Source organism: Ignicoccus sp. (assembly GCF_056435145.1).
This window is the reverse complement of sequence record NZ_JBWNMZ010000003.1, coordinates 1-50,549: the sequence shown is the minus strand read 5'-3', so window position 1 is coordinate 50,549 and position 50,549 is coordinate 1. Positions and strand designations below refer to the sequence as shown.

Annotated in this window: 65 protein-coding genes, 4 tRNA genes and 1 pseudogene; 31 read left to right on the top strand and 39 right to left on the bottom strand. The window is 53.1% G+C overall.

Annotation, left to right across the window (positions count from 1 at the left end; genetic code table 11):
• Positions 1–540: 540 nt before the first annotated feature.
• The 4 genes from AC1HCZ_RS01370 to AC1HCZ_RS01355 are packed head-to-tail and all read right to left on the bottom strand — an operon-like array spanning position 541 to position 2,567.
• The gene (locus tag AC1HCZ_RS01370; RefSeq protein WP_479461751.1) at positions 541–774 is read right to left on the bottom strand and encodes a hypothetical protein; all 234 of its coding nucleotides are present in this window, start codon (positions 772–774) and stop codon (positions 541–543) included.
• Between the two features lie 14 nt (positions 775–788).
• Positions 789–1,385, bottom strand: a complete 597-nt coding sequence (locus AC1HCZ_RS01365; RefSeq protein WP_479461750.1) for a hypothetical protein — start codon at positions 1,383–1,385, stop codon at positions 789–791.
• Positions 1,373–2,293: an ArsA family ATPase gene (locus AC1HCZ_RS01360; RefSeq protein ID WP_479461749.1), complete on the bottom strand. Its 921-nt coding sequence runs from the start codon at positions 2,291–2,293 to the stop codon at positions 1,373–1,375. The genes AC1HCZ_RS01365 and AC1HCZ_RS01360 overlap by 13 nt, the downstream gene beginning before the upstream one ends.
• 13 nt (positions 2,294–2,306) lie before the next feature.
• Complete coding sequence (locus AC1HCZ_RS01355; protein ID WP_479461748.1) at positions 2,307–2,567, bottom strand: DUF7990 family protein; 261 nt, start codon at positions 2,565–2,567, stop codon at positions 2,307–2,309.
• 133 nt (positions 2,568–2,700) lie between these two features.
• Here AC1HCZ_RS01355 and AC1HCZ_RS01350 point away from each other — a divergent pair, with 133 nt between their 5' ends.
• From AC1HCZ_RS01350 to AC1HCZ_RS01340, 3 genes are all read left to right on the top strand, one after another.
• Positions 2,701–4,485, top strand: coding sequence for a carbon starvation CstA family protein (locus AC1HCZ_RS01350; protein ID WP_479461747.1), 1,785 nt, complete (start codon positions 2,701–2,703; stop codon positions 4,483–4,485).
• A 49-nt stretch (positions 4,486–4,534) separates the two neighbouring features.
• Entirely contained in the window at positions 4,535–4,822 is a 288-nt protein-coding gene (locus AC1HCZ_RS01345) for a hypothetical protein (protein ID WP_479461746.1), read from the top strand.
• Positions 4,823–4,889: 67 nt separating this feature from the next.
• A complete protein-coding gene (locus tag AC1HCZ_RS01340; protein WP_479461745.1) occupies positions 4,890–5,207 on the top strand; it encodes a hypothetical protein in 318 nt (105 codons plus the stop codon).
• On the opposite strand, the gene AC1HCZ_RS01335 is transcribed toward AC1HCZ_RS01340, so the two are convergent.
• Positions 5,204–5,752, bottom strand: a complete 549-nt coding sequence (locus AC1HCZ_RS01335) for a hypothetical protein (protein WP_479461744.1) — start codon at positions 5,750–5,752, stop codon at positions 5,204–5,206. The two genes, AC1HCZ_RS01340 and AC1HCZ_RS01335, sit on opposite strands and share 4 nt — an antisense overlap.
• Positions 5,753–5,849: 97 nt before the next feature.
• Entirely contained in the window at positions 5,850–6,572 is a 723-nt protein-coding gene (locus AC1HCZ_RS01330; RefSeq protein ID WP_479461743.1) for a hypothetical protein, read from the bottom strand.
• 38 nt (positions 6,573–6,610) lie between these two features.
• On the opposite strand from AC1HCZ_RS01330, the gene AC1HCZ_RS01325 reads away from it, so the two are divergent.
• Both AC1HCZ_RS01325 and AC1HCZ_RS01320 read left to right on the top strand, forming a co-directional pair.
• Positions 6,611–7,561 carry a CBS domain-containing protein gene (locus AC1HCZ_RS01325; protein ID WP_479461742.1) on the top strand — a complete coding sequence of 317 codons (951 nt, stop codon included), beginning with the start codon at positions 6,611–6,613 and terminating at the stop codon, positions 7,559–7,561.
• Positions 7,562–7,844: 283 nt separating this feature from the next.
• Positions 7,845–8,504 carry a hypothetical protein gene (locus tag AC1HCZ_RS01320; RefSeq protein WP_479461741.1) on the top strand — a complete coding sequence of 220 codons (660 nt, stop codon included), beginning with the start codon at positions 7,845–7,847 and terminating at the stop codon, positions 8,502–8,504.
• Here AC1HCZ_RS01320 and AC1HCZ_RS01315 read toward each other — a convergent pair.
• The 4 genes from AC1HCZ_RS01315 to AC1HCZ_RS01300 are packed head-to-tail and all read right to left on the bottom strand — an operon-like array spanning position 8,494 to position 11,685.
• Positions 8,494–9,402, bottom strand: coding sequence for a hypothetical protein (locus tag AC1HCZ_RS01315; protein WP_479461740.1), 909 nt, complete (start codon positions 9,400–9,402; stop codon positions 8,494–8,496). The genes AC1HCZ_RS01320 and AC1HCZ_RS01315 overlap by 11 nt on opposite strands.
• 23 nt (positions 9,403–9,425) lie before the next feature.
• Positions 9,426–10,499, bottom strand: a complete 1,074-nt coding sequence (locus AC1HCZ_RS01310) for a hypothetical protein (protein WP_479461739.1) — start codon at positions 10,497–10,499, stop codon at positions 9,426–9,428.
• On the bottom strand, positions 10,475–11,221 hold the full coding sequence (locus tag AC1HCZ_RS01305) for a hypothetical protein (RefSeq protein ID WP_479461738.1): 747 nt from the start codon (positions 11,219–11,221) through the stop codon (positions 10,475–10,477). The genes AC1HCZ_RS01310 and AC1HCZ_RS01305 overlap by 25 nt, the downstream gene beginning before the upstream one ends.
• Before the next feature lie 5 nt (positions 11,222–11,226).
• Positions 11,227–11,685 carry a hypothetical protein gene (locus AC1HCZ_RS01300; RefSeq protein ID WP_479461737.1) on the bottom strand — a complete coding sequence of 153 codons (459 nt, stop codon included), beginning with the start codon at positions 11,683–11,685 and terminating at the stop codon, positions 11,227–11,229.
• Between the two features lie 148 nt (positions 11,686–11,833).
• Here AC1HCZ_RS01300 and AC1HCZ_RS01295 point away from each other — a divergent pair.
• Positions 11,834–11,910, top strand: a tRNA-Ala gene (locus tag AC1HCZ_RS01295).
• Here AC1HCZ_RS01295 and AC1HCZ_RS01290 read toward each other — a convergent pair.
• Both AC1HCZ_RS01290 and AC1HCZ_RS01285 read right to left on the bottom strand, forming a co-directional pair.
• Positions 11,889–12,725, bottom strand: coding sequence for a hypothetical protein (locus tag AC1HCZ_RS01290; protein ID WP_479461736.1), 837 nt, complete (start codon positions 12,723–12,725; stop codon positions 11,889–11,891). The two genes, AC1HCZ_RS01295 and AC1HCZ_RS01290, sit on opposite strands and share 22 nt — an antisense overlap.
• A gap of 3 nt (positions 12,726–12,728) precedes the next feature.
• Positions 12,729–13,292, bottom strand: coding sequence for a hypothetical protein (locus AC1HCZ_RS01285; protein WP_479461735.1), 564 nt, complete (start codon positions 13,290–13,292; stop codon positions 12,729–12,731).
• 245 nt (positions 13,293–13,537) lie between these two features.
• Between AC1HCZ_RS01285 and AC1HCZ_RS01280 the strand changes: the two genes are divergently transcribed.
• From AC1HCZ_RS01280 to AC1HCZ_RS01270, 3 genes are all read left to right on the top strand, one after another.
• The gene (locus tag AC1HCZ_RS01280; protein WP_479461734.1) at positions 13,538–14,416 is read left to right on the top strand and encodes a VIT1/CCC1 transporter family protein; all 879 of its coding nucleotides are present in this window, start codon (positions 13,538–13,540) and stop codon (positions 14,414–14,416) included.
• A 57-nt stretch (positions 14,417–14,473) separates the two neighbouring features.
• Positions 14,474–14,962 carry a hypothetical protein gene (locus AC1HCZ_RS01275; RefSeq protein WP_479461733.1) on the top strand — a complete coding sequence of 163 codons (489 nt, stop codon included), beginning with the start codon at positions 14,474–14,476 and terminating at the stop codon, positions 14,960–14,962.
• Positions 14,963–15,157: 195 nt separating this feature from the next.
• A complete protein-coding gene (locus tag AC1HCZ_RS01270) occupies positions 15,158–15,922 on the top strand; it encodes a hypothetical protein (protein WP_479461732.1) in 765 nt (254 codons plus the stop codon).
• 7 nt (positions 15,923–15,929) lie between these two features.
• Here AC1HCZ_RS01270 and AC1HCZ_RS01265 read toward each other — a convergent pair whose 3' ends face one another.
• On the bottom strand, positions 15,930–16,769 hold the full coding sequence (locus tag AC1HCZ_RS01265; RefSeq protein WP_479461731.1) for a class I SAM-dependent methyltransferase: 840 nt from the start codon (positions 16,767–16,769) through the stop codon (positions 15,930–15,932).
• A 24-nt stretch (positions 16,770–16,793) separates the two neighbouring features.
• Between AC1HCZ_RS01265 and AC1HCZ_RS01260 the strand changes: the two genes are divergently transcribed.
• The 3 genes from AC1HCZ_RS01260 to AC1HCZ_RS01250 all read left to right on the top strand — a co-directional run bounded on the left by AC1HCZ_RS01260 (position 16,794) and on the right by AC1HCZ_RS01250 (position 19,865).
• Entirely contained in the window at positions 16,794–17,822 is a 1,029-nt protein-coding gene (locus tag AC1HCZ_RS01260; protein ID WP_479461730.1) for a DHHA1 domain-containing protein, read from the top strand.
• Positions 17,803–18,000: a DUF167 domain-containing protein gene (locus tag AC1HCZ_RS01255; protein WP_479461729.1), complete on the top strand. Its 198-nt coding sequence runs from the start codon at positions 17,803–17,805 to the stop codon at positions 17,998–18,000. The genes AC1HCZ_RS01260 and AC1HCZ_RS01255 overlap by 20 nt, the downstream gene beginning before the upstream one ends.
• A gap of 74 nt (positions 18,001–18,074) precedes the next feature.
• Positions 18,075–19,865, top strand: a complete 1,791-nt coding sequence (locus tag AC1HCZ_RS01250) for a V-type ATP synthase subunit A (protein ID WP_479461728.1) — start codon at positions 18,075–18,077, stop codon at positions 19,863–19,865.
• Between the two features lie 74 nt (positions 19,866–19,939).
• On the opposite strand, the gene AC1HCZ_RS01245 is transcribed toward AC1HCZ_RS01250, so the two are convergent.
• On the bottom strand, positions 19,940–21,250 hold the full coding sequence (locus AC1HCZ_RS01245) for a DUF2070 family protein (RefSeq protein ID WP_479461727.1): 1,311 nt from the start codon (positions 21,248–21,250) through the stop codon (positions 19,940–19,942).
• Positions 21,251–21,269: 19 nt separating this feature from the next.
• On the opposite strand from AC1HCZ_RS01245, the gene AC1HCZ_RS01240 reads away from it, so the two are divergent.
• Positions 21,270–21,491 (top strand): hypothetical protein, encoded by a 222-nt coding sequence (locus tag AC1HCZ_RS01240; protein ID WP_479461726.1) that lies wholly within the window; start codon positions 21,270–21,272, stop codon positions 21,489–21,491.
• Here AC1HCZ_RS01240 and AC1HCZ_RS01235 read toward each other — a convergent pair whose 3' ends face one another.
• Both AC1HCZ_RS01235 and AC1HCZ_RS01230 read right to left on the bottom strand, forming a co-directional pair.
• Complete coding sequence (locus AC1HCZ_RS01235) at positions 21,492–21,644, bottom strand: hypothetical protein (protein WP_479461725.1); 153 nt, start codon at positions 21,642–21,644, stop codon at positions 21,492–21,494. It lies immediately after the preceding gene.
• 2 nt (positions 21,645–21,646) lie between these two features.
• A complete protein-coding gene (locus AC1HCZ_RS01230; protein WP_012123442.1) occupies positions 21,647–21,973 on the bottom strand; it encodes a hypothetical protein in 327 nt (108 codons plus the stop codon).
• A 100-nt stretch (positions 21,974–22,073) separates the two neighbouring features.
• Here AC1HCZ_RS01230 and trpS point away from each other — a divergent pair, with 100 nt between their 5' ends.
• Positions 22,074–23,213: a tryptophan--tRNA ligase gene (gene trpS, locus AC1HCZ_RS01225; RefSeq protein ID WP_479461724.1), complete on the top strand. Its 1,140-nt coding sequence runs from the start codon at positions 22,074–22,076 to the stop codon at positions 23,211–23,213.
• Here the strand turns inward: trpS and AC1HCZ_RS01220 are convergent.
• Positions 23,200–24,630, bottom strand: a complete 1,431-nt coding sequence (locus tag AC1HCZ_RS01220; protein WP_479461723.1) for a replication factor C large subunit — start codon at positions 24,628–24,630, stop codon at positions 23,200–23,202. The genes trpS and AC1HCZ_RS01220 overlap by 14 nt on opposite strands.
• Positions 24,627–25,616 carry a replication factor C small subunit gene (locus tag AC1HCZ_RS01215; protein WP_479461722.1) on the bottom strand — a complete coding sequence of 330 codons (990 nt, stop codon included), beginning with the start codon at positions 25,614–25,616 and terminating at the stop codon, positions 24,627–24,629. The genes AC1HCZ_RS01220 and AC1HCZ_RS01215 overlap by 4 nt, the downstream gene beginning before the upstream one ends.
• 123 nt (positions 25,617–25,739) lie before the next feature.
• On the opposite strand from AC1HCZ_RS01215, the gene AC1HCZ_RS01210 reads away from it, so the two are divergent.
• On the top strand, positions 25,740–26,312 hold the full coding sequence (locus AC1HCZ_RS01210; protein ID WP_479461721.1) for a hypothetical protein: 573 nt from the start codon (positions 25,740–25,742) through the stop codon (positions 26,310–26,312).
• Entirely contained in the window at positions 26,305–28,374 is a 2,070-nt protein-coding gene (gene mcm, locus AC1HCZ_RS01205; RefSeq protein ID WP_479461720.1) for a minichromosome maintenance protein MCM, read from the top strand. The genes AC1HCZ_RS01210 and mcm overlap by 8 nt, the downstream gene beginning before the upstream one ends.
• On the opposite strand, the gene AC1HCZ_RS01200 is transcribed toward mcm, so the two are convergent.
• A complete protein-coding gene (locus tag AC1HCZ_RS01200) occupies positions 28,369–28,593 on the bottom strand; it encodes a hypothetical protein (protein ID WP_479461719.1) in 225 nt (74 codons plus the stop codon). The two genes, mcm and AC1HCZ_RS01200, sit on opposite strands and share 6 nt — an antisense overlap.
• Positions 28,577–29,851 (bottom strand): ORC1-type DNA replication protein, encoded by a 1,275-nt coding sequence (locus AC1HCZ_RS01195; protein WP_479461718.1) that lies wholly within the window; start codon positions 29,849–29,851, stop codon positions 28,577–28,579. Before AC1HCZ_RS01195 ends, AC1HCZ_RS01200 begins: the two co-directional genes overlap by 17 nt.
• 122 nt (positions 29,852–29,973) lie before the next feature.
• Between AC1HCZ_RS01195 and AC1HCZ_RS01190 the strand changes: the two genes are divergently transcribed.
• Positions 29,974–30,051 (top strand) — tRNA-Glu (locus AC1HCZ_RS01190).
• A gap of 398 nt (positions 30,052–30,449) precedes the next feature.
• On the opposite strand, the gene AC1HCZ_RS01185 is transcribed toward AC1HCZ_RS01190, so the two are convergent.
• The 8 genes from AC1HCZ_RS01185 to aroA form a co-directional block, all read right to left on the bottom strand.
• Entirely contained in the window at positions 30,450–30,638 is a 189-nt protein-coding gene (locus tag AC1HCZ_RS01185; RefSeq protein WP_479461717.1) for a P-II family nitrogen regulator, read from the bottom strand.
• A 132-nt stretch (positions 30,639–30,770) separates the two neighbouring features.
• A complete protein-coding gene (locus AC1HCZ_RS01180; RefSeq protein ID WP_479461716.1) occupies positions 30,771–30,968 on the bottom strand; it encodes a hypothetical protein in 198 nt (65 codons plus the stop codon).
• 45 nt (positions 30,969–31,013) lie between these two features.
• The gene (locus AC1HCZ_RS01175) at positions 31,014–31,214 is read right to left on the bottom strand and encodes a hypothetical protein (protein WP_479461715.1); all 201 of its coding nucleotides are present in this window, start codon (positions 31,212–31,214) and stop codon (positions 31,014–31,016) included.
• A 157-nt stretch (positions 31,215–31,371) separates the two neighbouring features.
• Complete coding sequence (locus AC1HCZ_RS01170) at positions 31,372–31,488, bottom strand: hypothetical protein (protein WP_479461755.1); 117 nt, start codon at positions 31,486–31,488, stop codon at positions 31,372–31,374.
• 264 nt (positions 31,489–31,752) lie between these two features.
• Positions 31,753–31,826 (bottom strand) — tRNA-Arg (locus AC1HCZ_RS01165).
• Between the two features lie 65 nt (positions 31,827–31,891).
• The gene (locus AC1HCZ_RS01160) at positions 31,892–32,485 is read right to left on the bottom strand and encodes a hypothetical protein (protein ID WP_479461714.1); all 594 of its coding nucleotides are present in this window, start codon (positions 32,483–32,485) and stop codon (positions 31,892–31,894) included.
• On the bottom strand, positions 32,482–32,934 hold the full coding sequence (locus AC1HCZ_RS01155) for a hypothetical protein (RefSeq protein ID WP_479461713.1): 453 nt from the start codon (positions 32,932–32,934) through the stop codon (positions 32,482–32,484). The genes AC1HCZ_RS01160 and AC1HCZ_RS01155 overlap by 4 nt, the downstream gene beginning before the upstream one ends.
• Positions 32,915–34,246, bottom strand: a complete 1,332-nt coding sequence (gene aroA / locus AC1HCZ_RS01150; RefSeq protein ID WP_479461712.1) for a 3-phosphoshikimate 1-carboxyvinyltransferase — start codon at positions 34,244–34,246, stop codon at positions 32,915–32,917. Before aroA ends, AC1HCZ_RS01155 begins: the two co-directional genes overlap by 20 nt.
• Between aroA and AC1HCZ_RS01145 the strand changes: the two genes are divergently transcribed.
• Positions 34,196–36,352 carry a DEAD/DEAH box helicase gene (locus tag AC1HCZ_RS01145; protein WP_479461711.1) on the top strand — a complete coding sequence of 719 codons (2,157 nt, stop codon included), beginning with the start codon at positions 34,196–34,198 and terminating at the stop codon, positions 36,350–36,352. The two genes, aroA and AC1HCZ_RS01145, sit on opposite strands and share 51 nt — an antisense overlap.
• Here AC1HCZ_RS01145 and AC1HCZ_RS01140 read toward each other — a convergent pair.
• From AC1HCZ_RS01140 to AC1HCZ_RS01120, 5 genes are all read right to left on the bottom strand, one after another.
• The gene (locus AC1HCZ_RS01140; RefSeq protein WP_479461710.1) at positions 36,333–36,857 is read right to left on the bottom strand and encodes a hypothetical protein; all 525 of its coding nucleotides are present in this window, start codon (positions 36,855–36,857) and stop codon (positions 36,333–36,335) included. The genes AC1HCZ_RS01145 and AC1HCZ_RS01140 overlap by 20 nt on opposite strands.
• Complete coding sequence (locus AC1HCZ_RS01135; RefSeq protein WP_479461709.1) at positions 36,814–37,338, bottom strand: DUF6884 domain-containing protein; 525 nt, start codon at positions 37,336–37,338, stop codon at positions 36,814–36,816. Before AC1HCZ_RS01135 ends, AC1HCZ_RS01140 begins: the two co-directional genes overlap by 44 nt.
• Positions 37,296–38,042: a phosphoglycolate phosphatase gene (locus AC1HCZ_RS01130; RefSeq protein ID WP_479461708.1), complete on the bottom strand. Its 747-nt coding sequence runs from the start codon at positions 38,040–38,042 to the stop codon at positions 37,296–37,298. The genes AC1HCZ_RS01135 and AC1HCZ_RS01130 overlap by 43 nt, the downstream gene beginning before the upstream one ends.
• Positions 38,024–38,617, bottom strand: a complete 594-nt coding sequence (locus AC1HCZ_RS01125; protein ID WP_479461707.1) for a hypothetical protein — start codon at positions 38,615–38,617, stop codon at positions 38,024–38,026. The genes AC1HCZ_RS01130 and AC1HCZ_RS01125 overlap by 19 nt, the downstream gene beginning before the upstream one ends.
• 82 nt (positions 38,618–38,699) lie before the next feature.
• A complete protein-coding gene (locus AC1HCZ_RS01120) occupies positions 38,700–38,870 on the bottom strand; it encodes a TFIIB-type zinc ribbon-containing protein (protein WP_479461706.1) in 171 nt (56 codons plus the stop codon).
• A 71-nt stretch (positions 38,871–38,941) separates the two neighbouring features.
• On the opposite strand from AC1HCZ_RS01120, the gene yciH reads away from it, so the two are divergent.
• The 9 genes from yciH (at position 38,942) to AC1HCZ_RS01075 (ending at position 43,528) form a co-directional block, all read left to right on the top strand.
• Positions 38,942–39,256: a stress response translation initiation inhibitor YciH gene (gene yciH / locus AC1HCZ_RS01115; RefSeq protein ID WP_479461705.1), complete on the top strand. Its 315-nt coding sequence runs from the start codon at positions 38,942–38,944 to the stop codon at positions 39,254–39,256.
• A 73-nt stretch (positions 39,257–39,329) separates the two neighbouring features.
• Positions 39,330–39,890, top strand: coding sequence for a 50S ribosomal protein L6 (locus tag AC1HCZ_RS01110; protein WP_479461704.1), 561 nt, complete (start codon positions 39,330–39,332; stop codon positions 39,888–39,890).
• A complete protein-coding gene (locus AC1HCZ_RS01105) occupies positions 39,890–40,336 on the top strand; it encodes a 50S ribosomal protein L32e (protein WP_479461703.1) in 447 nt (148 codons plus the stop codon). Before AC1HCZ_RS01110 ends, AC1HCZ_RS01105 begins: the two co-directional genes overlap by 1 nt.
• Positions 40,333–40,785: a 50S ribosomal protein L19e gene (locus tag AC1HCZ_RS01100; protein WP_479461702.1), complete on the top strand. Its 453-nt coding sequence runs from the start codon at positions 40,333–40,335 to the stop codon at positions 40,783–40,785. The genes AC1HCZ_RS01105 and AC1HCZ_RS01100 overlap by 4 nt, the downstream gene beginning before the upstream one ends.
• 1 nt (position 40,786) lies before the next feature.
• On the top strand, positions 40,787–41,401 hold the full coding sequence (locus AC1HCZ_RS01095; protein ID WP_479461701.1) for a 50S ribosomal protein L18: 615 nt from the start codon (positions 40,787–40,789) through the stop codon (positions 41,399–41,401).
• 6 nt (positions 41,402–41,407) lie between these two features.
• Positions 41,408–42,043, top strand: coding sequence for a 30S ribosomal protein S5 (locus AC1HCZ_RS01090; RefSeq protein WP_479461700.1), 636 nt, complete (start codon positions 41,408–41,410; stop codon positions 42,041–42,043).
• Between the two features lie 13 nt (positions 42,044–42,056).
• A complete protein-coding gene (locus AC1HCZ_RS01085) occupies positions 42,057–42,536 on the top strand; it encodes a 50S ribosomal protein L30 (protein WP_479461699.1) in 480 nt (159 codons plus the stop codon).
• A 49-nt stretch (positions 42,537–42,585) separates the two neighbouring features.
• Positions 42,586–43,035 carry an uL15m family ribosomal protein gene (locus AC1HCZ_RS01080; protein ID WP_479461698.1) on the top strand — a complete coding sequence of 150 codons (450 nt, stop codon included), beginning with the start codon at positions 42,586–42,588 and terminating at the stop codon, positions 43,033–43,035.
• Positions 42,998–43,528, top strand: coding sequence for a phosphatase PAP2 family protein (locus tag AC1HCZ_RS01075; protein WP_479461697.1), 531 nt, complete (start codon positions 42,998–43,000; stop codon positions 43,526–43,528). The genes AC1HCZ_RS01080 and AC1HCZ_RS01075 overlap by 38 nt, the downstream gene beginning before the upstream one ends.
• Positions 43,529–43,574: 46 nt before the next feature.
• Here AC1HCZ_RS01075 and AC1HCZ_RS01070 read toward each other — a convergent pair.
• Together AC1HCZ_RS01070 and AC1HCZ_RS01065 are read right to left on the bottom strand one after the other, a co-directional pair.
• Positions 43,575–43,671, bottom strand: a tRNA-Arg gene (locus AC1HCZ_RS01070).
• Positions 43,662–44,150, bottom strand: a complete 489-nt coding sequence (locus tag AC1HCZ_RS01065) for a UPF0179 family protein (RefSeq protein WP_479461754.1) — start codon at positions 44,148–44,150, stop codon at positions 43,662–43,664. Before AC1HCZ_RS01065 ends, AC1HCZ_RS01070 begins: the two co-directional genes overlap by 10 nt.
• A gap of 65 nt (positions 44,151–44,215) precedes the next feature.
• Between AC1HCZ_RS01065 and AC1HCZ_RS01060 the strand changes: the two genes are divergently transcribed.
• The 3 genes from AC1HCZ_RS01060 (at position 44,216) to AC1HCZ_RS01050 (ending at position 48,104) form a co-directional block, all read left to right on the top strand.
• Entirely contained in the window at positions 44,216–45,079 is an 864-nt protein-coding gene (locus AC1HCZ_RS01060; protein WP_479461696.1) for a hypothetical protein, read from the top strand.
• A gap of 65 nt (positions 45,080–45,144) precedes the next feature.
• Positions 45,145–45,807 carry an ABC transporter ATP-binding protein gene (locus AC1HCZ_RS01055; RefSeq protein ID WP_479461753.1) on the top strand — a complete coding sequence of 221 codons (663 nt, stop codon included), beginning with the start codon at positions 45,145–45,147 and terminating at the stop codon, positions 45,805–45,807.
• The gene (locus AC1HCZ_RS01050; RefSeq protein WP_479461695.1) at positions 45,795–48,104 is read left to right on the top strand and encodes an FtsX-like permease family protein; all 2,310 of its coding nucleotides are present in this window, start codon (positions 45,795–45,797) and stop codon (positions 48,102–48,104) included. The genes AC1HCZ_RS01055 and AC1HCZ_RS01050 overlap by 13 nt, the downstream gene beginning before the upstream one ends.
• A gap of 6 nt (positions 48,105–48,110) precedes the next feature.
• Here the strand turns inward: AC1HCZ_RS01050 and AC1HCZ_RS01045 are convergent, their stop codons facing one another.
• The 4 genes from AC1HCZ_RS01045 to AC1HCZ_RS01030 form a co-directional block, all read right to left on the bottom strand.
• Positions 48,111–48,302 carry a hypothetical protein gene (locus tag AC1HCZ_RS01045; RefSeq protein ID WP_479461694.1) on the bottom strand — a complete coding sequence of 64 codons (192 nt, stop codon included), beginning with the start codon at positions 48,300–48,302 and terminating at the stop codon, positions 48,111–48,113.
• A 14-nt stretch (positions 48,303–48,316) separates the two neighbouring features.
• Positions 48,317–48,736, bottom strand: coding sequence for a translation initiation factor IF-2 subunit beta (locus tag AC1HCZ_RS01040; protein ID WP_479461752.1), 420 nt, complete (start codon positions 48,734–48,736; stop codon positions 48,317–48,319).
• 49 nt (positions 48,737–48,785) lie between these two features.
• Positions 48,786–49,628, bottom strand: a complete 843-nt coding sequence (locus AC1HCZ_RS01035) for a transketolase (protein ID WP_479461693.1) — start codon at positions 49,626–49,628, stop codon at positions 48,786–48,788.
• 153 nt (positions 49,629–49,781) lie between these two features.
• On the bottom strand, positions 49,782–50,015 hold the full coding sequence (locus AC1HCZ_RS01030; RefSeq protein ID WP_479461692.1) for a hypothetical protein: 234 nt from the start codon (positions 50,013–50,015) through the stop codon (positions 49,782–49,784).
• 122 nt (positions 50,016–50,137) lie between these two features.
• Here AC1HCZ_RS01030 and AC1HCZ_RS01025 point away from each other — a divergent pair.
• Positions 50,138–50,549: pseudogene (locus tag AC1HCZ_RS01025) on the top strand (class I SAM-dependent rRNA methyltransferase); the annotation flags it as partial.

Genomic DNA, 50,549 nt, shown 5'->3' with positions numbered 1-50,549 from the left:
CTTTCTATCCTCTCTTGAGACTCCACCGAGCGCTTCCGTATAAAGCTCCAAGTTCCTTCCCTTAAAAGGCTTTCGTTCTACCGCTTCCTTACAATTCCCAGCTATTTTTCTCTCCATTTAAGAAATTTTCCTCTGCCCTTACCCCCAAGGCCTTGGGCGTTCCCATGAAAGGATATAAGGGGGTTGAGAAATGAGAATAGTAATGGTACGGTTTCGAATATAGCGTGTTCCCACGGGCTCAATGAGGAAAATGGAAATGATGAGTGAGAAAAAGTTGATTATTTGTAATACCAGAGTTGTCTTAGAGAATTCGAAAACTATACAAAAGCGACCGTAGAAACGTACATCAGTTGTCTATCCGTCTTAATAACGATGATATATCGAGGTACAAAATATATGATGTTACAAAACGAGATTCCTAACGCTCCATTATTATTACTCGAAAGGCTACCTTGAGAACTTTGTGAGTTAGGAACGATCGAGGGCTTCTTTCTCGGCATGTCTCTAAGCGATTGAATAAGACGAAAAGTTCTCTAGGTCTCAACTTTTGCTTACCTTTATCCCCATCCACTTAGCGACCTCTATTAGGGCCGTTAGCAGCCTCCCCCTTGGCTCGTTCACCACTTTCACCTCCTCGGACGCGAGGACCTCTATTATGAGTGAGGCCATCTTCCTAGCGTCGAGTTCGTCTCCTAACCTTACCTTTATTTCGCAACCCCCTTCCTCGCACACGTCCCTGCATCCGGAGTGACAGACCTCTACTAACTTCCCCACCTATAGGCCTGCTCTCAGAGGGCCTTAACGGTTTTGAGGGCTCTGCTGGCTATGATTTCGACTAGCCCCGGACGAGGCTTGGCGAAGAGATAAAGTACGTTGGTTTCGGGGACTAACGAGACGTGGAGTACTTCTGGCAGCAATAGCTCTGAGAACGTCTCCTTTGCGCGAAGGTCGTTGACCAAGTACGTCTTCTCGCCCACATTTACTTCGTAGATCAGCTTCTCTTTCAAGTCTGGCGCGCTGTACTTAATTACTTTAGGGTCGACGACGTGGAACTCCTCGTTGACTTTCTTATTTAGCCTTAGAACTAAGTAGAACCGGTCATGCTTTAGCGTGAGCATTGATATCGGGTAGTAAAGCAAGCTTTCCCTCGGCATCAGAGCCACGGAGGCTTCAGCCTTGTACACTTCCGGCGCGTCTAACAAGAACTCGGCTTTGAAGCCGCTGTAAAGTCCCAACAAGACGTAGTTTTTGTCGACAGGCCTCAGGGCCCTTTCCAACTCCCGCACGTATTCCCTCATTAAGATTAAGTTCTGCTTACGCCCCCTGAAGAACTGGTATGTCGTGGCCCCCGCGAGGGCAAATATAGCGACCATTATGAACGACAAAGCGCGCCGCCCCAGACCTCGTTTCCTACGTCTTTCAGAGCCTTGATCCCCTTGGGCGGGGGTACCAAGTATGGTACCTTTATTATTACATATTCTTTGAATTCCTCGTTTATTTTTGGCAACCACTTCCCTTGTTCCTCGATGATCGATTTCAATATATTTTCCTCGTATTCTCCGGAGACTATTTTGTTGACTACGACTCCGCAGAGCGGTATCCCGAACTTCGTCAACACGTCCTTTATCCTCTTAGCCTCCAGAAAAGGCATCTCTTCGGGATTAAGCACCACTATTACTACGCTTTTCCTCGGGTCTTTCAGAAAATTTTTTATTCTCTTGTTCTTCTCGGACTCCTCCATCAATATCTTTAATACTTGGTCCTCCCCCTCTTCATTTAAAATCTTTCTCCTCTTGATTATCTGCTTTCTCAGCTCGATCAACCTTTCTAACCATTCCTCCATTATTTCCGGCAATAACAAGACTCTGACCGACAGGCCCGTGGGGGCGTGATCTATTACTAGATAGTCAAAGTCTTTTAAGTTCATAAACTTCTCCAAGACCTCGAGCAGCGCTTGCTCCTCCACTCCGGGGACGTACTCCAAGACCTTCAAGATATTATCCAAGTTATAAACCTTTAAGTATTTGTAATGATCCTGAATCTCGTCAATAACCTTCCTTACGTAAGATGAGATTATGTTGTCTACGTTGGGTTCTGCAGCGAACAAGTTAGGGGCGACCTCTCGCGGTTCCTCCCCCACTTCTGAGCCCAGCACGTCGCCCAAGTTATGGGCTGGGTCCAAGGAGACTATCAACGTCTTCCCTATCTCGCTTAAGAGCGTCGCTTGTATTGCTGAGGAGGTCGTCTTTCCGACGCCTCCTTTACCCATGAAGTGGAACACCTTCTTTACCACCTTCGGTCACCCCCTACTCTATGTCGAACCCAAGTATGCCTAGCTGGTCGTCCAACCTCTCTGCCCTATCTATCATTATTAGGAGCTCCCTTTCCATGTATGGCATTAGTTTCAAGCTTAGCGGGGGCGGCACTACCGGGTACCCTACCAAGAAACCGAGGGTTATCAAGGCGAATAGGTGTTCCAATTCCTCCAACTCCGATTCTATATATTCTGTAGCATTGAGCTTAAGTAACTCATTTATAGTTTCTACGAGGAATCTCAGCAACCTCAAGCTATCACCGCGCCGAAGCTCGTCCGACCTCGACTGCAGAGAGGTTTATAGGGAGTTACCAAGCGGGCGCCCCAAATCTATAGTAGAGGTAATAAGTTCCTCGGCGACATTTCCTAACAGAGGTGGGCCAGTAATGGTAACGACGACCGTACTGGTCGTAATAGCCTTGATCATATATGCCGTCACCTACTACACCTACGGGAGGAGGATCCTCGAGAGGAAAGTGGTGAAAGCCAGCCCTGACAGGGAAGTCCCGGCGAAGAAGTTCCTGGATAACGTGGACTACGTCCCGACGAACAAGTACGTCTTAATGGGCCACCACTTCGCCTCCATAGCCGGCGCCGGTCCGATAGTAGGGCCAGCGATGGCTATGGGTTGGGGCTGGTTGATGCCGATATTGTGGATATGGTTCGGCAACGTATTCGTAGGCGCTGTTCACGACTACTTGTCGCTCATGGCTAGCGTGCGCTACGACGGTAGGAGCATTCAGTGGATCTCGGGAAGGCTGATAAGCAAGAAAATGAGCAAGGTATTCTCAGTATTCATTTACTTCGCGCTATTATTGGTCATAGCGGCATTCGGCGCCGTGATAGGCCACTTGTTCGTTAAGATACCTATGGTCGCCACGGCGTCTATGACACAGATAGCGCTGGCAGTCGTGTTAGGGTACTTGATGTACCAAAAGTCACTCAAGCCCGTCCAGTCCGCTGCGATAGCGGTTGTCTTAATATTGATTAGCATCCTAATAGCAGAGAACTTCCCGATAAAGCTAAGCTACAACGACTGGGTCTTGATACTACTCGCGTATACTATAATAGCTGCCAGCTTACCTGTGTGGGTATTGCTACAGCCGAGAGACTTCATGAACTCCCTACTGCTTTACTTCGGCTTAGCAATAGGCGTCGTGGGTTTGATAGCGTTATTCGGCGAACTCAAGGCCCCAGCCTACACGAGCTTCGACGCACCGGTGCTGGGCGTAAACTCGCCCTTCTGGCCCTTGGTGCCCCTGGTCATAGCTTGCGGCGCACTCAGCGGCTTCCACAGCTTAGTGGCCAGCGGAACCACCTCCAAACAGCTGGACAACGAGTTGAGCGGCTTGCTGGTGGGCTACGGCTCGATGTTCGCTGAGGGCTTATTGTCTACTTTGGTGGTAGCTTCTATAGCCGCGATGTTACCTTTGATGCTTCTCAACCCCCAAGCGTACGACGTTAAGTTGAACCTCTCCCCAGAAGTGATACAAAAAGTCTTGGCCGACCCCGTCGAGTTCGGTAAGAACTACCCAGCCATAATGAAGACCTTCGGAGGACCGGCCGGGATTTTCTCCGAGAGCTTCGGCGCTGCCGTGGGCACCGCGCTCCACCTCCCGGTAAAGGCTCTCTCGCTCTTCGCGGGCCTCTGGATAACTTCCTTCGCGTTAACTACCTTAGACACCACCGTGAGGCTCGCCAGGTTCACTTGGAGCGAGCTCGTGGAGGAGCTAAAGTTCGGAAAGAAAGTGCTTTCCAACGCTTGGGTAAGCTCCTTGATAGCTGCTGTGCTAGGGTTCAGCTTGGCGCTCAGCGGCGCCTACCTAGTGCTGTGGCCAGCCTTCAGCGGGGTTAACCAGATGCTCGCATCCATAGCTATGATGACCGTCGCCGCTTGGGTGGTGAAGGACTTGAAGGCTCCCAAGCGCTATCAACTTACCGTGTTAGCCCCGGCGACGTTCTTGTGGGTCACCGTCACCTTAGCTCTCTTGCTGTACGTCGCTTACGTAGCGCCGGCTACCATAGCCGCCAAGGGCGGCGTCACGCTGGTTGCCGTGGAGACGATAACAATAATAGAATTAGTGTTCAACTTCTACTTACTGAAGGAGTTTATAAACATGATGAGAAAGGAGGCAGCTAAACAGGCTGTGGAGGTCAAAGTTTCTACATAGAGTAATTTTTTAAATAGAGCATAAAGTGGAGAGTGGAGGGATAAGGGTCGTGAGGAAGGTAGTATTCGCTTTGTTGACGTTAATGGTATTAATGCCCGCAGCTTTCGCGGCTGAGGGTAGGGCAGGGAGCGATCAGTACTTAACCGATACGGTCTTCGCTAAGTACCAAGCGTTAGGCGTTTTGCTTTCGGGTTCGATAGTGTCTGCAATAGCGCTTATCTTGGGGCAGCTCAACACTGGGCTCGCGATACTGTTAGGATCTGCCATCATGGCTACAATATCTTATCTAATAACGATATTCCTGTTACGAATAGCTAGGATGATTACTTGTTGCTAATCCTAATTTTTTCAAAGCCTTTCAGAAACTCCCTTCAGGGGTTGCGCCTCTCACACTTCCTAAAACCTTGTGTGCAACATCAGTCCCGGTGGGCGCGGACTTGTTAGCCAACACCACGGCAGCCAAAGTTTCTGCGCTTTCCTCCTTCGTGCTGAATTCGAGCATATCTTTTTCTTTGCTCAACTTACTTCTACTAATCTATATGGTAATGCCGATAATAGCCTTGATCTTGTTCTTTAGAGACAATGAGTATGCGTTGTTCTCAATAGTGATGGTAGAAGGCATTATATGGTTAATAGCTATAGGCGTCGTATTAGGCGGGATAAGGGACTTCGACAAAAAGCTGGTATCCTTGTTGCAAGACGTGCTGAGAATAGCTGGTTAACCCACTTTTTCGAGAACTATGTAGCACTTGTTATTTTCTTTATCTAAGATCGGGTAGGCGACGAAACCCTCTTTAACGAATTTCTTCTGAGAGGGCTCCCTGATGGGTCTGACCTTCAGCCCTAGTCCCGCCGAGATTCCAGCCACTATGCCGACATAAGGAGCCGCGGCTACCTCATCGACTGGACACTTGTTCAATATAAACTTAAGTATGCCCTTCTCCTCGTCGTACTCCATAGGGATCAGGCCGATGTCCCCTATAGTTCCGTACTTGCTGGTTTCTTGATAGAGCTGAATGTGACATTTCTCGTTCAGTTCCTTTATCTTGCTTAAGGCATCGACCTTTTCGTCATCTTTTAAGAAGCCTAGGCTTTTCGCCATTTTCGGTATAGCTCTGCTAGAAGTACCCATGACTATCTTCGTTATGACTCCATAGGCAGCGTCCCCTAGGACGTCTCTTAGCTCTTTCGGTAAGGCGTTGAACGTTATTTCCCGGAAATAAGTCTGGTAAAAGAACGCTATCCATTCTAAAACTTTGTCTTCCATGGCCACGCTACCCTTGGGTCCTTATTTGAGGGCCAGCTAAAGAGGTTCCGGGCTCGGAGCTTGGCCCCCGCTCATCTATCGCCGCTTTTAACCCTCTTCATCGCCCCCGGGACATCCTGATCTTGGTGAGGGCTTCCTTAGCCAGCTCTTCTGCCCTCTCCCTCAGTTTGGCCCTCAAGAATCCGTAGCCCAGCAGCTCTTCAGAAAGCTCCACCGCCTCGGCGAGCTCGGCACAGCTGCCCCTTGCGCTCATTAACGAGAGGACTCTCCTCGCCAGTTCAGCATCCTTCCTCGTTAGCTCCCTCAACTCCTTTAAGAACTTCTCGTCCACAGGGTCCGACTTCCTCACTTTGATTACCGTATAGGGCGTTCTTACTTCTCCCTCCTTGTCGCCTTTGTAGAAGGAAGCCGATATCCCGGCCTCGTTGAGCGCCGTAGTAAGCTTAAGGGCTTCCGAGAAGGCGTCCACCGGCCCGCACACGTTCGGCCACCTCTTCTCGACCTCTAGTTCCAAGCCCTTTGGCCTTTTGCCACCTAAGCGGGACGCTATGGCCTTGGCCACTTCTCTGCTTAGCCAACAAGCTTTCGAGGGCTTGCTCAAGTACTCCTCGTAGGCCCCTCGCGGGTCGTCCCCGTAGAGTGCCCTCAGCGCCGCCCAAGCCTTCTCTGTAGGCATGAAGATTGCTAAGGCTACCGGGAGAGGGCTCAAGGGGAGTTCCACCCCCTCGCAGCCTCTGTACACCAAGATGTTCGGTGGCCTCACCGAAACCACAGCGCCCAACAGCTCCTCCAGCAGGCGCGTGCTCTTCTTATAATCCATGATGTGCGACCGTGAGCCGGAAGGACGGGGTGGATATATTGCCTGAGAGGGTTGAGGAGGTAAGAGTTAAGGAGGAGAGGAAAGCGGTTCTCGTGCCGGAAGAAGTCCCTGAAGAGCTGACCTTGGGCAAGGTCTTACAAGTGAGGGAGGCCGCCAGGGCCCCCGCGGTGGTAGTGTATAACAAGCACGAACTTTTAATAAATTTGAAGCCGCTCGTGAGGAAGACAGACGAAGAGGTGATCCCGGTACTGAGGGACCCCTACACTAAGAGGACGGACGGATTCGTAACCCAATTCGAGTTGATGGTGCCCACTTCTCACCGCTCTCGGTTCAGTGTCCTAGATTTTATGCATGAATTCCCAATGTTTAAGCCGAACGACGACTTATTGCGCGTGGTGAAGGAACTCGAGGACAAGAAGGTCAGAGGGGCTCCAGTCGTCGACGAGGAGGGCAAGCTGGTAGGCGTGGTCGACTACTTCGACTTGTTGCGGCTGCTGAAGCACGGCTTGCCCGGCAAACCCGAGCTAAAGGTGAAGGACATCATGAGGACCGGCGAGGAGTACGTGATAGATTGGAACGAAAAGGTGAACAAGGCTTGGCACAAGTTGATAAATAAGTTCTTGCCGGGGCTGGTAGTAGTCGCGAAGGAGGAAGAGAATAAGGTCAAGGGAATAATAACTTACAAGGAGTTTGTAAAGACTAACAGGTGGTTTATACATAGAGAAGGAGAACACATGAGCGTTCCGATGGCCAAAGTGAAAACTATAATGATGAGAGGAGTGCCGTTCCTCAGCCCGGAGGATGAGGCCCTCGTGGCTCTGGACAAGTTCCTAGTGTTAAGGGAACCCGTAATTCCGGTCGTCGACGAAGAAGGAAAGTACGTGGGAGCCCTCTTCGTCGAAGACTTGGTGCGCGCGCTGGCGAGGTTGCCTAGGAAGGTCGCCGAGAAGGCCGAGGCGCTCGAGGCACGCGAAAAGGAAGCCTCTTAGCGGAGCGTTCTCCTTTTCGTCAGAAGCCCCCGGCAGCGGCGGCCTTGTCAGGGGACACAGCGAAGCAAGCCATCAGCTTTCCTCCGAACCTCGCCTTCGCTACTAGGTTCGACTTTCGTTGAGTTTAGAGCGCTCCTTTGTCCCAAAACCCCTCGGCCCTCATGATAGTGAGGGCTTACTCTCTTCGGCCTCCGCCCGTGACGCTCCAAGTACCCATTGACCGTTAGGCATCAGCGACGAAAACTAATACATAAGTTATCGAGCCGCGGCGGGGTTCAGAGCCTTGCCTAGACACGACGACCCTAGGTACTTGCTGGCTTGGTGGGGTCTGGAGAAGGTAGAGAGGGTCGCCAGGAGCCCGGGGAGGCCCGTGGACAAGGGAAGGCTTACCAAGCTCGTGAAAGGGGCGTGGGACGAGCTGAAGCGATTGCGTTGGAGCGGCCTCCCGGCCGAGATGGCCTCCCAGAACGCCCTTACCCTTTCCGTGCTGGCTTCCGAATTGAAGGAAGTTTTGGGATTGGGAATAGAAGAGAGGGACGAACTTAAGGCGAGGGCGTCCTGGGCCTTGGGCTACCTACAAGCCTTGCCGACCCTCCTTAAGTTGGGGGAAGAGGTGAGCCCGGGCAAGGCTGTCCTGGTGTTCTCCGGACGCGTGCTGTCCGTTAACGATCACCCTAACGCAGACAAACTGAAGGTTACTAGGACAAGCTTGGGAAAGGTTGCTATTACTGTAGTAACTAACATAGGCGACGTAAAGGGAGGAGAGGTGAGGGCTGTGGCCCTGTTACCCCCCACGGACTTGAGGGGGGTCGTGAGTTGGGGCATGTTCTGTTCAGAACCTTTAAGTTTGGAGGAGGGAAAGCCCTATCCACCTTACGACGAAGGGGCCGTGGGGGCACAAGTGGAGCCGCTCTTGAAGGAAGCAACGAGAATCAAGAAGTGAGGAGCAGTGACAAAGAGAAAACTATAACTGCTATGCTTATTAGTATTGGCAAGTAGTTTATCTTCAAGGGCGGGAAAGAGGGGCGTAGGAGCTCGACCTCCGACCCCCCTATCTTTGCTCTCTTCACCCCTCCCTTGAAGACGAACCTAAGCGCCTTAACCTCATGAGGCCCGAGCCTCAAGGACCCCTCGAAGCCCTCCTTGCCGGAGGGGGCCCAAGAACTTTCCATTACTTCGGATTTGTACCTTGCACACTTGTACTTCACGATCGGGACCCTTTGCGTCCTAACGCATCTCCACTCCTCGCAAGAGACGGGCACGTTTACCTTAAGCTTGCACCGTTCTGAACACTTTTCGTTGATGCAGACGACTCTCTTCTTGGCGCACGTCTCGACGTAGCGCCACTTGATACAAACCCTCTCCACGCATTGATCGACGTAACTCAGCTCAGCTACCTTCTCGACACAGACGGACTTCTTCAAGTACTTAACCGCCCCCTCGCCGACTACTTTTATTGGGACTTCTACTTCCTTGTCACACAAGTTCTCTACTATCAAACCGACTACCTTGCCGTTCCCGGAAGGGCGGGCCGTCGCGTCGACGCACTCCTTTGGGTTTAAGATAACTTCGTCTACCAGTTGCGATTCATAGTAAACCTTCACTTTTATGAAGGGAGAGCTCCTCGGGAAGAGGAAGGTCGCCCAAGCCCTCCCCTCCCCCTCAACTGTTAGGACGTAAGAGCTCCCCTCGAGCTTCACCGGACCGATCGTGGAGTAGGGATTTACGTCCGTCTCCACCCTAACTTCGACGTGCCCCGGGCACGTTACGGAGACGCTGAGCTTGAGCTCAGATTCGTTCGAAAGCTCGACGTACGAGTGGCTCAGTTGTACACAACCCAAGGCAACGGTCGAGAGCGCTAACGCTAGGAGAAGAGCTTTACTAATGCTAGTATTAACAACGCTAGCGTTACCGCGTAAAACGCTACCGTTACCGGGTAGGCGGCGTTGGGGACGAACCATGGCACCGTCAGCTCCTCGTTTCCCGCCCTAACCACGGCCAAGGGCACTTTTACTTTATCCTCCAAGAAACCGAAGTAAAATGCCGGCGTAATGTTGGAGAAATACGTCTTAACTATTTTAGTCTCGTGCGGTCCCAGCTTCAGTTTGAACGTGACGATCTTCCCCATAGCCTCTCCGTCGCCCGCGAATTCAACACTCTTAACCTTTGCACAGTAGCTGAAGAGCTTTGGAACTTTTATCCACCTGAGACACGTCCACTCCAAACACGCCGGAACTCTCTCCAATATTACATCTTTACGTCGTTCAACGTTCGATCCATCCTTGACGTAAATGATTTCTACTAGCTTCGTGACCTTGAAGTCGCCCAGGCCCCAAGTCCTACAAGTCAGCAGCGGCCCTCCGCGCGCTTCCGCGCAAGTTAGAGACCAGTATATCTTACTCCTCTCCTCGGAACAATACTCGACGTACGCCTCCGGAGAGGGTTCGGCGTAGAGGAACCTAACTGAGACCGACGCCGTCGCCTCCTCTCCGCAAACGTTGTGGAGCGCCACGCTCAGCTCTCCGTAGCCGCTTTTAACCCCTTCTATCTGGTCCTCCAAGCTCTGCGCGCTCGCGGTGACGGAGAGACAGCTCCCCACGCCGACGGCCCCGGAGGCCACCGGGCGACCTTCGTACAGCAGTTCGTACTCCACACTGGCTTCAGAGTTCGCCCCGTTCAAGGTCAGATAAAAGATCTTGACGTCACCTTGGCTGAGGAACCCTTCCCACTGGGCAACGCCGCCGGAGACCTCTTGGAACCCCGAGACGGCACTCACGGAGGCCCCGGAGACCTCGGCCCTAAGCCCGTACTCGCCCGCACAAAGGCTAGCCAAGACAAACTTTATAGTATTACCTTCCGTCTCAGTTTTCACTGTCACACAGGCATTGAGGAACGCCGCCAAGGTTAACAGAGTTAGCGCCAAACGAAGGAGGCACACGGGCTCCCACCCGAGTAAGCGGTCAGCACGTAAGGACTCCCCTTCACCTTCGCCGGTAAGAACGTCACCGTCTCCCCTTTGAGCTTTATCAATAAAAGGCTCGAGGACGGTGTAGGGTTGAAAATGAACAGATCCCTCTTCACAACTTCGCAGAAGGACAACCTAACGGGATAGCTCGCCCACTCGACGCAGTTCCGCTCCAAGCAGACCCTCTTCGCCTTGCAGCTTCTCACTAGCCAACCCTTTCCGCTCTTTTCCTTGCACTCGAGCTCCCCCACAGGCGCGCTCTTCGCGCAAGCCGTCTTCCTACACTTAGGTACGTAAACCACTTCTTCCCTCTTCTTGATACACTTCTCTTTTACCTTGCCCTTGAGGAACACTACGCCCACTCCGCTTATTAAGAGGTCGCCTCTGCCGAAGGCCTTGATTACGAAGCCCCCTCCCGCCCTCTTGATGGCTACCACACAACACCGACCGTCCGAGCAGCTAGCCGCTCCCTTCCACCCTTCGTAGAGGAAGAGAGCCTTGGAGTTCTTACAAAGTTTAAGCAGAACGCCCCTCGAAAGCGCGGTCGAGCTGCCACAACCGTCGAGGATCAATATTTTGAATTCGGAAGGGTCGTCAACCGTAACGTTTACTACGTATAGACCGTTGATTTCGAAGACTTCGAAAGATATGTCGGCCAGTTGGGCGAGCGCGGCGAGGGTCAATACGGTGAGCAAAGAGCTTACCTTGCGGACGACATCCTACACCCATTTAAAACGCTCTCATAATAGGATGTCTTCTGACTCGCCTCAACAACTTCGTGCTTCAAATATCTTGTCAATTCCAGCTTGTTGGACCTGATTTTGTCAACTATATTAGAGAGGAAACAGAAGACCTCGAGATAGGGGTTTTTCGTATCAGTAGTACACTTCACTGTAGGTAAGCCCTCCAGAACTTTCGCTGCTTTCTCAAGCTCCCCCGCGGTGCAGTTGAGCTGGCTCACGAGGATTTTCATTTCTTTCACTACCTTAGCTAACTTTAACACTTTTTGAACTTCTGGAGGCCCTTGGACAGTCTCGTAAGCGAGGCCGTCTAAGGTCTTCACCTCTTTTAGCAGCTCGGCTGTGTGGTTGGCCGCGGTACAGAACTCTAGCATCGAGGTGTAGTAGTGGAAGTAGTTAGCGAAGGCATTGACGTACAACCCTCCCCTCGATAAAAGAGATGTGAGCGTCGAGTTGAGCGTTAGGCAAACTTGGAGCGCGAGGCTCAGAGGGTCCACTCCCCTTCCCTGTGGACGGCGTCCTTACGGTATAATTAAATTTATAAGCCGGTCAGGAGCCTAGCCCGGCGGGCCGGTAGCTCAGCCTGGAAGAGCGCTCGGCTTGCACCCGAGAGGTCCCGGGTTCAAATCCCGGCCGGTCCACCACCTCCCTCCAGCTCGCTTGTCCTCTCAGGAGCCTCGGGCAGAAGTAGGTACCCCAAGACCTTCCTCCTCTGGGCCACTGCTAAGACTTTCACCCAGTCCATACTCCTCACGGCGCCCGGAAATCGGAACTCGCTCACTAAGTTACCGTTTACGTCCATAATTACAACTCTCTTCCTACCCCTGTCCCCCACGGCTACCAAGTCGCCCAGCCAAGCGATGCCCGTCACTTCTAAGCCCTCTATTTCCCTCACCACATCTTTCCCGTCCAGTAGGAGGAGCCCCCTAGGGACGGCCGCCGCTATTAGAGGACCTACGGAGACCAGCTCGACCCTCCCTACATTTACTCTCTCTCCTCCGACGAGGAGGCCCTCCTCGGTCCCTACGACCACCTCGTCCTTCCAGTCAAGGCTCAAGGCTTTTGACCTAATTTTTATTTCATTAACAAGCTTCATTTTCCTCTCCGATTCATCCCACTCGAACGTCGCGAGCCTTCGCGTGGTTAGGACGGCCACCTTGTCTCCGTTGAAAGCGCAGTCTACTCCCTTTCCATTTAAGCGCACCACGCCGGAGGGCTTGCCCCTCTTGTTTTCGAATACGAATAGCGCGTTTTCCGCTGGAAAGAGAGCATAGTGGGCGTTCACACAAGGCCTTCCCAGACGAGTCCCTCTGTAGTACTTCTTGGCTAGGAGCTTCCCGTCCGGCCTTATCAAATAGGCCGTGAAGTCGGCGCTGACAGCCACGTGGCCCTCTGGGCCCTCTCTCACCAAGGGTTCGTCGCTATTCACCTTTCTGGTCCACAAGTGAACCAGATTCAAAGCTCACCTTAACGCTTTGACCTCTTTGACCTTAAATACTAGGACGTCCCCCTCTGGGACCTCGGCCTTTACGTTTACCCTTTCGTTCCCATTGCCCTTGAGCCTGAGGTACTTCCTTATTATCGACGCGACTATGAGGGCTTCCGGGCTCAGAGTGAAGAACTTCACTCCCCTATCCCTTAGTATTTCGTAAGTGGGCTTGAAGACGGAACCCTTGATCTCAACGTGCCACTCGTCTCCCTCTTTCTTAACATTAACTTCCTTTGCTAACTTCAGTTCAGAGAATACCTTCGAGATGGCCTCCTCAGGCTCGTCGAAGTTCAGACCGCCTACGACTTGTTCTACATACTTGCTGAGCAAGTCCCCCAGCTCTTGGAGGAGCATTTGACTGAGGGCGTTCGCTCCTGCCCCTAAGGCCTTAGTAATTGCTATTTGGTACGCAGCTACTATTCCGTTGACGAGAGCCGGACTCAAGCACACATCTTCACTTTCTCTCAATATCTCAACCTCGTGTCTCATTGTTTCATCCGTCAGCTTATCAGTAGACAGGCTATTAACGTTGCTCACACTTCTCACCCCCCCCCCCCATTCGACTAATATCGATCGTTACATTAGTCACACGCAAGGTCGATTCCCTTCAAGAGGTTAGCTCTGATGTAGTGTAATAAGTTTGGATGCAGACTTGAGAGCATTTTACATCACGATACAGTTTTAAGTGCTGAGAGTCCAAGCCGGACCCTTCTAAATTATGGGAAACTTTGAGCCCTTCCTTATTTTTCGTCCCTCTGCGCCGGCCAGTAGGTGTGGACTTATTGAACAGAAGAGATGTGGCAGAGGCGGGTTGTAAAGCAGAGAAAGCGGCGTGGCTCGTGTATTCAGAGTTGGCAAAGATGGAGAACGACGAAAAGACAAAAAGTCTGTTGAAAGAACTGGCCGAAGATGAGAGGAGACATTACGAGTTCTGGAGGTCTGTGCTCGGGAGGGACTGCGAGGTCAAGGTCAATAAACTCCTATTGAAGATAATGAGAAAAATATTCGGGCTATTTTTCATCTTAAAGAAAATGGAAAGTGGTGAGGAGGTGTCGGTGGACTTCTACAAGAACTTGCTCGAGTCCGAAGAATTCGCCGAGGAAAGGGATAAAATAATGAAAATACTGGACGATGAGTTAAACCACGAAAAGAGGTTAGTAGAGGTGGTTGAAGACGCGAGGGCGAAGTACATCGGATACGTAGCCTTAGGTCTGGCCGACTCCGTGGTGGAGATAACCGGCGTTCACGCTGGATTTTTGGGAGCCACTGACAACCCGGTGGTGGCAGGAATGGCGGGCTTGATCGTCGGGTTCTCCGCCTCGCTCTCGATGGGTAGTGCCGCTTACGTACAAGCGAAGCACGACCCCTCCGTGAGGCCTCCTGTGAGCGCGGCCGTCACTATGTTAAGTTACATACTGTCAGTTGTAATGTTGGCCCTTCCTTATTTCTTAATAAACAACGTAGTCATCACTTTCGTTACGTCTTTAGTGATAGCTATGTTAATAATGGGCGCGTTCATCTATTATAGCGCTACAATACAGGGGAAGGACTTCAAAAAGGAGTACTTGGAGACGGTTGGCTTGTTGGTAGCAGCAGCGATAGGCAGCTACATGTTTGGTAAGGTGCTTGAAGAATTGTTCAATATAAAAGTCGTAGAGTAGTCGGACACCCCAATACTTAAGTTCCGTGACGCCACTTTACTGGCGCGGTGAAGCGTATTGAGGAAAGGAGCATTCACCTTGCTCTTAGCGGTTCTACCAATTCTAGCGAACAACTACGTAGCTTTGACCCTCAAACCCGGCGCAGGTGACATAGTTATGACCTATACTTACAACATAGCCCTAACTGTAGGCCCCTTCTCCTTTACGACCCAAGGCGTTAAAGAGGTTCCCAACGTACCGATTACAACAACTATAGATATTAAACACACACCTACGCTAATCGGTAGGTTAGAAGTAACTGGCAGAATAAACGTAACAGCTGAGGATTCCTTGGGGAACGCCGCTACGGGTTCCAAAGAGTTCGTGTTGACTCTGGAACCCAACAAGACGGCCTCCCTTGACATTAACATTACCTTGAGTAATGGTGGCGAAGTCGACGCGAAGATGGTTATGTACGCAGCCAAACTTTCCATTCCATTCGCCGGAATAGCCGCCCTTGGGGCGGCCGCCCTCTTAGGGGCTAGTAGGAGAAGGAGGCAGAGGTAAGGTAAAGTAAGTATAATAACGTCGATCCTTCCTTTTTTAACAACTCTAGTGTACAGACGTGTCGTCAAGACTCAAATCTATCCTTCCCTCTTAAACCGAGGGTGAAGGCCTCTGAGCTCTGTCGACAACGTTCCCAACAACGCGGCCGACGCCTTTGCTGGAACCGACAGCCCGCCTAGGATGGAAAATATACAAATGAGGATAGGGAAGGGACGTATACCTAAGTACATACAAATAAAAACTTTCCTCAAACCCCCAACAATCAAACCGACCGAAGCCGAGAGGTGGACAAACGTACTGCACAACGCCGATGCCAACGTCTTGGAGGACGTCTTGACCCGGCTGTGGCCTGAAGAGGACTCGCGACGAAAGGAGAACTTCTCTGTACGTTTAGCACACTTCTTAAGTTTGATTATTAGTTTTAATAGTTTAATTAAATCGATTGCAGAGTCGACGACGCCTGGCTCGCCGACCCGTCAGGAAGCGGAGCTCCTATATCAAGAGGGAAAAATGCTGCTGGATTCTGTTTTGAAGAACATTATAATTGGATGTGGACGTTCGGGATCGTTATCCGAAGTAATATTATCGATTAGGAAACTTACGGACACATTGAAGGAGCTCGACAAAGAGACTTTGATTAGGTTCAGCAAGAAGGATCTAGAAAAGAGGAAACAGAATGTAGTCAGTATTAGAATATCCTTGATTATGTGCGATGAAAACGGCATAAAGATCGACCTTCCGCGAGAGCTCGGAAAGTTGTTCATGGGAATAGACAAGTTGGCGCCAGCGGTCGGGCTGAAGACTAGGGGACTTAAGACCAAATTGTTCGAAATTGCCATATTTTCTTTCCTTGACGCTGAACTGCCCGAGGAAGATAATCCAGAAACCTTCATATTAAAGTTCTTCAAGAATGTAGAGGAACAGAGCGAAAAGTACGCCAAGGCCCTAATCAACGAGTGAGTGGCTCCTACCAGCGGGTTTTTCGTGCAACCACGCCGAGCGCCTCTGGCGCCCTCCTAACCTCTTCGAAGCCGGCTTCCCTCAACCTCTCCATAACCCCCCTTGCCAAGTCCACCCCGCTGCGCCTCTTGGGGAAACCGGTGTAGTGGAACAGTAGCCCTCCCCTCTTTAGAACCCTGTACAACTCCTCGTAAAATTTCCTCGAGTATAACTCCCCTGCCATAGTGATTACTGGGGGGTCATGGATTATTCTGTCGAACGTCTCATCGTCTATCTTCTTTATAAACTTAGTTATGTCGTCGTTATGTATTTCGGCTTTGACCAGCTCCCAAGACCAAGGGTTCCACTCTGCTAGCCGTATCACGTTGGGGTCCTTTTCCACTGTAACTACTTTCGCCCCTTTCTTCATGCTTGCTATTGCTGTGTAACCCAAACCCATACACGTATCCAAGACTTTGTGGCCGACCCTCACCCTCGCGCTCTTTACCTTGGATAAGGCGTCCCTCCAAGGATCAGTGCCCATTATCCGGTGCATGTGTATACCGTCTATCTCGAGTGTGGGCGGGCCGGGTTCCTCGAGCCCCCTCAACTTGTAAAAGTGATTCGAACGCTCGATCAAGGGTAAGAAACCGTCGGGGGTCACGGCGTGGAGGGTGTCGCCCATGCGCTCTATCACGTACTCTACCTCCTCTGCCGGAACCTCCAGGCCGCTCACCGTTACTGCGTCCCCGGAGCTCCGCACCTCCAGCACTGCTCCCCACTCGTCGACCTTGCCGCTTGGGAGGAGACGCTCCAACCACTTACCCGTGAGCACCGGAACCCTCTTAGGGACAAAATCCACCTTCACGAGACCACCGGGGCGTGAAAAGCTGTGCCTTCAGTAATTTGTAGGCTCTGTAAGCTCAAGAGGCCCGTTAAGAGGAGTAAAGTTGTCGTGGTCCACCACAACGACTTCGACGGTATAATGGGCGCTGTGGCCCTATTCAGGCTCCACAGTTCGGACGACTTCGTCTCAATAAGCACGTCGCGGAGAAAAGTACTAAAAAGCTTGAAGAAGGCCATAAGCGAAAGACCGGACTTGCTCTACGTCGTTGACATAGGACCGAACGATCATGAGCTGGACGAGTTAGAGAGACTTCTGAAGGACAGAAAGTTCAAGCTCGTGTGGATGGACCACCACAAGTGGAGCCAGAAGACATTAGAAAAGATGAGGCTCATCGTGGACGAGTTGATCTACGATCGTTCCACTTGCGGAGCGGGGCTGGCGGCGAGGTACGCGAAGGAGAGGGGAGCAAAGCTATGTGACTGCTGTGAGGAATTGGTCGAGCTGAGCTGTGATATAGACTTGTGGATTAGGAAAGATCAAAGAAGCGAGAAGATGAGCCTAGCCCTCGGGAACAAGAGGTGGAGGAGGTTCCTAATTGACAAGCTGTGGAAGTGTGTGGGCTGGGACGCGGACTGGGAGGAAGCGTACGAAGAAGCGGTCAGAAGTATGGAAGAGAGCTTACAGAAGTACTTGAAGAGGGCTGTTGAGGGGGAGGTAGACGGAATAAGCTACTTGTTGGTGCCGATCAAGTTGAAGGACGTAGCGCACGTGTCATTCATGGCCGAGGAAATAAGGAAAAGGAAGACTTACGACGTCATAGCATTCATCAGCGACGCGGGTAGCTTACACATGAGGAGGGGCACGGAAAAGGTCGACTTGAGCGAGTTAGCCAAGGAGTTCTCCGGCGGCGGCCACCCGGCTGCCGCCGGGGGCAGCTTGAACTACAGTTTGATAGACAAAATAATGCACAAGCTATTCCTAGTAGTTAACGAAAAGAAATTCGAACTCGGCTTGAGAGCGTATTCGGAGAAGGCCCATGTTAATAAAAGTGTGCGTGAAGCCGAACTCTCCTAAGAGCGAAGTCGTTGGGGAGGAGGACGACTGCTTGGTAGTGCGCGTCGCCGCTCCGGCCGAGGGAGGGAAAGCTAACAAAGAGTTATTAAAGATATTGAAGAAATATTTCAAGGCCAAGAAGGTTGAGATAGTTAGGGGACACACGTCCAGAACCAAAATAGTGAGGGTTGTAAGTTGAACCCTCCCCCCCTTCCCTCCAACGGACAAGTCGTTTTAAGGCGCTGGGAAGAGCACCAGAGAGGAGGTAAAGGTATGGCAGTCAAGGGCAAGGTTCTTAGAATACGTGGGCCAGTAGTCATCGCCGAGGACATGCAAGGAGTGCAAATGTACGAGGTCGTTGAGGTCGGCAAGGACGGCCTGGTGGGGGAGGTCACGAGGATAACCGGGGACAAAGCAGTAATACAAGTGTATGAGGACACCACCGGCATAACTCCCGGGGAGCCCGTGGTAGGCACGGGCTCGCCCTTCAGCGTAGAGCTGGGGCCGGGCCTCCTTAGTCACATATTTGACGGCATACTTAGGCCTTTGGAGAGCATCCACGAAGTCGCGAAGTCTCCATTCATAAAGAGGGGTATCAAGGTACCTTCGCTTGACCGCTCCAAGAAGTGGGAGTGGCGCCCCAACCCGGAGCTCAAGCCGGGAGACAAGGTGAGTGGCGACGACGTCTTAGGCACCGTCCCAGAAACCCCTCTGATAGAACACAAGGTCATGGTTCCCCCGAACGCAGTACCCGTAGACAAGGCGGCCACCCTCAAGTGGCTCGCTCCGGCCGGCGAGTACACAATAGAGGACACCATAGCCGTCATCGAATACGAAGGGAAAGAAGTGGAGCTTAAGATGTACCACCGCTGGCCGATAAGGAGGCCCAGGCCGGTTAAGGAGAAGTTCGAGCCCGTGACCCCCCTGATAACTGGTGTCAGAGTCCTCGACACCTTGTTCCCCATGGCAAAGGGCGGGACAGGGGCCATACCCGGTCCCTTCGGCTCCGGCAAGACGGTCACCTTGAGGACCTTGGCAGCTTGGAGCGATGCCAAGGTGGTCATATACGTCGGTTGCGGCGAGAGAGGAAACGAGATGACAGATGTCTTGGTTAACTTCCCCCACTACAAGGACCCGTGGAGCGGCAGGCCGTTAATGGAGAGGACTATACTAGTTGCCAACACCTCTAACATGCCCGTAGCCGCGAGGGAGGCCTCGATCTATGTGGGAGTTACCTTGGCCGAGTACTACCGTGACATGGGCTACGACAGCCTTCTGATAGCCGACTCCACGTCCAGGTGGGCAGAGGCCCTCAGGGACATAGCGGGAAGGATGGAGGAGATGCCCGCCGAAGAAGGCTTCCCGCCCTACTTGGCTTCCAGGTTGGCAGAGTACTACGAGAGGGCGGGCAGGGCGAAGATCCCCGGCAAGCCTGAAAGGGTTGGGAGCGTCACCATAGCTTCCGCCGTCTCCCCGCCGGGGGGTGACTTCAGCGAGCCCGTCACCAGCCACACTAGGAGATTCGTGAGGGTGTTCTGGGCCTTGGACGCCAGCTTGGCCTACGCTAGGCACTACCCAGCAATTAACTGGTTAGTATCCTACAGCCTGTACGTAGACACCGTAGCCAAGTGGTGGCACGAGAACATAAGCCCCAAGTGGAAGGAGTACAGAGACGAAATGATGAACATACTCCTCAAAGAGGACGAGTTGAAGGAGATAGTGAGGTTAGTGGGGCCGGAGAGCCTCAGCGAACCCGACAAGCTGATAATAGAGACTGCAAGAATAATAAAGGAGGCGTTCCTCCAACAGAACGCCTTCGACCCCATAGACGCGTTCTGCTCCCCCAAGAAACAGTTCCTCATGATGAAGATAATTATCGACTTCTACAGAAAAGCAAGAGAGCTAGTTAATGCCGGCGTGACCGTGGCCACCATAAAGGAGGCAGTGAAAGAGGAGGTGGCGGAACTGATAAGGAGTAGGTTCACCGTGAGGAACGAGGAGCTAGAGAAGCTAGAGGACTTGTATGAAAGGTTCATGAAGAAGTTATCCTCTATGAGTTCCTAACCGCGTTTTTGTGTGCGATGATGATCATCCCGACCACTCCCGAGGGGAGATGGGGACGCGGTGGCTGTCTGAGCTTACAGCAGCAATGAAAGTATCACAGCCGAGGCGACCGCCGCGATCCCCATCTTCACCGATTTGATCGTAATGGCTTCAGCTTCCTCACTGATCATAGATTTGCCCATTGCAACGTACTTCACTTTGACGGCGGCTGTGTACACCCTCTCTTTAGTTACTTTTATCGTCTTGAAGCTCTTGAAGGACGAGGGCTCGTACGCGTTCCTTCCAAAGCCCGCGCAGCTGTGGTCGTCTACCGTACTGATTAAGTCTATCCCATCTAACACGTTCTCCCCCTTAACAGCGTTGTTGCCGAACGCCACGGCGTGCTTGAAGCGACCCCAGTCTATTAGGAAGCCCTTATGCTCGCACAGCCCCCTCCCCTCGAATTCGATCTCGTAAACCCTCGGCTCTTCCAGCTCTAACTCTTCAGTCGGCTTGCAAGAGCTCAACTCTTCCAGGAGCCTCTGAGGAGACGGCGAAGGGCCTTCGGCGTTATGTGGGTCGGCCACCTCACACCTCCACCTCACGCACGGCAAGTCGTCGGCGCCGGCAGGATGCTCTACCACGGCGACGCAGCCGTCCCTAAACGAGTAAACGTACACGTTAACTTCGTCTCCCTTCATCTTGGTCAGAGTCGCCCATCCCTCGCGTCCCCTCGGCATTCCCTCGACCAAGGCGTAGGTCTCCCACCTAGAGGCTGGGTTGTTTTCGTGTGAACCACACAGGCGGTGCGGCACTCCCCCGTTTATTGCCATTAGGTGAGGTAACGCGGAACCCATGGAATACCTCATTAGGCCGAAGTGAGCGTCTGTGAACACTAGGGGTCCCACCCTTATTTCCTTGGCTTCTCTCACAGTCCCTCTATCGTGGACGAACTTCTCTAGAGGCCAGTAGTCGTCCCCCATCCACGCCCTGAGCCACGCTATTCCGAAGTCCACGGTACCGACGAGCTTCCCGTAAACTACGACCAATATTATGGGCAACAAGGAGAAGATCGCCTCTGGGTGGGCGAGGTACAAAACGTTGGGTGCGATCAAAATTAAGATAGGGTTGGGAGAGTACAAGGTGGCGGTTGTGCCCTCGAAGAGGGCGGTCAAGGCGTGTTTCCCGGCTAGGGACGCGATCGAAGATAGGGTGACGAGGAACGCGAGTCTCCTCCCGTTCAACACCCTTTCTTCATAAAACAAGATTGAAAAGATAATTAAAGAGAGTAAGGTTAGAGGGTCCTTGAAGCTCAAGAAAGAGGCGGCGACAGCAGCCAGTGCGTAGGAGACCTCATCCCTTGGCAGCGTCACCAGCAGTTTGTAGTATTTTAGAAGCGCGTTCAAGGCCTTCCGGGGAAGGGTCTTGGCGAGAATTATTGTTGTTTATGACGGCACTAAGTACTGCTTTTACGAACTCAACGACGAAGGCAAGCGCGTCAAGAAGGAGTGTTGTAAAGAGGCAGTTCACGTGAGGTTGAGCGTTCCGTGCGAGCTGGAGGGCTACTCTGACGCACCCGGTTTCGTAGCGAGGTGCGAGGGGAGGGCCGAGTGTAGGGGCTCTACTCTCGCAGTTGTCGGAGCCTAGTTAGCACTTAACGCCCTCTATGCATATTCCCAGCTTGTTCATGGCGTTACACACTTCTTTGGAAGGGATAAGTGCTACGCCTCCCAGCTCGTTCTGAATTAAAAATAAGTCCCCGTACTTCTTAACTATTCTGGCCTTTATTACGCAGTTCAAGTTCACACCAGCGATAAGTCCATGAAGTCCATCGGGAGTCGCTTGCCTTTAGCCTTCAGTTCGTCGTACTTCTTCTCTAGGTACCTTATGAATACGGGACAACCGTCGAACTTACCCGCCCTGTCGCACTTGTAATCGAACTCCAAGAAGCACTTGCCGGTTCTCTTATCATAGTACGGACACAGTTTGTGATATTTCTTTGCAGATATCATTATCTGTCTTATCCATTTATACTTGGGGTCGTTCTTCTTCATTATATCTTCGGTCTCGGTATCGGTTATTTCTTCTAGGAGCTTTTCTAGATCTTTGTCGCTTACAGTCTTGGGCAAAGTACTCTCACCCCCGAGACCGGTACTACTCCGACTCTCTGGGGCTACGTCTTCGCTCGCCTAAAATAGTGTTGCGCCTTCCTCGGCTGGGGACAGTCCTTTGAACGGGGACCTCCAGAAGAGCACCGATTACGAGCGCTTGATCAAGGTTTTCGGAGTCACACCGCTTTCGGAGGACTTCTTAGCCCGACTCCCCGAGAGGCACAAACTGTTCGAAATAGGCTACTTCTTCGCCCATAGAGATTTCGATAAGATACTCGAGGAGTGGGAGAGGGGCGAGGAATTCGCAATTTTAACCGGGAGGGGGCCATCCAACGTAATGCACTTGGGCCATATGTTGCTTTTCGACTTCGTTTCTTGGATGCAGAAGACGTTCAAGGTCCCAGCGTACATACCCTTGAGTGACGACGAGAAGTACGTGTTCTTGAAGGTAGGCAGCCTAAGGGAGGCGGCGTTCTATGCTTATGACAATGCGCTCGACATAGCGGCTCTGGGGTTCGACGAGAGGAGGACGTACTTCTTCATTTCTACAAAGACCTTAGAAATATATCAGATGGCAGTCGAGCTAAGCACGGAAGTCACCTTGAGCGAGGTTAAGGCCGTTTTTGGTTTTGCGGACAGCGACAACCCCGGCAAGTACTTCTATTCCGTCGTCCAGTCAGCTCACATACTCTTTCCGACTCTCCGGAAGGGTTACCGCTCCTTAGTTCCAATAGCTATAGATCAAGACCCATACATAAGGCTTAGCAGAGATATAGCGGAGAGGAAGAAACTCCCCAAGCCTGCTGCGCTGCACAGCAAGTACTTGCCGGGACTAACGGGCGAACCCATGAGCGCCAGTAAGCCCGAGACGGCGATCTTTTTGGACGATCCTCCCAAAGTGATAAAGGAGAAAATTTGGAGGGCCTTAACTGGCGGCCAACCCACAGTGAAGGAGCAGAGGGAGAAAGGGGGAAACCCGGAAAAGTGTGTGGTCTTTAAGTGGTTACAAGCCTTCGTCTTAGATCCGAAGGAAGCGGAAGAGTGGAAAGCCCGTTGCAAGGGCGGCGAGCTGTTGTGCGGCGAGTGTAAGAGGAAGCTATACGAAAACGTATTGAGGATCCTCAAAGAGCACCACGAGAAGAAGTTAAAGGTGGCCGAGGAGGCGGACAAGTTCTTCTTACACCCCGTGGACTGGGGAGAGATAGATAAAGTAAGGGAGAAGACAGAGAAGCTCTTGGAACAACTCAGTCTTTCTTGAGCCACTTCAACAGCCCCGAGCCCTCACCGGAGACCTTCCGCCTCTTTTTGTCCTCCCCTCTGCTCGAGCCCTTTTCGTATTCCTTTTTGAGCTCGTTCACTACCTCACTCGCCTTGGCTCGCTCATCAACCGTTGTTGGCCTGAACCTCTTAAGTTCCTCAATTTGCCTCTTTACCAACTGATAATTCTTCTTTGCTAAGTACTTTATCATAGGTTCGCTCAGGTGGAGGCCAAGAGCTAGCCTAGCGAAGTAGCTCGGGTTCGTCTGGGCGATGAACCGCAACATGGGTATGATTTCTCTCCTCACGTAGGATTTGGACGAATGCGTCAAGATGGCCAAATGAGAGGCGAGTTCGTCCCTAACCCTCCTCTCCTCCTTCGTTCTGGCGAGCAGCACTATCTTCTCCGGATAGCTCCACTTAGCCCTCTTGTGGTACTTCGTCTTGGCCAGCGCCACCCCCGGGCCTAGCGCGTTGAAGAAGTAGGGCAACAAGGACCAATTCATAGTTCTCCTTATCCTACCGTATATAACGTCGGCCCTCGAGATAGCTTCTATTCCCCTCCACAAGTCATAAGGGTCGTCTCCGTACTGTTTGGGAACGTTCTCAGCTATCCACAAGAACAATGTTTCGTAGTCCAAGTCAGTACTGGTAACGGCCTTCTTCGCTTGCCAAGCATACTTGGAATAGAACAAACTTTGCAACATCTCCCAAGGGGTTAACACTCTGTCCCTTTCGACCAGAGAAGCAGCCACCAAGTCCGAGGTTACTTTGCCGTAGGCCTCGGCTACGGACTGCAAGTCGTTGATGGAGGCCCTCAAGTCACCCTTGTTTTTCTCTATGATGTAGTCCACAGCCTCCCTCTCGCACTCCACGCCCTCCTCCTCGCATATCTTTAGTAAGAATTCGCGGGCCTTGCTCTTAGGTATTCGTTTGAATTCCACTACTAAGCTTTCCTCCCTTATGGGCCTCAAATGGGCCCCCCACGGGTCGTTGGCAGTCATTACGATTGGATTCTTTGCCTTCCTTATCAGCTCAAGTATGGCTGAGACTGCCCCCTCGTCGCCTCTGGGCGACAGCCCGTCCACTTCGTCGAGTAAGATCAAGCGTCCCTTCCAAGGAGGTAAAGGCTTCTTTGTGGCCGCTGCTATCGCAACTCGCTCTATGTCGCCCTTCCTCCTGAAGTCACTCGCATTCATTTCAATCTTTTCCAAATTAAATTCGTTACATATAGCCTCGACCAAGCTCGTCTTTCCGACGCCCGGAGGCCCCCACAGCAGGGCGGCCTTCTTTTCCGGAGGGGTGCCGCTCAGCCACTTCTTGATCCAAGGTATTAGGACCTCTTTAGCCTTCTCTTGGTCTATTACGTCTTCCACCCTCCGTGGTCTATACTTTATGATCCAAGGTAACGCGCTCAAGCCCTTGCACCCCCTCTAAACTTGGGTCCCAGCAAGGCCAGCCTCGCCAAGAACGCTTGGAGCTGAACTTCGTCGTCCGCCCCCTCGGCCAGCCTGAACTGTACCTCGCCCGCGTAGTCCGCTAAGAGCACCTTGAGCTCCTCCGGTAGTTCGAAACTTCCGCCCATCAACTCCCTCTGGAACATTTTTAAAACGTCTAACCCAGAGAGGCCGTACTCTATCATTACGTCTCTTAACATCTTAGCAGACTTGGTGAAGTCCCCGTTAAGGGCATATTCGAGGATCTCCTTTATCTTGCTCGGATGGACGTAGCCTATTGCCTTATAAACGGCGTCCTTCGTTACCTTGCCTAAAGCGGCGGCGGCCTGAAGGATATTTATTGCTCTCCTCATGTCGCCTTCTGAGATGTGATATATCTCTTCTAGAGCCTCTTCGTCGTACGCGACCCCCTCCTTCTCGCATATGTACTTAAGGCGCTCTATGACTTTTTCCTTAGGCAAGGGACGGAAGCGGAAGTACACGCACCTCGACTGCACGGGCTCTATAATCTTGCTTGGAAAGTTGGCCAGTAAGATGAACCTGGTGGTGGTCGAGTACATCTCCATGAGCCTCCTGAGGGCTTGCTGCGCGTCGGCCGTCATGTTGTCGGCCTCGTCAAGTATGACTAGCTTGAAGGGCACTGTGGGAGGAGTCCTCGACCTCGCGAACTCCTTCACTTTGGTCCTTATGACGTCTATACCCCTTTCGTCGCTTGCGTTAAGCTCCAAGATGTACTGTCTATATTTTTCTCCATAAAGGTCGTGAGCGAGGGCCAAGGCCGCTGTCGTTTTCCCCGTCCCCGGAGGGCCGGCGAAGAGCATGTGAGGAACGTTCTTCTCCTCGACGAACTTTTTCAGCCTCCTTACTATGTCCTCTTGGTCTACTATTTCGTCCAAAGTCTTGGGCCTGTACTTCTCAGCCCACAAAAGCTCTTCTGGAGCGGACAAGGAGCCTTTTCCCCGGTACTCTTCGGCTGGACCGGGAGTATAACTGAACAGAGTACCGAAAGTTTGCGATATCTTCCGCCGCTTGATTAGAGGCACGCGGCAACTACGCCCTCACGGGGGCAAATGAAGCTCGCAGTAGCCCTTCGTCTGGAACGGAACCTTTACTTGGAAGAGAGGGTCAAAGTAATTCTGTTGAAGGAAGTGAGCGACTTGTTCGACGGCGAGGTCTTCTTAAAGTTAGGTAAGGGTATGGAAGTAGAGTTGCCCAGGTGGCTGGCAAAGAGGTTAGTGGACATGAATTACGCCAAATACGTAAAAGAGAAAGGAGTTGATGAGACGCTGAAGGAAGTTGCTAAGTTCCGGTTCCTCGAGTCTAAGAAGGACGACCCGTTGCCTACACACCTCCCTCCCGACTTCTTCAAGAGGGTTAAGGAGGTTGTCGACAAGTACAAGACTCCAGTCTTTGAGGGGAGGGACGTAGAAGAACTAGCCCAGAAGCTGTTGAAGGTAACTAGGATCAAGGCACAGTTAGAGGAACTAATAGATTTAAGGCTAATGAAGATAATTTCAAAGATAGTAAATGAAGGAGAGGTTCCAGTGAGCTTGAGGGAGAGGTTAACGCCGGAGGAACAAGTTATTGCCGACGAGCTAGAGGGTGACATATCTCAATGGAAGAAGGTGATACTAGGTGAGTGAGGTAGGCCTCGTCGAGGAGAGGCTACCGGCGGAGGAACGTTTCAGGGAGTTCTTAGAATCCTATGAAGTTAACGGAAGGGTGAAGTACAAGGACAAGATAAGGAACGCTGTCGCGGAGAGGAAGGCTAGCATAGTCGTTGACTTCACTGACATAATAGAGTTCGACCAAGAGCTGGCGGAAGAAATAGTCGAAAACCCGTTAGAAACGCTAGACAAGCTGGATCAAGTGGTAACTGAAATAGCCAGTGCCTTTGCAAACAAAAAGTACCCAATGAGAGTTCGCTTCACTAACTTACCAGAGAAAGTGAGGCTCAGAGACCTCAGAGAGAGGTACGTTGGTAAGCTCGTCGCTTTCGATGGGATAGTTACGAAGGCAACTAACGTGAAGGGTAAGCCGAAGAAGCTGTACTTCCGGTGCGAGGCTTGTGGGGCTGTCTTCCCGGTAGAGCAGAGGGGCAAGTACTACCAAGCTCCGACCGTCTGTCCCAACCCGGAGTGTCCGAAGAAGACTGGCCCCTTCACGCTTCTTGAAAACCATCCTAAGAACGAGTACGTGGACTGGCAGTTGCTAGTCGTGCAAGAGAAGCCGGAAGAACTACCCCCTGGTCAGATGCCCAGGAGCATTGAGGTAATAGTAGAGGGGAAGGACTTGGTTGACGTGGCCCGCCCCGGGGACAGGGTGACCGTGATAGGCGTCTTGGAGGCAGTACCTAACAGAGTCCCCAAGAGAGGGTCCATGGTGGTTTTCGACTTCAAGATGATAGCTAACAACATCGAAGTCTCGCAGAAGGTTCTGGAGGACGTCCACTTGAGTCCCGAAGACGTAGAAAGGATAAAGGAACTCTCCAAGGACCCTTGGATACACAAGAGCATAATATTAAGCATAGCTCCGGCGATATACGGCCACTGGGACATAAAGGAGGCCATCGCTTTCGCCCTCTTCGGCGGCGTCCCTAAGGAACTCGAGGACGGGACCAGGATAAGGGGGGACATTCACGTCCTGATAATAGGAGACCCGGGCACGGCCAAGTCACAACTCTTACAATACGCGGCCAGGATAGCGCCGAGGAGCGTTTACACTACCGGCAAGGGGAGCACGGCGGCCGGCCTCACGGCAGCTGTCGTTAGGGACAACATAACTGGCGAGTATTACCTAGAGGCCGGAGCCCTAGTGCTCGCGGACGGAGGCGTGGCCGTTATAGACGAGATAGACAAGATGAGGGACGAGGACAGGTCGGCCATTCACGAAGCTATGGAGCAGCAGACCGTTTCGATAGCCAAGGCAGGAATCGTAGCAAAGTTGAACGCTCGCTGCGCAGTTCTCGCGGCCGGCAACCCCCGCTACGGCCGTTACGTCCCCGAGAGGTCTGTCGCCGAGAACATCAACCTCCCTCCGAGCATACTCTCCAGGTTCGACTTAATATTCGTATTGAGAGACATTCCCGACCCGAAGAAGGATAGGAGGTTAGTGAGGTATATATTGAACGTCCACAAGGAAGCGGACAAAATAGTCCCAGAGATAGCGGCCGACTTGTTAAAGAAATACATAGCCTACGCGCGGAAGAGTGTGAAACCCAAGCTCTCCGAGTCGGCAGCGAGAATAATTGAGAACTTCTTTGTGGACCTGAGGAAGACTGCTGCGGAGAACCCCGAGATGGGCGTGCCCATAACTGCGAGGCAGCTAGAGGCTTTGGTTAGGATGAGCGAGGCCCACGCTAAGATGGCTCTCCGAAACGTGGTGGAGGAGGCGGACGCGATAGAGGCCGTCCGCATGATGCTCGCCTTCTTGAGTACTGCGGGAGTCGATGTGGAGACGGGTAAGATAGACATAGACACAATATACGTGGGAGTCTCTAAGAGCAACCGTCAGAAGAGGCTGATACTGAAGGATATAATTAAGGAAAAGTACAGAGAGAAGGGAACGTGTGTCCACTTGAAGGAAGTGGTCAGAGAGGCTAGGAAGAGGGGCCTAAACGAAGAAGAGATAGAGGAAATATTGGCTCAGATGGTCAACCACGGCGAGATATATGAGCCCAAGACCGCTTGCTACTCACCGCTATAGCTCTATTTCTTCTTTGAGGTAATAGGTTCTAACTCCACAACACACTTCCACTCCGACGAGTCCCTTGCCTACCAAGAACTCTAGGTAGGCTTTGAGCCTCTGTCTGTTCGTCCCCAGCTCGCGGCTCAGAGCGCTGAGCGTCATGGGGCCTTTGTCCTTTAACACTATAAGCGCCTTTAACATGGTAGGTTTATTCAGTATGTCATAAGAGAGGCGCAACGTTGTACCCCCTCTTCTTCAGTATCTCGAGAACTCTCTTCCTCATAGCGTCTGGGGGATACCTCACGCTTATTATTGAGGACCTCCCCTTGGAGTTCTTTACCCTATCCACAACCCTATCCACGACGCCCTTCTTCTCCATGTCCCTTACGTATTGATAAACTTGGGTATGTCTCCTGGGCTCGACGCCTACTACTTCGCAAACCTCTTGATACTCCTCTTCTATTCTCCCTATGGGCACACCTTCGGGGTTTAGCTTCAATAGGTTCAACAGCGAGAGGAGGAGCAAGAGCTGGTGGTCGTTTAGGTCCTCCAGTACGTCATTTATCCTTATCAGATCTCCTCCCCGTTCGCTCAATATGCCCCAGGCCGTTCTGACGTCCTCAAGGGTTATTTGGTTCCTTCCGTACTCCTCTGCGTTCCTCGCCGCGTAGTACAACATTTCTATGGCGAAGCGCGCGCTGCCGGAGTCCGGGAGCGTGGGGTTCTCGTCGTAGCCTATCATCCTTGATATCTCCCACAGCACGTCTTCGTCGTACGAGCCTTCGTACAGCGCCAGCTTCGCCCTATCCTCCACTATGTCGAAGAGCTGAGAGCTGGTGTAGGGGTTGTAGTGTATGTGGCGGCTCTTTAAATTGAGTTTCGCTTTTTGGTCGTGTAAGTACCTCTCCATGGTGTTGAAGTCCCTCACTATGAAGACTACGTGAATCCTTTTCTTCTGGTACTCGGAGTCCTCATACATCCGAACGAAGAAGTTGGTTAAGCTCTCCCCCTGCCTCTGAAGGGCGACGTGGAAGTCGTCAAGCACTAAGAGCATGTAGCGGTCCTTCCTCTCCAATTTTTTCATAATTAAGTCGAGCTGTTCCTTAGGTGACAGCCCTCTAGCCGGCTGGGGAACTCTCAATACGCTGTTGAGTACCGTCGCCAAGATGGAATTTAACGTGGTATTCTTAAAACAGTTCACATGGGCCAGTATCGTTTCCTTTCCATGCTTTTCTTTGAGGTGTTTGGAGAGTCCGTACTTGTAGAAATAAATTACCGAGTGGGTCTTGCCAACTCCTTGCTTCCCGGATATCACGGCGAAGTTGTAGGTCTCCCCGGGTTCCTTAACTAAGGACATGAAGAGGTACGCCAACTTCTTGAGCTCCTCCTCCCTGTTGGGCATCTTGGGAGGAACTGTATCTGGGTGCAAGTACTCTTCGTTCTTTATGACCCTGTGACCCCCGGAGTATATTTCGTCGAAGAGCTCGCTGCTCAAGTCGCTTCCCCCTTAGTTGTCTCCCGAAAGTTTTTACACTAACACTGTATACACAAAACTTTCGCTCTCGCAAATGATGTAAAATTTTTAAAGGAGAGTCCCCCTCCGAGGACCCGGAGGGCGCCGCCGTAGTATAGTCCGGCCAAGTATGCGGGCCTCTCAAGCCCGTGACCCGGGTTCAAATCCCGGCGGCGGCACCACTTCCAGATTACATCCAATATCTGGGTCAAATTCACAAGCTAGTGATGGTATCGAAAGCAAGGAGAGATCTTGAAGACTGTTGAAGCCGCGTAGGGACACTGCGTTTACCCCTTCACCTTCCAACGCTTCCATTATTCCGGACAACACCCCTTGGCCCCTTCGAAACGCTCCTTAGGCGACCCTGAGAGAAGTTATTACAAACGGACCCACAGCAAGCGATGACACATATTTCGATAGAGGTTCTTCCGGAGAGCTTTCAATCCCCCACACTCCTCTATGAGTTTTTGTGACGTGATGCTAGCTAGCCCTAAGAAGAAGGGCTTGTGAGAAAAGCGAGGGGTCGCTCCGAGGTTCGAACCCTTGTGACAACACCACCTTAAATCCCTCGTACAAAAACTTAACCTCGACCCCCGTCACATTTCTCGTAATGGTCCCTTATCTTGGTATTCTTCTCTACTGGCAAGACCACTATTCGCCCGTCGCCCGGGTGCCCGGTGTAGGTCCCTTTGGCTGTCGCCTTCACTGTCAGTTCTATCTGCAGCTTGGGGATGAACTCTACCGTCACCGGTACGCCTCTGTAATTCAAAGCGATCCCTCTCTGAGTCTCCTTCCCTTCATTCAACTATGGTCATTGGGTATATCCCGACTTTCTCGAGTTCTGCCCTTACGTCCTCTAACTTTTCTATGCAATTATTAACTTGGTCATCTTAATCACCTCTTAGATGTTGTAAGCTTCCTCCCCTAACTCTGTCACGTCCAGCCCTATCCTCTCTACTTCCTCTGGCGCCCTCCACCCTATGACCTTGCCTATTACGGTTGCTAGCACGTATGTGATTGCTACGGAGTACGCCACGCACACGACGACGCTAAACGCTTGAACGTCCAGCTGGTAAACTTTACGGCGTTGTAGGCCCACGACAAGCCTCCAGCGGCGGCCGGCAGGGCGCTCACGAGCAGCGCGTTAGCAGCGTCTTGGTTGGCGGCCAGCGCGCTCCCCGCATTGAAAGCCCAACCACCCGAACCACGGCGCTCCCCAGACCCAGTGGGCCATCACACTGTAAACCAACAGAGTCCACAAGAAGCTAAAGGCCGCCCAAGCCTCTACCCTGCCCCGCTCGGCCACAGCAGAAGCGATTATTGCTACAGCAATGGAGGCGAACATTCCTCAGAAGGCCGCGAAGAGGGCGGCGGGGAGGCCGGTGTCGGGCCCAGACCTTCGGGAGCGCATTGGGTAGCAGGGCGAAGTAGCGGAGAGGGTTTACCCACTAGGCCGTAGAAGTCTCCTCCAAACGCGAGGATTAACCCGAAGAGCTCCCAGGCTACGAACCCCTTGAGAAGGCGATGAGTACGTGTAGCATGGTAGAGAGCACGTTCTTGTTCTTGACGAGGCCTCCGTAGAACGCCGCCAAGCCGCTGACGATCATGAACAAAACCATTGACGTCACACCCAACACCTAAACGACGTCGCCCGAGTTCACGCTGGCCACCAATCATCAACCGGAGAGGCTTTGACTAAACAGAATTATTATGATGTTTCCCCGGATATTTTTGAACGTTGTTTTGCATCAATGGCCATTTTAATGAACACTGTTTACAGATTGCACGCTAAGATTGCTCGAACGGATGCGAAGTCTGGACAAAAGGAACGACCCATTCCGTGCTAGAGAACGCGAAGGAGAGGCCGCGTTTGGGCGACGTTGCGGCCCCGCCGGGACTTGAACCCGGGACCACGGGCTCCGGAGGCCCGCGCTCTTCCTGGCTGAGCTACGGGGCCCCTGAGCTCAGCCCCCTCGGGCTAGGTTTTTGAGATTGACGTGCTAGAGGCAGAGCCGCCGGGGCTCAGAAGTGGAGGAACGTCGACGTCAACAAGAACGCGGTTGTGGTGCCCAACCCCGCGACCGCGTAGCCTTCCAAGATCTCTTCTAACGTGTGCGCCCTAAGCCTCAGTCTGGACCAAGCTATGGCAACTGTTATTACAACCAGCGCGAGCCCAACCCCCCTCCCGAAGGCCCAGCCCAGCACGGCAGTGCTGGTAACAGCCGTGGCGACGTGAATGGACACCTTTACTACCCTGGAGCAAGCGGCGGCGACCAAGCTGGTTAACGCGTAGGCTAGGGTTTCAGTTGCCACGTATTTGGCCCCCAAGACGAACAGCAAGTAAGAGCCGAGGACTCCCCCTATTCCGGAGAGCACTAATATAGAGGTCCTCTTCTTGAATTCGTTTACGTTCCAATCGAACAACCCCATCTTAACTCCCCTGAAGTGTTTAAGGAACGGCAGCAGCGCGAGCGACAGCAGCGCGAGTATCCCATATATCAAGTTTCCATCCTTGAACCACGAGGTTAATATGAGTACAAGGCTGAAATCGTAGGGATTGAAAACATAGGATATTATATCTGCCAGTATCAAGTCCGCAGGCTTCTTCTTGTTCAAAGTTCTTCACCTAGGTGTTCCTCAACTACCTTGTCCAGTGCGACAACCCTTCCGAACGTCCCGTAGATCTTCTTGCCGAGGTCCTCCGCCTCCTCTCTCTGGGACTCTTCCGAAATTAGTATCAAGTACTCGTCGGTATCATCAATTCCTATTACAACTTTGCCCCTCACGTTGGCCACCCACAGCCCGGGCGCAAGGCCTCTGACGCCTTTAACTTCCTCCACGTAATGGTCCGAGGTATAGCGTTTCACGTTCTTTGAAGAGCCTACCAATGTAGCCTTGCTGTTCCGGAGTATCTCGTCTATCACCTTCTTGTTCTTCGGCTTTCTAGTTAGGATAACGAAGTCGATGTCTATCAAGTCCTCTGGTATCTCCGAAGGGTCCACCACCGCGTAGACGTTTTCTCCCCTTATACTCAAGTAACCTCTTTTAGCGGCGACCTTCCACATAGACCTTCACCCCCAGTGCGTTCAACACGTTCCAGAACCCGGGCCAACTCTTATTGACGCACTCCGCGGACTCTATAATGGCCCCCGCTGAGGCGCCCAGGACGGCCGCTAGCATCGCTATTCTGTGGTCGTCTGGACACTTAAGCCTACAAGGCTTCAACAACTCTGACCCCAGTATCCTTATGCTCGGGCCGTCAACGCGCGCGTTTACGCCGAAGCACTTAAGCGTTCGAATGATAGTCTCTATTCTGTTAGACTCCTTATATACCAAGTGAGAGAGGCCCGCTAAGACGCTCTCTCCCTTACTAACTGCGCTTACCGCAGCCAACGGGAGGGCCAGGTCCGGCTCGTCCCTCAAGTTCACCCTGGTCCCTTTGGGCCTCGCGCTGCCATCGACGTACAAGTAACCGCCGGCGTACCTAGCCTCGACCCCGAACTTCCTTAAGTAGTCCACGAGCCTGTGGTCGCCAGGCCCGCTCTCCGGAGGGGGCAAGGGGCCGACCCTAACCTCGCCGCCGCTCACAACAGCCAACGCGGCTGGGAAGGCGGCGAGCGCGTAGTCGCCCGGCACCTCCAGCTCCACTGGGCTCAGCTCCGAGGGTTCCACCTCGCAGCGGGAGTACTTCGGGTCGCACTCTACCTTGGCTCCGAAGAATCTCATGACTTTTTCTGTTAATGCAATGTAGCCCCTAGAGACCGGGTTCTTAACAGTTATCTTGGCCCCCTTCTCGCTCTTGGTTGAGGCTATTAGAGCTGCGGTCACGTGCTGGCTCGTGACGCTGCCGTCAACCTCAGCCTCCCCGCCCGGGAGGCCCCCAAAGCTCACGACGGGGAGGAAGCCCCCTCTCACGCTGACCACCTTTGCCCCCAAGGCATTCATAACATCTACTACGGGAACCATGGGCCTCTTGCGGAGGCTGGCGTCGCCAGTTATTACAACCCCAAAGTCCTCAGGGACCAACGTCCCCACGGCTATAGCTATCCTTGCCCCGGTACCGGATCCCCTCATGTTAACGACGTCCTCGGGGACCTTGACCTCTCCTCCCTTGACGACGAGCTCCTCTCCTCTCCTTTCCACTTCCGCCCCGAACGCCTTGACGGCTTCCACAGAAGCCGTCACGTCGTCGGACTCCGGCACCCTCTTAAATGAGCTCTTACCCTTTGCCAAGAGGGCCAAGAACGTCGCTCGTTGGGCCCAGCTCTTACTCGGCGGAGCCCTCACGGATCCGCCGGGCGTCGACGGTTCGACCCTCACCCTCAAGTGCCTCTTGCCCTCATAAGGGCCGTCCGTAAGTGTCGGAGTATTCAGCATTACTTTAACGCCCAGGGCGCAGATGGGGAGGGAGCGAGGTTAGGGATAAGGGAGTGGCTGGAGGGTAGGGGCATAAGGCGGCTGTTCCCAGTTCAAGAGCTCGCGCTCCAGAAGGGTTTGACAGAATTCAAGAACTTGCTGATCTCTGCCCCCACGGGTTCTGGTAAGACCCTCGTCGCCGAAATAGCAATAAAGAACGCTGTTGACAATGGGTACAAGGCTGTTTACCTTACCCCGCTGAGGAGCTTGGCTTTCGAAAAGTATACATCCTTGAAAAGGGTCTTCAAGGACTTGAAGATTGCTTTGAGTGTGGGCGACTATCACGCGCCAGAGGTAGGGGAGGCCGATGTCCTGGTGGCTACTTACGAGAGGATGGATTCTTTGTTGAGGCACAACTCACCTTGGCTGAAGAAGGTAGGGACCGTAGTAGTGGACGAGGTCCACTACGTAGGGGACGAAGAGAGGGGGCCTACGTTGGAGGTGGTCGTGACCAGGTTAAAGCTTATGGGAAAGCAGATAGTCGCGCTCTCAGCCACTGTGGGTAACCCGGAGGACTTGGCGTCTTGGTTGGACGCAGAGCTGGTCTACCACGACTGGAGGCCGGTGAAGTTAGAGGAAGGAGTTATGGATCCGTCTACTTATGAAATATTGTTTGAGGATAGGATAGAGGAAGTAGAGGAAATCTTGGGCGACCCGGGTTTGGACGCGGCCCTCCGTTACATGAAGGAGGGCCAAGTGCTTTATTTCGCAAGTACGAGGAAGAGGGCCGAGAGCGCTGCCAAGAAGATATCGAAAATCTTGAAACCCAATAAAGTAACCAAGGAATGGGCTGAAAGGGTCAAGATAGAAGTAGAGGGGGAGCTCGGCGAGGCCTTAGCGAAGGTAGTAGAAAGGGGGGTAGCGTTCCATCATGCAGGCCTCACTAACGAGGCCCGACTGCTCGTTGAGGAAGCCTTCCGCTCGGGCGCGATCAAGTTCGTCGCCGCCACGCCCACGCTCGCCGCCGGCGTTAACTTGCCTGCCAGAGCCGTAGTGATTGAGAGGTACACGAGGTATAGTGAGGAGGGCGAAGTGCCCATCTCCATCTCCGAGTACAAACAGATGGCTGGAAGGGCCGGCAGACCCGGTTTGGACCCGATAGGTACCTCGGTGCTGGTGGCCAGGCCCAAGGCTCCCCCGGAAGAAGTGTATGAGAGGTACGTCATGGGCGAGCCGGAGGAAGTGCGGAGCGCCCTGACCAGTGCCCGGGCCTTGAGGAGGTCCCTACTCGGACTGATAGCATCCAAGGCAGTTAACAGCGAAGACGAGCTGGTGGAGTTCATAGAAGAAACGCTCTTCGGAGTTACGGAGGGGGCGGCGGGTGCGATAGAAGACGCCAAGAGATCGCTCGAGTTCTTAAGGAGAACTGGGTTGGTAGAGGGGGTTAAGGCAACCCCATTGGGCACGATAGTAGCAAAGCAGTACGTAGATCCTCTCGGAACGAAGGTGGTCTTAGAGGCGTTAAAGCGTCGTAAGGGCAAGACCACCGCCTTAGGGTACTTGCACTTGGTGGCCGTTACTCCGGACATGCCCAAGAGGGGATTGAGGAGCGCCGAGGTCAGGGAGCTCTGGAGGGTGGCTGAGGAGAGGTTCGATGAGTTGCTGATCAAAGACGACGAGTACGTGAGTAGTTCGAACTTCTTGAGCTCCCTAAAGGTGGCCCTAGCCTTGGAAAGTTGGGTGAAGGAAGAACCGGAAGACGTGATAGCAAAGAAGTACGGCTTCTACCCGGGAGACCTCAGAGTCCTGAGCGACACGGCCGCGTGGCTCGTCCACGCTTACTCCGAGATAACCAAGTTCGTAGGCCTGCAGAGCCACTCCGAGGCCTTGGCTGCACTCGAGCTCCGCTTAAAGTACGGCGTATCGGAGGAACTCGTAGAATTAGTTCAGATACCCTACATAGGTAGGGTCAGGGCCAGAGCGCTGTGGAACGCGGGAATAAGGTCGAAGGAAGAGTTCGTCGAGAGGGCCGACGTGGCTGCGAAAGCTGTTGGCAGAGGGGTCGTCAAGAGGGCTTTAGAAGCAATGGGCTTAAGCTACGGGTTAGTTAAGTGGACCAAGCCTTGATGGGCTCGGAAGTAATCCAAGAGAACTTCTCGGAGCCTTCCACCGGGAGCTTCAGTAACTCCACGTAACCGAAGGCGCTCAACGCCACGGCCTCCATTAAACTCATCATGACTAGCTCGTTGGGCTCCGCTATGACCCCTCCCACGTCCAACCTCTTCTTAACTATCACAAAAACCCGACCCTTCTCGTCAGCCACCACCTCGTCCAAGGAACTGGCAAAGTCCGTTATTAGCTCCAGTATTAGCTTTAAGAATGGCTCGTCCGCAGAGGTCTCGGGGACCTCACCAGTCTTTAACATTTTGTATATCCTCAGTTTTATCAAATCTTTAAAGGTCTCCTTGTAATCTCTGAGCCTTTCGTCGCACGCCTCCCTGTTGGTTGACTCAGAGCAGTTCATGGCGAACCTCCTGAACTCGGCCACGGCCTCTTCCCATTCGGTAGATGCAATTGAAATTAAGCTCTCAGTCGAGAGTTCCCTCCTCAATAAGTCGAATAACGTCCTCAAGGCTCGTCGCCCTCCCTAAGGCCTTCAGAACCGAGTTGCGCCGGCCTATAGTCTTGGGTACCAGCTTTAGGACCCTCTCTGCCTCAACTACGTCAGCCTTCCCTATTACCAACGCGTAGCGTGCCTCTACTCGACAGGGGAGGAGCCTTGAGTAGGGCTCACTCAAGTTGATCACGGCCACCTCCCAAGGCCCTCGGAGCTCCTCACACCTCCCCTTCACCCTCTCTTTCAGCTTCGCCTCCTCCTCGGGGCTTAAGTTCCCGAGGTAGAGGTCGTAAGGTTCCACGTGGGCGTCGCACTCTATTAAGCCGTACTTGGCACTCAATACGAAACACCGCGCGCTCAACCTTTCAGACAAGATAAACAAGTTTCTTATAGGCCCTACATATACTTCGGATGCCCTCCCGGAGGCAGTCCTCTTCCTCTTCGTGCAGTAGGTCAAGACGAGCGCTTTGTCTCTAGAATCTTTCTTGCTATCCACGCGAAGCCCTTGCCGGCGGGCTCTGGGGCCACTATGTCGGCTTCCCTCTTGAGGGCCTCCTGCGCGTCGGCCACGGCTACTCCAACACCAGCCATCTTTATCATTTCTATATCGTTCTCAGCGTCGCCGACCGCCAGCACTTCGTCCATGGTATAGCCCATCTTTTCTACTACCTTCTTGATGCCTTTGCCCTTGCCGCAATCCTTCGGCATTATGTGGACGGCGTGTCTGCTGACCAGGACCGTCAGTCCTTGTCTCAAGTAGCCCAACTCTTCTAATATTTTATAGGCATTCTTGGCGTCTTCTTCCGAAGTCGCCCCTTCGGGGGCGTTAATTGCGAAGTCACACTTCCTCCAAGGGTTCTGCCAAGAGGGCCTCCACCCCTTGACGGAAAGAACCTTCAAGAGCGTGTCTGAAGCCTCTCTGGCTACTAAGCAAGAGGACTTGTCGGGGACGGTTTCTTCCCACGTAAAGTCCCCGTAGCCGCAGCCGTTCTCGAACACTACCGGAGCGCTGGTCCCTAAGTACCTCTTCAAGGTAAGCGTGACCGGCCTGCTGTTACCGGACACTAAGATTACTTTCAACCCATACCTTTCTAATTCCCTCAAGGCCTTTATTGCGTCTACGTCGAGCAGGAACGAGATGCCCTCCGTCAGTGTCCCGTCTACGTCAGCCGCGATCACCTTTATTTTCGACAAGTCCACCTCTTAACCACCTCAAGCGCTTGGGGTAAGAGGGCGTGTAAAGATAACGCTCGGGACTTTACGAGGCCCCACTCCCCCTTGGCACTGTAAATCAACAAGTAAGAGCTCCCGTTTATGGGCGCCACGCTGAGGACCTCTCCCTCCTTTCGGGCCACCAGACCTGAGATCGACATGGTCCCTATTCGCTCGAGCTCTATCTGGCCGAAGCTGCAGAGCCCCTCCGCGACCGCACTCGCAGAGAGCTCGGCAGCCGTTATGCAGTCCTCCCCACAGCCCCCGGCGGCTAAGAGGCCTACAGCTTCGGCCACCTTAAGGAATGGTCTATCCAAGTCGCCAAATAGGGTGAGTGACTTGCCGTCGTTGCTCGCGTACAGTTTGTAAGAAACTTGATCGTCTATCACTCTGGCTCCTATCAAGCCTGGCTCGGGCGAGAGGATCTCGAAGCCCGTTTCAGTTGGGAGCACTTTGGCTGTCCAGAATCCCTTCCTTACCATTTCTCCAACCACTTTCGTCAAATCTACCGCATCTCTCGTAAGTATGGTTAATTTCATGCTCCCCTTCACGCCATCGGGCACCGGGAGGGCCGCGACAAGGCTCTTAGAAAGTCACTCGCGGGCTACATTCATCACGACTCAGAGTTCGAGGACCCGATCATCCTCATATTGCTTTAAAGTACGTCCTGCCGCTAGTACGTATCTTGTACAGTATTTTACCGCCGCAGCGGGGACAGCGGACCCCCATCATCAGTTTCTCCAACTCTTCCTTCCTGGCTACGTATCCGCACGAGGCACATTTATATAACACGTCTTTGACCGGTGGGACACCCACCTTAACCCCCTGGTACGCCTTGAGTAACTCTTTATAAACTAAAGTTTAAGGCTACTCCCGATGGGCTGAGCATGGGGACGCTGGACCCCTCGGTTTGCGGAGGACTCCCTCCGGAGGTCTGTGAACAGTTAATGATGGATCAGCAAGAACTGATAAAGATAAAGCTAGAGAAGAGAAAGTGGGGAAGAGAGGTAACAATAATCGAGGGCCTCAGCTTGGACAATGAGAGGTTAAAGAAGGTAGCTAAGGAGCTCAAGAGCAAACTGGCTACTGGAGGGACCGTGAAGAACGGCAGGATAGAGCTCCAAGGCGACCACAGAGACAGGGTAAAGAAGCTCCTCGAGGAAATGGGGTACCCTCCCGAAAACATAGTTATTGTCGGTTAGAGGCACTTTTTAAAGGTCGAGATATGGAGAACCCCTTATATCCCCACACCACCGCTCCCCGGGGTCGCGTAGAATGGCAAAGGCCGTCTGGGTACACGCGTCCGTAGACGTGCCAGAGGGCGTCGAAGTAGAAGTCAAGGACAACAAAGTCAAGATAAGGGGACCCAAGGGCGAACTAGAGAGAGACTTCTCCGACGCTAAGGGAATAAGGATAAGAGTTATTGAGAACGAGGGGAAGAGACAAGTCCTCGTGGAGACCTTCTTCGCCAACCGAAAGAGGAAGGCCCTCGTGAATACCGTGGCTGCTCACATAAAGAACATGATAACCGGCGTCACCAAGGGCTGGCGGTACAAAATGAAAATAGTGTTCTCTCACTTCCCCATAAGCGTTAAGGTCGTAGGAGACAGAGTTGAGATACACAACTTCATCGGCGAGAAGGCTCCCAGGACCGCCAAGATCCTCCCCGGCGTTACCGTCAAGGTCCAAGGCAGAGACGTTATAATCGAAGGAATCGACATAGAGAAGGTGTCACAGACCGCGGCCAACATAGAACAAGCCACTAAAATAACCGAGTTCGACCGCAGAGTATTCATGGACGGCATCTATATATACGCGAAGGAGGTGATGTCATAATGTCCAATGAGATCAAGGAAATACTCAACAAAAGGGCTCAAGCGTTAAAGGAGATAAGGAAGAAAAGGAAACTCATGAAAAAGGCGGTAGAGCTCAGGAACGACCTGCCGGAGTTCATAAGGTACCACTGGTGGAGGTACTTCAGGCTAGAGAGGGGCTACAAGTGGAGGAAGCCTAAAGGTAACGACAACAAGTCCCGGTTGCAGCTCAAGGGCTACCCTCCAATAGTTAAGGTGGGGTACCGCACGCCCAAGGAAGTGAGGGGCCTACACCCCAGCGGACTGGAACCTATTATAGTACACAACGTGAAGGAGCTAGAACAAATAGATAAGAACAAACACATAGTTTACATAGCGTCTTCAGTAGGGAAGAAGAAGAGAGCCGAAATAATTAGGAGGGCTCAAGAACTGGGCGTCCGCGTGGCCAACGGGGGTGTAGAGGCGTGAGGCCCGACAAAGTCGCCAGGCTGGCAGCGGAGATCCTCGGCGTAGGGGAGAGCCGGATCTGGGTCGACCCTACCAGACTCGCCGACGTCTCGGAGGCGGTCTCTAAGGACGACGTGAGACGCCTAATAGAAGAAGGCGCGATCAAGGTAGAGCCGAAGAGGGGCGTCAGTAGGGCAAGGTGGAAGGTCCGTCACGAACAGAGGAAGAAGGGCAGGAGGAGGGGGTACGGGAAAAGGAAAGGTAAGGCCAGTGCCCGCCAAGACCCCAAGGAGGCTTGGATGAACAAGATAAGGAAGATAAGGAGGTTCTTAAAGTACTTGCGGGACCACGAGGTAATAGACAGGAGGACCTACAGAGAGCTCTACATGAAGGCTAAGGGCGGAATGTTTGATAGCTTAAACAACTTAAAGACTTACTTGAGGGAGAGGTACGGTATAGAGGTGAAGTGAGTTGGCGAGGGGACCAAGATATAAAGTTCCCAAGAGAAGGAGGAGGGAAGGCAAGACCAACTATTACAAACGCTACACTATGGCATTATCGAGAAACCCAAGGTTTGTCGTGAGGAAGACTAACAAGTACGTGTGGGTACAAGTGATTGAGTTCGCTCCCGAGGGCGACAAGGTGATAGCAGCAGCCCACTCCAAGGAGCTTGAAAAGAAGTACGGTTGGAAGGGTTATGGCAATTCTATGCCCGCCGTTTACCTAACCGGCATGCTGGCGGCCCTCCGGGCCAAGAAGGCCGGCGTCCAATACGCGGTCCCGGACATAGGTCTGCACAAACCGTCAAAGGGCGCTAGGGTGTTCGCCGCAATAAAGGCGGCAAACGACGTGGGGTTGGAAGTCCCAGTGGGAGACGTGGTCCCCGACGAGAGCAGGATAAAGGGCGAACACATAGCCTCCTACGCCGAGGCGTTGAAGAACGAGAGCCCGGAGGAGTACCAGAGGAGGTTTTCCAAGCTATTGGAGAAGGGCTTTAGGCCCGAGGACTACCCGAAGCACTTCGAAGAAGTGAAGGCAAAGATACTCGAAGACTATAAGCTGGAGCTGAGCGCCTCTACGGGGTGACGCGAAGTGGCGGTAGCCGTCTCCGCGGAGGAGTGGGTGCCCAGAACCAGAGTCGGAAAGATGGTAAAGGAGGGCAAAATAACTAGCATATACGAGCTCTTCGAGAAGAATTTACCAATATTGGAGCCGGAAATAGTCGATTACTTAGTACCGGGTTTGAAACACGAAGTGCTCGACGTCAGCTTGGTTCAGAAAGTGACCGACGCGGGGAGGGTCACGAGGCTGAGGGTATTGGTCGTGATAGGCAACGAGGACGGACTGGTAGGCCTTGGTATGGGCAAGGCGAAACAGATGAGGTTCGCAATACAGAAGGCTCTAGCGAGCGCCAAGCTCAACATAACTCCGGTTAGGAGAGGTTGCGGCAGCTGGGAGTGCACTTGCGGGGAGCCGCACAGCGTGCCCTTCACTGTAAGGGGTAAGAGCGGCAGCGTGGAGGTCATCCTCAAGCCCGCCCCCAGAGGCACCGGGCTGGTAGCCGGCGACGTGGCCAAGGCCGTTCTGAGGTACGCCGGCATCAAGGACGTCTGGACCCACACCGAGGGAGAGACTAGGACCACTCACAACTTCGCTAAAGCAACCTTCAACGCCTTGAAGCAGACTTACAAGTTCCTAGCCCCGTGGGATTGGGTACAACAACAATGAGGGGTGGGGGAGTATGAGCAAAAAACTGTACTTAATAATCAGGATAAAGGGAGAGCCCGACGCCAACCCGGACGTGAGGAAGACCTTGGAGAACTTGAGGCTACTGAGGAGGTACGCGGCCGTAGTATACCCAGCCGACTTGCCCGGTCTCGAGGGCATGCTGAGGAAGGCCCAAGCGTGGATAACTTGGGGCGAGGTGAGGAAGGAGGTTCTGGCAAAGCTTTTAGAGGCCAGAGGAAGGGCCCCGGGAGACAAGAAGCTGACTCAAGAGTACATAAAGGAAAAGTTCGGAGTAGAAAGCTTCGAAGAGCTCGCTGAAAAGATAGTCAACGGTGAGGTGGTCTTCCACAAACAGAACGCGATCAAGCCCTTCTTCAGGCTGCATCCTCCAAGAGGGGGCTTCAAGAAAAGTATCAAGAAGCCCTACCGCTCCGGAGGAGAGGCCGGTTACCGCGGGGATGCCATAAACGAGTTGGTTTTGAGGATGCTCTGACCACAAAGTCCTAAAAGCATCTGAGTCCCGTCGCTAGGGGTGTCAGAGTTTGGTAGTCAGGCGCAAGAAGAAGAGTAGAAAGTTGAGGGGAAGAACCAGGACGATGGGTTGGGGGAGAATAGGCCAACACCGCAGGAGCGGCGCCCGCGGAGGCTTCGGCCGTGCCGGCATGCACAAGCACTTCTGGACGTGGGTAACGGCTAAGAGTCCGGGATACTTCGGCAAATACGGCTTCCACTTGCCTCCGGAGGACAGAGTCGAAATAAGGGAAATTAACGTCGGGGAACTGGACGAAATGGCTAGGAAGTTAAATACTAACATACTGGACTTGGCAGCCATGGGCTACAACAAGCTGCTCGGTTTCGGAAAGGTCAAGGGGAGTTACACGGTAATAGTGGCTTCCGCGAGTAAGAAAGCCCTTCAAAAGGTCAAAGCGGCCGGAGGGAAAGTGGTAACCCCGGATGGCGAAGAGCTGGAAGCCGAAGAGGCTACTGCTTAGCTCTTCCTTGTTAGTGTTGATAGCTCCCTTTTCGACCGCCCTCCCGTGCCTCAAGCTGCCCGGTTTAGACCGTTTGGCCTTTTGGATTAGCGAAAGCATGAGCATATTTCCGTTCATCCTCTTCACCTTATTGCTAGCCTACACTAGAAAGGATTACAAAGTGGTGTTGGAAGGACTCGCCCTGAACGTTTTCGTGCTCTTCCTCAAGTTCTCGTTCTACACCCCCCGGCCGGGCTCCGGCCACTCGACTCCGGGCTACCCCTCCGGCCACGCAGCAAGGGCCTTCTGGCTGGCCTTCGAGATCGAGGGGCGGTTGAGGTATGCCTTGCTGGCGTACGCAACCCTGGTGGCTTGGTCACGGGTCCAGCTCTGCGCTCATTACCCGCTCGACGTCGTCGGAGGGGCGCTCAGCGCGCTCGCGTTCCGGGACCTTTGGGGCGTCGTGACGGAGGCCGGGGGACTCCGGAGGCGGATCGAGGTGTTGAGACGTTAGGGGGCGCGTCTTTAGTGGGATTTGAAGTAGGAGCCCGGCGAGGCCGTGGCGGCCCCGCGGGTATTTGAACCCCGGACCACCGGCTTTCCCAACCCCGCACGGGATAGGAGGCCGGCGCTCTGTCCTGGCTGAGCTACGGGGCCAGTCCCCGCTTCCTGTGACGGTCTCTCCCTTTTTTAACATTTCTCATGGATCTTTTCCTGACCTCAACTGGAACGCCTATTACTCTCACAAGCGACAAGCCCAAAGGACAGCGAACTTCCTCTAGAACTTCCCTTATCTTCACCTTCACCCTGCCTCCCCGCTGGGCCGTACAGTCCCGCCAGTGAGGACACTTCTTGTTGGCACAGCTGGATGGGGTGTACTCAACCGTGGCCCCCTCTATAGCTAACCTCTTCGGCAAGATCAAAGGGATCCCCACTTCTTCTACCTCCCCCATAACCACCTTACCGTGTACCTTACACTCGTGCTCTACCAGCCCTACCTTACCTTTCACTTCGTAAATCCACCCCCGTTTGTACTCCTCGCACCTCTCCTTGAGCATACAGCCCTCACAGAGAGGCAAGGTCCCCACGGCCACAAAGCGGTCTCCCGGCTTGAACTCCTTGGGTACCGGTAACACCTTCTTCAACGCCGTTCCCCTCACTTTATGTTCGCCAGAACATAAATGGCGTTCGGGCAACGGCTGTGAGCAAGAAAATAGTATTGAGAGTAAGTGACGACTTCTACGAGGAGCTGGAGAGGAGGGCCAAGGAGGAGGGCTACGCTCTGGTTACGGATTACGTCCTCGAGGTCCTTTCTAGAGAGCTCGAAAGGTCTCCCTTCAACCCCCGAGCCCTCGAGGCTAGGCTGGAGAGGCTCGAGAGGGGCGAACTGCCCGCGAAGATGCAAGAAGCGATATGGAAGTTGATCGAAGAGGCTTTGGAAAACAAGCTCTCGGCGGTCGCGGTAGAGGGGCTCAGCTTAGACGAGAAGCAACTGCTCAACAAGCTGGTAGACGAGGCGGTAAAGAAGATAGAGAGGAAAGTAGTGGATATGATAAATCCGTGGAGCCAGAAGGTGGACTCGCTCTCCCGCCAGCTCGGGGAGCTGTTGGAGAGGCTTGAGGAGCTGGAAGGGAAGCAAAGCGCCCAACAACAAGAGCACGAGGAGGCTCGCAGAGAGCCGTTAGTCGCTGCAGAGAGGACCTATGATAAGAAGAAGAGGCGCTCGGCTATGGATATATTGAGAGAGAGAAAGGTGAATTTCGAAGAGGACATGGCCTTCGCCCGGAACGTGGACAAATTAATCGAAAAGTTGAAGAGGAGCGGTGCCTTGGTCATAGAGACGACCAAGCATGGCCGCGTAGTGGTGCACCCGGAGGCTTGGGAAGAGTTCTGGCAGAGGCTCTCGGAGGCCGGGAGTTCCGAGGAAGAGGTAATGGACGCCCTTAACGACGAGAGGTTGTTCAAGTTGTTCGAGGCCTTGAGAGAGGACGGATTAATTTACTACGACGTTTCGCGCGGCTGGACGGCCTCGCCGGACTTGAGGAAGAGCGTCCAAGAAGAGTGAGTGAGGAAACGACACTTCTTTTAGGCCAGCGGGCCAAGCGGGAGCGGTCCGAAGGCTTGTGGTGTGTGACGGCTAGGGGGCTCTGGAAGGGCTACCGTGTCGGCCCGCAGAGGGTAGAGGTGCTCAGAGGGGTCGACCTCAATGTTGGCTTTGGGGAAGTGGTGGCTGTAGTGGGCCCCTCAGGCTCGGGGAAGAGCACGCTCCTTCACTTGCTCTCTACCGTAGATTATCCCGACCGGGGCTCGATTTATCACTTAGGCAAGAAGATACTCAAGAGCGAGGAGTGGAGGGCCAAGTGGAGGCGGCACAACGTAGGCGTCGTCTTTCAGAACTTGCAGTTGATACCGACTTTAACGGTCCTCGAAAACGTCATACTACCTATGGAGCTGGTTGGGACGCCTCCGCACAAGGCCAAGCTCAGAGCTAAGATGTTGTTAGAGAGGGTGGGACTGGGCGACAAGTTCGAGCGCTACCCCACCGAGCTCTCCGGCGGGGAGCAGCAGAGGGCAGCAGTAGCTAGGGCCTTGGCCAACGGACCTAGGATACTGGTGGCGGACGAGCCCGCCTCAAATTTGGATAGAGAGAATAGGAGGTTGATAGCTAATATAATTAGAGAGTTCGCCGACTCTGAGGGTTGCGCGATCGTTAGCACTCACGAGGAGGAGATAGTCTCGGTCGCTGACGTCGTCTGTGTCCTCGAGGGGGGTAGGTTGAATTGCCAGCGCTGAAGGTAGGAATTAAGACGGCTAAGAAGAAGATAGTAGAATCCTTAGTTATATCGTTAATGGTCGCGTTCTCTCTGAGTATGTACGTAACATCCCAAGTCTTGAGGGACACGCTCTCTCCGTTGTTCTTGAATTACCTGAAGATGAGCTACGGAGACGTAATAGTATTAGGTTACATACCTTACTACATCGATGAAATTATGAGGAACATTAGCTGGGTAAAGGACTTTGCGGGGTACACGGTAGTCCCTTCTTACGGAGAGTGTTGCAATTCAACCGTCCCCCTACTGCTGGGTTACACAAAGGCCGCGTACAAGAACGACACCTTGCTCGGGGGCTTCAAGGCCCCCAAGCTGCGCCGCGGAGAGGCGGTCTTGCTGAAGGGAAGTACCGAATTCATCCGACCTGGGGCGGTGTTGAAGGTTTACCCAGTTGTATCCTTGAATCCGGTAAAACCCTTCGTAGAAAAGGTAGTGGGCTACGCAGAGGGCAGCTTGCCCTTGCCGGCGGGCCCAGTGCTCTTCCTGAACGAGGAAGACGGCGAAAGGCTCAAGAAAGAGTTCGGGGGTTACACAGTGTACAGCGTAGTGACCGAGGATCCAGAGGGGGCAAAGAAGGTCGACGAGATAATGAGGAAAGTCGGCGGTTTTGTTGCGCTTACCTTCGATACCAAGAAGGACTTGTTGTTCTATCCGGGGGAGGACGTGATTTTGGAGAGTTCGAACGTATTGGAGTCTATGTCGGAACTGTCCTGGACGGTCGTTACTACAGTACTGATCATCATAAGCGTAATTTACGTCGAAAGGAACGTTAGAGAAATAGCAACTTTGAGGTCGATTGGGGCCTCGTGGAAGGATATGACAATGTACTTAGGCGGCCTGTGGGGCTCAAGGGTCGCGCTCGGTTCTGTCCTTGCGTTGTTCTTAGGGACGCTAATAGCTATGAGCTCAATAAACGCCGCCTTGTCTCACCCTCGGCTGCAGCCCCTCAAGGCGTTCGTTACCCTTACCTTAAGTCCCAGAACGATCTTAACGGTATTTGCCATGTCACTCCTAACAACTATGCTAACTGTCTTGACGTCCCTAATAACGGTGGGTAGGATGGACCTAATAGAGGCGTTAAGGTTCTACGGCTTGAAGGTCAGACTAAGCACAGAGAGCTCCTTGCCGTTCCGGGTCATGATAGCCGTCTCAGAGAGCAAGGCGGTCACTTGGAGGTTCTTCGCCGCAGTGGTTCTAGTGTCGTTAGTCTTAAGTCTAATTACTATACCAATCTTGATCAAAGAGGGCTTAGCAAAGGTAGAAGTCCCCAAATACTACGACGCGTCCGTGACTCTCCTAAAGATACCCAAGATAAGCCCTCCTGTAGAAGACGTCCTCTTACAGATCAAGGGTTTGAAGGGCTATGACTCATTGAGCGTATGGGTGGAGACCCTCTACGGTTCTATAAACTTCAAAATAAAGGTGGTAAAAGGGAGCGAGGAAATCCCCGTTTACGGGAAAGCGTGCGTCCAAGCGCTCAAGGGAAGCTGCTGGGACTTCGCCCCCCGCTTGGTGGCCGGCAAGTATCCCGGCGAGGGAGAGGTGGCCGTAAGTGACTTGCTAGCACACGAGATGGGGCTTAAAGTAGGGGACGTGGTCACTTTGGACATAGAAAGTGAAGGGTTCAAGGAGTCCTTAGAGGCCCGGGTCAGCGGGATATTCTCCTACCCCATCTTCCCACCAACCGTAATACTGCCAAAGAGTTACCTTCCCAAGAAGGAGTTCAAAGTCATGGTACTCTACGCCTCCGGCCCTCAGGAGCTAGAGTTGGCTAAGGAGCTCCACACGGCATTAGTCTCCAACGCCTACGCGGCTGTGTCCCTAACTTGGGAAGACTTTAAGAAGGAGCTCCGGAACAACTTGAAGCAAGTAGCCCTTTCCGCCTCGTTGACTACTCTGATGGGAACGTTCATAATGGTGCTGGCCTTGGCTACCTTCAGCTTTAGCGACGTAGTATTGAAAAGCAAGTTCCTAGCGCTGTTGAAGTCTTTGGGGCTGACCAGCGGGGAGTACTTGTGGGTTTCCTTGACGAAGTGGGGACTCGTGGCAGCGGCAGCCCTCTTCCCGTCGGCTTTCGTGGAGAGGCTCGTGAGCGGGCTCGTGCTAGAGAGGCTGTCGAGGGTGTACCTAATTCCTTATGTGGCGGACTGGAAGCTCGAAGTCGTGCTGCTCTTGGCCTCAGTGGTCGGCTCAGCGCTTCTAGCCGTCCAGTGGTACAAGAAAGTTAAGGTGGTTGATGAAATAAAGGCAGAGTGGTAGGACTCCTCAGTCGAGGTGTTCTACAGCCTTGACTTCATAACCCCCTTCACTTCTCTTCATCAACAAAAGCGCGTCGTCCAGCCTGTAGCCGCAAGCCTTGCACCGGTAGAAGTAAAGGATCTTCACCGTCCCGTCCGACGACACGCTCTTCTCCATGTTGAGTTCCATCGGGGACTTGCAGCGGGGGCAGTACTTCATGGCGACCCTCCACCTCATAACGGAGGCACGGGGGTCTCGGCGCCACAGACGTGGCACCTGAGAATCCACACCTTCCTGTCCAACCTTATCAGTTCGGTGTCGGGTCCGCCGCAAGTGGGACAGATGACGTACTGCTCCACGAACTTTTGCAGCAACCTATCTATTATCTGAGGAGAGAACCTCCCGGTTAATACCATCTCCCCGCTCTCGCCTATCTGTACTGGCACCGCCAGCTCTTTTGCGAACCACTTGGTCACTATCTTAGGTTCTCTTCTCAGTACGTCACATATCTGCTTGAAGTTCTGCACTATGGTCTTGTCACCAACTATCAACACTTTCGGCTTAGGCACTTGGAACCTCTCCTTGTACTCCACCCTGCTGGGGAGCATGTTGTAGGCCCTTTCCAATAGTTTCTCGTAAGGCCACTCCCTTATTGGAAAGGCTGCACACCCCGAAGGGGGGAAGGTTGTGATGCTATAAAGTTCAGCTCATCCTCTGAAGGAGTTTGTGTGCCTCGGAGGGCTCTATCCTCTGTTGCTTAGTTCCCTCTATACTCGGCACTCCTTTCCCGCGCACGGTCTTCGCCAGCACTACAGTGGGTCTGCCCTTTACCTTCTTTGCCTCTTCTAAGGCCTCCAACAGTCTCGCCACGTCGTGGCCGTCGTCTACCACTATGACGTGCCAACCGAAGGCCTTCCACTTCCCAATCAAATCTCCTTTATTCTTTACCTTGGAGGTCTCTCCGTCGAGCTGGAAGCCGTTCCAGTCCACCACAGCGGTCAAGTTGTCTAGCGAGTGTGTGGCCGCGGTCGAAGCAGCTTCCCAGACTTCGCCCTCGTCGAGTTCCCCGTCTCCTAGGACTACGTAAACCCTCCTCTCGCTGCCCAACATCTTCAAGCCCTTAGCTACTCCGGTGGCGAAGCTGAAGCCTTGAGCTAAACTGCCCGTGGGGGCGTCTACGCAAGCTAAAGTGTCGTCCGGGTGGCCTTGAAGGGGGCTGGAGATGTCCCTTATCGTCTTAACCCAGTGAGGGGGTATGAGCTCCAAGGCGGCAAGAAGAGCGTAGAACGCGGGCACAGCGTGGCCCTTACTGAGTATCAACCAGTCGTGTTCGACGGGCCTCTCGTCGCACTTCCTCGGTTCCATAGCCCCCAGCCAGATGGTAGCCAATATCTCCACTACGGACATGCTGGAGCCCAAGTGAACGGTCCTCTCTACACTGGCCATTTCAATTATATACTTCCTCATTAGCCTAGCGACATCTTCTATTTCTTTTACCTTTTTTGACATTAATTTTTCCAGCTCCAGCTCGCTGGCTTCCCTCAACGGTGGGAACCCAGTGGGACAGGGAGAAGGAGGTTATATCGTTTGTTAGGCCTCAAAGTCTTGTCAAGCGGAAGGACTCGCCTTCGACGGGCCCGAGCCGAGGGCGGGTTGAGGTTGTGGGTTCAAAAATAAAAAAAGGTGGAGATCTGGTAGTTACGCGCTGACGGTTAGATCGGTGAGGCTCTGAGCGGCAGGGTCTGCCTTCACACTAGCGCTGAGGCCGGGTAGCGCCCCAGCAACCTTCGCGAGGTTGGGGGGCAGCGCGCCGGCCGCAGCAGCTACCCTCAGCACGAGGCCCAGCGCGCCCATTGCTAGGACGAGCGCAGCCAACGCCAGTACGAGGGTGTAGCCGACGCCGCCCAGAGCCAACAACCTACTCCTCTTCATCTCCTATGCCCCCTCTCGCTTCCACACTAGAGATGACCGGCTAATAAAGCTTGTTAAGTCAATAATACCGATGGTTTCGTTTTTGAAAGGCTCTGAGCAAGCCCTCTCGTAGGTCTGAAAAGATGAGGATTAGAGTAGTGGGGGAAGGCCTGAAACTTTTGGAAAGGGGAGAGATGATAATTTACAAGAGGTGGCTCAAGGGCGCGCCGGCAGCCGTCGGGACGCTGGTCACGTTGAACGACGGGGACGAAGACTTAGCTTGCGGCCTCGTAGACAAAATAGGCGTGAGGGTAATTTCATTCGAGCCATGTCCGGCCAGGACGGAGGACGCGTTCAAAGATGTCATAGAAAGGGCCTTCGAGGCGAAGTCCTTGCTCCGCTACGAGGCCTACCGCTTGATTAACGGGGACGGCGACTCGTTCCCCGGCCTAATAGTAGACGTCTACAAGGACTTGGCCGTCCTCCAGTCCTCCTCCCTCGCTGTAGACAAACACATAATGACGATAGCAAGGATAGTGAAGGAGGTGACCGGCG

Excerpts from the sequence above, each read along its gene's own strand:
- AC1HCZ_RS01350 (WP_479461747.1), top strand. The coding sequence starts at position 2,701 with ATGGTAACGACGACCGTACTGGTCGTAATAGCCTTGATCATATATGCC.
- AC1HCZ_RS01335 (WP_479461744.1), bottom strand. The coding sequence starts at position 5,752 with ATGGAAGACAAAGTTTTAGAATGGATAGCGTTCTTTTACCAGACTTAT.
- AC1HCZ_RS01330 (WP_479461743.1), bottom strand. The coding sequence starts at position 6,572 with ATGGATTATAAGAAGAGCACGCGCCTGCTGGAGGAGCTGTTGGGCGCT.
- AC1HCZ_RS01270 (WP_479461732.1), top strand. The coding sequence starts at position 15,158 with ATGAGGATAGGGAAGGGACGTATACCTAAGTACATACAAATAAAAACT.
- AC1HCZ_RS01250 (WP_479461728.1), top strand. The coding sequence starts at position 18,075 with ATGGCAGTCAAGGGCAAGGTTCTTAGAATACGTGGGCCAGTAGTCATC.
- AC1HCZ_RS01210 (WP_479461721.1), top strand. The coding sequence starts at position 25,740 with ATGAAGCTCGCAGTAGCCCTTCGTCTGGAACGGAACCTTTACTTGGAA.
- AC1HCZ_RS01175 (WP_479461715.1), bottom strand. The coding sequence starts at position 31,214 with ATGTTCGCCTCCATTGCTGTAGCAATAATCGCTTCTGCTGTGGCCGAG.
- AC1HCZ_RS01170 (WP_479461755.1), bottom strand. The coding sequence starts at position 31,488 with ATGGTTTTGTTCATGATCGTCAGCGGCTTGGCGGCGTTCTACGGAGGC.
- AC1HCZ_RS01155 (WP_479461713.1), bottom strand. The coding sequence starts at position 32,934 with ATGTGGAAGGTCGCCGCTAAAAGAGGTTACTTGAGTATAAGGGGAGAA.
- aroA (WP_479461712.1), bottom strand. The coding sequence starts at position 34,246 with ATGCTGAATACTCCGACACTTACGGACGGCCCTTATGAGGGCAAGAGG.
- yciH (WP_479461705.1), top strand. The coding sequence starts at position 38,942 with ATGGGGACGCTGGACCCCTCGGTTTGCGGAGGACTCCCTCCGGAGGTC.
- AC1HCZ_RS01110 (WP_479461704.1), top strand. The coding sequence starts at position 39,330 with ATGGCAAAGGCCGTCTGGGTACACGCGTCCGTAGACGTGCCAGAGGGC.
- AC1HCZ_RS01105 (WP_479461703.1), top strand. The coding sequence starts at position 39,890 with ATGTCCAATGAGATCAAGGAAATACTCAACAAAAGGGCTCAAGCGTTA.
- AC1HCZ_RS01085 (WP_479461699.1), top strand. The coding sequence starts at position 42,057 with ATGAGCAAAAAACTGTACTTAATAATCAGGATAAAGGGAGAGCCCGAC.
- AC1HCZ_RS01075 (WP_479461697.1), top strand. The coding sequence starts at position 42,998 with ATGGCGAAGAGCTGGAAGCCGAAGAGGCTACTGCTTAGCTCTTCCTTG.
- AC1HCZ_RS01045 (WP_479461694.1), bottom strand. The coding sequence starts at position 48,302 with ATGAAGTACTGCCCCCGCTGCAAGTCCCCGATGGAACTCAACATGGAG.
- AC1HCZ_RS01030 (WP_479461692.1), bottom strand. The coding sequence starts at position 50,015 with ATGAAGAGGAGTAGGTTGTTGGCTCTGGGCGGCGTCGGCTACACCCTC.